This window comes from Aminobacter sp. BE322, from assembly GCF_050433525.1.
Taxonomy (GTDB): domain Bacteria; phylum Pseudomonadota; class Alphaproteobacteria; order Rhizobiales; family Rhizobiaceae; genus Aminobacter.
Genome location: NZ_JBNPXB010000022.1, coordinates 1 through 57671, shown reverse-complemented (window position 1 = coordinate 57671; position 57671 = coordinate 1). Strand labels below are relative to the sequence as shown.

Annotated in this window: 45 protein-coding genes (1 of these 45 running past the window's edge); 25 read left to right on the top strand and 20 right to left on the bottom strand. The window is 66.6% G+C overall.

From position 1 onward, the window contains the following. Positions 1-564 carry the 3' portion of a LysR family transcriptional regulator gene (locus J2X50_RS22225; protein ID WP_429098142.1) on the top strand. 330 nt of this gene lie to the left of the window's left edge, so only the last 564 of its 894 coding nucleotides appear in the window; its start codon lies off the left edge, out of view; it ends in the stop codon at positions 562-564. Between the two features lie 19 nt (positions 565-583). Here the strand turns inward: J2X50_RS22225 and J2X50_RS22220 are convergent, their stop codons facing one another. Further along, positions 584-1186, bottom strand: coding sequence for a YdeI/OmpD-associated family protein (locus J2X50_RS22220; RefSeq protein WP_429098140.1), 603 nt, complete (start codon positions 1184-1186; stop codon positions 584-586). Positions 1187-1461: 275 nt separating this feature from the next. Here J2X50_RS22220 and J2X50_RS22215 point away from each other — a divergent pair, with 275 nt between their 5' ends. Beyond that, a complete protein-coding gene (locus tag J2X50_RS22215; protein WP_429098138.1) occupies positions 1462-3930 on the top strand; it encodes an EAL domain-containing protein in 2469 nt (822 codons plus the stop codon). 13 nt (positions 3931-3943) lie between these two features. On the opposite strand, the gene J2X50_RS22210 is transcribed toward J2X50_RS22215, so the two are convergent. Genes J2X50_RS22210 through J2X50_RS22200 form a run of 3 tightly spaced genes read right to left on the bottom strand, consistent with a single transcriptional unit; the run spans position 3944 to position 7749 of the window. Continuing rightward, positions 3944-4783 carry an aldo/keto reductase gene (locus tag J2X50_RS22210; protein ID WP_429098136.1) on the bottom strand — a complete coding sequence of 280 codons (840 nt, stop codon included), beginning with the start codon at positions 4781-4783 and terminating at the stop codon, positions 3944-3946. 34 nt (positions 4784-4817) lie between these two features. After that, complete coding sequence (copM, locus tag J2X50_RS22205; RefSeq protein ID WP_429098135.1) at positions 4818-5213, bottom strand: CopM family metallochaperone; 396 nt, start codon at positions 5211-5213, stop codon at positions 4818-4820. A gap of 52 nt (positions 5214-5265) precedes the next feature. Continuing rightward, a complete protein-coding gene (locus J2X50_RS22200; RefSeq protein WP_429098133.1) occupies positions 5266-7749 on the bottom strand; it encodes a heavy metal translocating P-type ATPase in 2484 nt (827 codons plus the stop codon). Positions 7750-7914: 165 nt separating this feature from the next. Between J2X50_RS22200 and J2X50_RS22195 the strand changes: the two genes are divergently transcribed. The 7 genes from J2X50_RS22195 (at position 7915) to J2X50_RS22165 (ending at position 16699) form a co-directional block, all read left to right on the top strand. Then, a complete protein-coding gene (locus tag J2X50_RS22195) occupies positions 7915-10716 on the top strand; it encodes a [protein-PII] uridylyltransferase (protein ID WP_429098131.1) in 2802 nt (933 codons plus the stop codon). A 46-nt stretch (positions 10717-10762) separates the two neighbouring features. Next, positions 10763-12358 carry a murein biosynthesis integral membrane protein MurJ gene (gene murJ / locus J2X50_RS22190; RefSeq protein ID WP_429098129.1) on the top strand — a complete coding sequence of 532 codons (1596 nt, stop codon included), beginning with the start codon at positions 10763-10765 and terminating at the stop codon, positions 12356-12358. Between the two features lie 70 nt (positions 12359-12428). After that, positions 12429-12959, top strand: a complete 531-nt coding sequence (locus J2X50_RS22185; RefSeq protein WP_429098127.1) for a dTDP-4-dehydrorhamnose 3,5-epimerase family protein — start codon at positions 12429-12431, stop codon at positions 12957-12959. Then, positions 12925-14265: a glycosyltransferase family 2 protein gene (locus J2X50_RS22180; protein WP_429098125.1), complete on the top strand. Its 1341-nt coding sequence runs from the start codon at positions 12925-12927 to the stop codon at positions 14263-14265. The genes J2X50_RS22185 and J2X50_RS22180 overlap by 35 nt, the downstream gene beginning before the upstream one ends. Before the next feature lie 91 nt (positions 14266-14356). After that, entirely contained in the window at positions 14357-15424 is a 1068-nt protein-coding gene (trpS, locus tag J2X50_RS22175; protein ID WP_429098123.1) for a tryptophan--tRNA ligase, read from the top strand. Between the two features lie 85 nt (positions 15425-15509). Then, positions 15510-16001, top strand: a complete 492-nt coding sequence (locus tag J2X50_RS22170) for a universal stress protein (RefSeq protein ID WP_347968501.1) — start codon at positions 15510-15512, stop codon at positions 15999-16001. A 122-nt stretch (positions 16002-16123) separates the two neighbouring features. Next, entirely contained in the window at positions 16124-16699 is a 576-nt protein-coding gene (locus J2X50_RS22165) for a NifU family protein (protein ID WP_429098121.1), read from the top strand. Positions 16700-16846: 147 nt separating this feature from the next. Here J2X50_RS22165 and J2X50_RS22160 read toward each other — a convergent pair whose 3' ends face one another. Continuing rightward, a complete protein-coding gene (locus J2X50_RS22160) occupies positions 16847-17467 on the bottom strand; it encodes a L,D-transpeptidase (protein ID WP_429098119.1) in 621 nt (206 codons plus the stop codon). 313 nt (positions 17468-17780) lie between these two features. On the opposite strand from J2X50_RS22160, the gene J2X50_RS22155 reads away from it, so the two are divergent. Both J2X50_RS22155 and J2X50_RS22150 read left to right on the top strand, forming a co-directional pair. Then, entirely contained in the window at positions 17781-18227 is a 447-nt protein-coding gene (locus J2X50_RS22155) for a helix-turn-helix domain-containing protein (protein ID WP_429098117.1), read from the top strand. A 296-nt stretch (positions 18228-18523) separates the two neighbouring features. Next, positions 18524-19024 carry an MmcB family DNA repair protein gene (locus tag J2X50_RS22150; RefSeq protein ID WP_429098115.1) on the top strand — a complete coding sequence of 167 codons (501 nt, stop codon included), beginning with the start codon at positions 18524-18526 and terminating at the stop codon, positions 19022-19024. Between the two features lie 165 nt (positions 19025-19189). Here the strand turns inward: J2X50_RS22150 and J2X50_RS22145 are convergent, their stop codons facing one another. The 5 genes from J2X50_RS22145 to J2X50_RS22125 form a co-directional block, all read right to left on the bottom strand. Next, complete coding sequence (locus J2X50_RS22145; RefSeq protein WP_429098113.1) at positions 19190-19750, bottom strand: ActR/PrrA/RegA family redox response regulator transcription factor; 561 nt, start codon at positions 19748-19750, stop codon at positions 19190-19192. 114 nt (positions 19751-19864) lie between these two features. Next, the gene (locus J2X50_RS22140; RefSeq protein ID WP_429098111.1) at positions 19865-21190 is read right to left on the bottom strand and encodes an ActS/PrrB/RegB family redox-sensitive histidine kinase; all 1326 of its coding nucleotides are present in this window, start codon (positions 21188-21190) and stop codon (positions 19865-19867) included. A gap of 160 nt (positions 21191-21350) precedes the next feature. Continuing rightward, positions 21351-23945, bottom strand: a complete 2595-nt coding sequence (gene hrpB, locus J2X50_RS22135) for an ATP-dependent helicase HrpB (RefSeq protein WP_429098109.1) — start codon at positions 23943-23945, stop codon at positions 21351-21353. Positions 23946-24087: 142 nt separating this feature from the next. After that, positions 24088-25020 (bottom strand): hypothetical protein, encoded by a 933-nt coding sequence (locus J2X50_RS22130; RefSeq protein ID WP_429098107.1) that lies wholly within the window; start codon positions 25018-25020, stop codon positions 24088-24090. A gap of 571 nt (positions 25021-25591) precedes the next feature. Next, positions 25592-26701 (bottom strand): Gfo/Idh/MocA family protein, encoded by a 1110-nt coding sequence (locus tag J2X50_RS22125; protein WP_429098105.1) that lies wholly within the window; start codon positions 26699-26701, stop codon positions 25592-25594. A 222-nt stretch (positions 26702-26923) separates the two neighbouring features. Between J2X50_RS22125 and J2X50_RS22120 the strand changes: the two genes are divergently transcribed. The 4 genes from J2X50_RS22120 (at position 26924) to J2X50_RS22105 (ending at position 32608) form a co-directional block, all read left to right on the top strand. Then, positions 26924-27802 carry a MurR/RpiR family transcriptional regulator gene (locus J2X50_RS22120; protein WP_429098103.1) on the top strand — a complete coding sequence of 293 codons (879 nt, stop codon included), beginning with the start codon at positions 26924-26926 and terminating at the stop codon, positions 27800-27802. A 137-nt stretch (positions 27803-27939) separates the two neighbouring features. After that, the gene (gene ilvD / locus J2X50_RS22115) at positions 27940-29781 is read left to right on the top strand and encodes a dihydroxy-acid dehydratase (protein ID WP_429098101.1); all 1842 of its coding nucleotides are present in this window, start codon (positions 27940-27942) and stop codon (positions 29779-29781) included. Between the two features lie 275 nt (positions 29782-30056). Continuing rightward, the gene (locus tag J2X50_RS22110) at positions 30057-31445 is read left to right on the top strand and encodes a pyridoxal-phosphate dependent enzyme (protein WP_429098099.1); all 1389 of its coding nucleotides are present in this window, start codon (positions 30057-30059) and stop codon (positions 31443-31445) included. Then, the gene (locus tag J2X50_RS22105; RefSeq protein ID WP_429098097.1) at positions 31442-32608 is read left to right on the top strand and encodes a cystathionine gamma-synthase; all 1167 of its coding nucleotides are present in this window, start codon (positions 31442-31444) and stop codon (positions 32606-32608) included. Before J2X50_RS22110 ends, J2X50_RS22105 begins: the two co-directional genes overlap by 4 nt. Positions 32609-32856: 248 nt before the next feature. On the opposite strand, the gene J2X50_RS22100 is transcribed toward J2X50_RS22105, so the two are convergent. Continuing rightward, on the bottom strand, positions 32857-33345 hold the full coding sequence (locus tag J2X50_RS22100) for a MarR family winged helix-turn-helix transcriptional regulator (RefSeq protein ID WP_429098095.1): 489 nt from the start codon (positions 33343-33345) through the stop codon (positions 32857-32859). A gap of 88 nt (positions 33346-33433) precedes the next feature. Here J2X50_RS22100 and J2X50_RS22095 point away from each other — a divergent pair, with 88 nt between their 5' ends. Continuing rightward, the gene (locus tag J2X50_RS22095) at positions 33434-34333 is read left to right on the top strand and encodes an EamA family transporter (RefSeq protein ID WP_429098093.1); all 900 of its coding nucleotides are present in this window, start codon (positions 33434-33436) and stop codon (positions 34331-34333) included. Here the strand turns inward: J2X50_RS22095 and J2X50_RS22090 are convergent. Then, positions 34328-34576: a DUF982 domain-containing protein gene (locus J2X50_RS22090; protein ID WP_429098091.1), complete on the bottom strand. Its 249-nt coding sequence runs from the start codon at positions 34574-34576 to the stop codon at positions 34328-34330. The genes J2X50_RS22095 and J2X50_RS22090 overlap by 6 nt on opposite strands. Positions 34577-34777: 201 nt before the next feature. Here J2X50_RS22090 and J2X50_RS22085 point away from each other — a divergent pair, with 201 nt between their 5' ends. The 3 genes from J2X50_RS22085 to J2X50_RS22075 are packed head-to-tail and all read left to right on the top strand — an operon-like array spanning position 34778 to position 40039. After that, positions 34778-35884 (top strand): efflux RND transporter periplasmic adaptor subunit, encoded by a 1107-nt coding sequence (locus J2X50_RS22085; RefSeq protein WP_429098089.1) that lies wholly within the window; start codon positions 34778-34780, stop codon positions 35882-35884. Then, positions 35881-36951, top strand: a complete 1071-nt coding sequence (locus tag J2X50_RS22080) for an efflux RND transporter periplasmic adaptor subunit (RefSeq protein ID WP_429098087.1) — start codon at positions 35881-35883, stop codon at positions 36949-36951. The genes J2X50_RS22085 and J2X50_RS22080 overlap by 4 nt, the downstream gene beginning before the upstream one ends. A gap of 1 nt (position 36952) precedes the next feature. Continuing rightward, positions 36953-40039, top strand: coding sequence for an efflux RND transporter permease subunit (locus J2X50_RS22075; RefSeq protein ID WP_429098085.1), 3087 nt, complete (start codon positions 36953-36955; stop codon positions 40037-40039). A gap of 68 nt (positions 40040-40107) precedes the next feature. On the opposite strand, the gene pcaD is transcribed toward J2X50_RS22075, so the two are convergent. Then, entirely contained in the window at positions 40108-40905 is a 798-nt protein-coding gene (gene pcaD / locus J2X50_RS22070) for a 3-oxoadipate enol-lactonase (RefSeq protein ID WP_429098083.1), read from the bottom strand. Between the two features lie 170 nt (positions 40906-41075). Between pcaD and J2X50_RS22065 the strand changes: the two genes are divergently transcribed. Continuing rightward, the gene (locus tag J2X50_RS22065; protein ID WP_347968482.1) at positions 41076-41828 is read left to right on the top strand and encodes an SDR family NAD(P)-dependent oxidoreductase; all 753 of its coding nucleotides are present in this window, start codon (positions 41076-41078) and stop codon (positions 41826-41828) included. A 98-nt stretch (positions 41829-41926) separates the two neighbouring features. On the opposite strand, the gene J2X50_RS22060 is transcribed toward J2X50_RS22065, so the two are convergent. Then, positions 41927-43297: an aspartate aminotransferase family protein gene (locus J2X50_RS22060; RefSeq protein ID WP_429098080.1), complete on the bottom strand. Its 1371-nt coding sequence runs from the start codon at positions 43295-43297 to the stop codon at positions 41927-41929. Between the two features lie 184 nt (positions 43298-43481). Here J2X50_RS22060 and J2X50_RS22055 point away from each other — a divergent pair, with 184 nt between their 5' ends. From J2X50_RS22055 to J2X50_RS22045, 3 genes are all read left to right on the top strand, one after another. Next, a complete protein-coding gene (locus J2X50_RS22055) occupies positions 43482-44162 on the top strand; it encodes a GntR family transcriptional regulator (protein WP_429098078.1) in 681 nt (226 codons plus the stop codon). A gap of 1 nt (position 44163) precedes the next feature. After that, positions 44164-45285, top strand: a complete 1122-nt coding sequence (locus tag J2X50_RS22050) for an NAD(P)/FAD-dependent oxidoreductase (protein ID WP_429098076.1) — start codon at positions 44164-44166, stop codon at positions 45283-45285. A gap of 79 nt (positions 45286-45364) precedes the next feature. Continuing rightward, positions 45365-46798, top strand: a complete 1434-nt coding sequence (locus tag J2X50_RS22045) for an NAD-dependent succinate-semialdehyde dehydrogenase (RefSeq protein ID WP_429098074.1) — start codon at positions 45365-45367, stop codon at positions 46796-46798. 41 nt (positions 46799-46839) lie between these two features. On the opposite strand, the gene J2X50_RS22040 is transcribed toward J2X50_RS22045, so the two are convergent. After that, positions 46840-47304 carry an Lrp/AsnC family transcriptional regulator gene (locus tag J2X50_RS22040; protein WP_429098072.1) on the bottom strand — a complete coding sequence of 155 codons (465 nt, stop codon included), beginning with the start codon at positions 47302-47304 and terminating at the stop codon, positions 46840-46842. 133 nt (positions 47305-47437) lie between these two features. Between J2X50_RS22040 and alr the strand changes: the two genes are divergently transcribed. Together alr and J2X50_RS22030 are read left to right on the top strand one after the other, a co-directional pair. Then, the gene (gene alr, locus J2X50_RS22035) at positions 47438-48571 is read left to right on the top strand and encodes an alanine racemase (RefSeq protein WP_429098071.1); all 1134 of its coding nucleotides are present in this window, start codon (positions 47438-47440) and stop codon (positions 48569-48571) included. Between the two features lie 15 nt (positions 48572-48586). Further along, positions 48587-49840, top strand: a complete 1254-nt coding sequence (locus J2X50_RS22030; RefSeq protein WP_429098069.1) for a D-amino acid dehydrogenase — start codon at positions 48587-48589, stop codon at positions 49838-49840. Positions 49841-49913: 73 nt separating this feature from the next. Here the strand turns inward: J2X50_RS22030 and J2X50_RS22025 are convergent, their stop codons facing one another. From J2X50_RS22025 to J2X50_RS22005, 5 genes are all read right to left on the bottom strand, one after another. Next, the gene (locus J2X50_RS22025) at positions 49914-51131 is read right to left on the bottom strand and encodes an ABC transporter substrate-binding protein (RefSeq protein WP_429098067.1); all 1218 of its coding nucleotides are present in this window, start codon (positions 51129-51131) and stop codon (positions 49914-49916) included. Between the two features lie 65 nt (positions 51132-51196). Beyond that, on the bottom strand, positions 51197-51937 hold the full coding sequence (locus J2X50_RS22020; RefSeq protein ID WP_429098065.1) for a lytic transglycosylase domain-containing protein: 741 nt from the start codon (positions 51935-51937) through the stop codon (positions 51197-51199). Positions 51938-51998: 61 nt separating this feature from the next. Next, positions 51999-52373, bottom strand: coding sequence for a hypothetical protein (locus tag J2X50_RS22015; protein ID WP_429098063.1), 375 nt, complete (start codon positions 52371-52373; stop codon positions 51999-52001). Positions 52374-52461: 88 nt separating this feature from the next. Next, positions 52462-52824, bottom strand: a complete 363-nt coding sequence (locus J2X50_RS22010) for a hypothetical protein (protein WP_429098061.1) — start codon at positions 52822-52824, stop codon at positions 52462-52464. A gap of 32 nt (positions 52825-52856) precedes the next feature. Then, positions 52857-57647: a beta strand repeat-containing protein gene (locus J2X50_RS22005; RefSeq protein ID WP_429098059.1), complete on the bottom strand. Its 4791-nt coding sequence runs from the start codon at positions 57645-57647 to the stop codon at positions 52857-52859. Positions 57648-57671 lie beyond the last annotated feature (24 nt).

Below are 57671 nucleotides of genomic sequence, written 5' to 3'. Positions count from 1 at the left end.
GCCTTCATGCGGGCCTATCCGGAGGTGTCGGTGGACCTCGATTTCACCGACCGGCTGGTGGACGTGATCGAGGAAGGGTTCGATGCCGTGATCAGGACCGGCGAGGTCCGCGACACCAGGCTGATGAGCCGCAAGCTCGGCACGTTCCGGCACCGGATCGTGGCTGCGCCGCACTATCTGGCGGCGGCGGGAACACCGCTGGTGCCGGAAGACCTTGTGCAGCACAGGTGCCTGCATCATCGCTATCCGAGCACCGGCAAGCTGGAGCCGTGGCCGCTGCTGCGGGACGGCGGGCAGCTGCGCCTCGACCTGCCGACGACGCATGTGGCCAGCACGTTGGAGCCGCTCGTCCACCTCGCCGAGTGCGGCTTCGGCATTGCCTGCCTGCCACCCTTCGCAGTTGCGGCCGAGATCGCGGACGGCCGGCTGCAAATGCTGCTCGACGACCACCTCGCGCCGACCGGCACATTCAGGGTGCTGTGGCCGACGAGCCGCTACCTGTCGCCGAAGGTGCGCGTCTTCGTGGATTTCATGGCCGCCAACCTGTTTCCCGACCCGGCCTGAAGCCGGAAATGCGGGCCGGTCACGGCTTCATCTTCTGCGGATAGATGGTCTCGCCGCGCTTGAGCATGTCGACGAAGGTCGCGATCTTCTTCATGCGGCCCGCCTCGGTCTTCATGTTGTGGACGCGGAAGGCGAGCGCGAAACGGTTCTGCTCGCTGAGCTTGCCGAGCATCGCCTTGGCCTCGGGCACGGCGTCGATGGCGGCCTGGAGGTCGTCGGGGATCTTCATGTCCTTGCCCGAGGCATAGGCGCGGTCCCAGCGGCCGTCGGCCTTGGCGGCGGCGACATGAGCAAGACCGTGCCCGGTCATGCGGCCCTCCGCGATGAGGCGCGCGACATTGTCGACGTTGATCTGGCTCCACACGCTCTTGCGGCCGCGCGGCGAGTAGCGCTGCAGGAAGCTCGTCTCGTCCAGCCCCTTGCGGATGCCGTCGATCCAGCCCCAGCACAGCACCACGTCGATGGCCTCCCTGGGCGTGATCGACGGCAGGCCGGAGGCGACCTTGTGGACCTTGATCCAGACCTCGTCGGCCTTGTCGTGGTTGGCGGCGAGCCATTGGTAGAAGCTCGCGGCGTCGCGGAACTCGCGGATTTTTTCGGGATCGATCCTGACCGGCGCCATCAGCCGATGCCCCCACAAACCAGGTCCGAATGAATTCGCATGTTCGTTCCTCCGCCGGCACTTCCGGGCGCTTGCCGCCGAGGCCGGACCGTCGCACGGGATGGGAGTCGCGTCGACGGATCCAGCCCATGGGACCGGTAGGATTCGACACGGCAGCAGCAACTCGAAGCTTTCCGTGAAGGGAATCTTAAAGCCTGTTCACGTAGCAACTGCAAGTATTGCCGCAAGAAGTGCGGAAACGAGAAGCCGGGGGGCGAGTTCGTTTCGCAGTACATGTGAACACGAAGAACGACACCAGATCCAGGTTCAGGCTGTTCGGGCTGCTCTGGCCTTTCATCGTCGTCGTGCTCGTCCAGACGATCATCGCCGGCGCCAGCCTCTACATGCTGTCGGCGGTCCGCGCCTATGTCGCGGGGGAAAGCGCGTGGTCGAAGGGCCAGCGCGACGCCATCTACTACCTGACGCTCTATGCCGACACCGGCGACCAGGACTATTTCGACCACTTCCGGCAGGCGATCGCCGTGCCGCTCGCCGACCGCGAGGCGCGGCGCGCCATGGAGCGGGCGGACCGCGACTACGGCGCCGCCGTCGACGGCTTCCGGCGCGCCGGCAACCACCCGGACGACATTCCCGCGCTGATCTGGCTGTTCCTCAACTTCCGGAACGTGAGCTACCTGTCCAACGCCGTGCAGCGCTGGGTCGATGCCGATCCCAAGATCCAGGAGATAGCAGCGCTCGGCGAAGCCATCCACGCCGATTTCGCCGCCGGACAGGTCTCGCCCGCCCGGAGCGCCGACTGGAAGCTCAGAATCCACCGCCTCAACGACGAGACGACGCCGCTGGCCGACGCATTCTCGCAGTCGCTCGGGCGCGGCTCGCGCGCCATCGCCGGCCTGCTGCTCGGCGTCAACGCGCTGACGGCCAGCCTGTTGATCCTGCTCGCCACGCGGCGCACCGGCAGGCTGCTCGAGCAGCGCGAGGCCTTCGAAAGCGCGCTGAACGCGGAGCGCGAGCGGGCCCAGATCACGCTCGGCTCGATCGGCCAGGCGGTGATTTCGACCGACGCGGCGGGCCGTCTCGACTACATGAACCATGCGGCCGAGGCGCTGCTCGGCTGGCGCGGCGACGCGGCGCGGGGCGCGCCGCTCGATCGCCTGTTCCGGCTGGTCCGGGAAGAGACCGGCGAGGAGGAAGAGGGGCTGATCGAGCGCGTGCTGGCGGGCGAGCCCTATGACGGCAGCGGCGTGCCGCAGCAGCTGGTGCGGTCCGATCGGTCGACGGTGGCCGTGTCGCTCGCGGCGTCGCCGCTCTATGTCGGGCAGAAGGTCACAGGCGCGGTGCTGGTGTTCCACGACCGGACCAAGGAGCAGGAATTCCTGGCGCGGCTGTCGTGGCAGGCGACGCACGACATGCTGACCGGGCTCGCCAACCGGCGCGAGTTCGAAACGCGGCTCAAGGCGTCGCTCGCCGGCCTGGCCAAGCGGCCGGCGGTGCATGCGCTGATGTATCTCGACCTCGACCAGCTCAAGGTGGTCAACGACACCTGCGGCCATGCGGCGGGCGACGAGTTCCTGCGCAAGATCGCCACCGTGCTCGGACAACAGCTGCGGCACGGCGACCTTCTGGCCCGGCTGGGCGGCGACGAATTCGGAATATTGATGGAGAACTGCCCGAGAGAGCCGGCGACGGCGGCGGCCGAGCGGCTGCGCCGCGCCGTGGAGGAGCTGCATTTCGGGTGGGACGGCCGCACCTTCAATTCCAGCGCCAGCATCGGCGTCGTCGGGCTTTCGGACGCGACCTTGTCGCTGGAGGAGATCCTGCGCAGCGTCGACGTCGCCTGCTACCTGGCCAAGGACAACGGCCGCAACCAGGTGCAGTTCCGCGAGATCGGCGACCCCGAACTCGAGCACCGGCTGGGCGAGATGGCCTGGGTGCAGCGGCTGCGCGAGGCGCTGGAGCAGAACCGCTTCCGCCTCCACGCCCAGGAGATCGTGCCGCTGCAGGCCGGACGTGCGGAGGGCGGCGCGCATGTCGAGCTTCTGGTCCGCCTCGTCGACGCCGACGGCGCCATTGTGCCGCCGGGCGCGTTCATTCCGGCGGCCGAGCGCTACGGGCTGATGCCGCTGATCGACCGCTGGGTGGTGCGCTCGGCGCTCGACACGCTGGCCGCCCAGGCCAGGGCCGGCGATTCCGATCCCATCGCCACCTGCGCCATCAATCTGTCGGGGGCGAGCTTCGGCGACGAAAGCTTCGTCGGCTACGCGCTCGAGCAGTTCGCGCGCAGCGGGGTCGCGCCGTCGACGATCTGCTTCGAGATCACCGAAACCAGCGCCATTGCCGACCTCGACGCGGCGGCCCGCTTCATCAAGGCGCTGCAGGCGCATGGCTGCCGCTTCTCGCTCGACGATTTCGGCTCGGGCATGTCCTCCTTCAGCTACCTCAAGGCCCTGCCGGTGGACTATCTCAAGATCGACGGCGGCTTCGTCAAGGATATGCTGGTCGACCGCATCGACCGCGCCATGGTGGAGATGATCCACCACATCGGCGAGGTGACGGGCAAGCGCACGATCGCCGAGTTCGTCGAGAACGACGACATCGCCGCGGCCCTGCGCAGCATCGGCATCGACTACGGCCAGGGCTTCGGCATCGCCCCGCCCCGCCCCTTCGGCGCCCGCTATGTCGGGATCGCGCCGCGCCTGGCCATCCCCGAGGCCGGCGGACCGGACCTGGCGCTGGCGAGCTGAGAAGGGCTGGCGGTCAAATCATCTCCAGCGGCCGCTTGCGCGCCGGCGGCGCAAAGAGACCGTCGAGCTCGGCGATGTCCTCGGGCGTCAAGCGGATGTCGCGCGCGGCGGCGTTCTGGCGGACATGTTCGAGTCGGCCGGCCTTGGGGATGGCGATGACGCCGTCCTGGGCCAGCACCCAGGCGAGCGCGACCTGCGCCGGGGTGACGCCGTGGCGGGCGGCGATGCCGCGCAAGCCCCGGTCGCTCGCCAGTTCGCCCTGCTCCACCGGCGAATAGGCCATGACCGGCATGCCGCGGCCGCGGCACCACGGCAGGAGGTCGAACTCGATGCCGCGCCTTGTGAGGTTGTAGAGGACCTGGTTGGCCTGGGCGTTGCGCCCGCCCTGGAGCCTTTCGAGCTCCTTCATGTCCTCGGTGTCGAAGTTGCTCACGCCCCAGTGGCGGATCTTGCCCGCCCGACGCAACTCCTCGAAGGCGGCGACTGTCTCGGCGAGCGGCACGCCGCCGCGCCAATGCAGCAGGTAGAGGTCGATGCGGTCGGTACGCAGGCGCTTCAGGCTGGCCTCGCAGGCCCGCAGCACGCCGCCATGCGAGGCATTGCTCGGCAGCACCTTGCTGACCAGGAAGAGCTTTTCGCGGCGGCCGGCAATCGCCTCGGCCACGATCTCCTCGGAGCCGCCGTCGCCATACATCTCGGCGGTATCGATCAGGGTCATGCCGAGATCGATGCCGAGCTTGAGGGCGGCCACTTCATCGGCCGCCCTGCGCCGGTCCTCGCCCATCATCCAGGTGCCCTGGCCGAGCACCGGTACCAACTCGCCGGAAGGAAGCGTGGTGGTGGCAATGGGCATGACGGGTTCCTTTCCTGGGCCGATCCCGCCCAGCTTACATGGGCGGGTTGGCCTGAAGCCAGGCTTCCATGCGCTTGATCTCGGCCTCCTGGGCGGCAATGACCTCCTCGGCGAGCTTGCGCATCTCGGGATTCTTGCCGTTCTCCAGCTGGACCTTGGCCATGTCGATGGCGGCCTGGTGATGCGGGATCATGCTGCGGGCGAAGTCGACATCGGCATTGCCCGAGTACTCCATCGACGTCATGGTCTCGTGCATCTTGTCCATGGCCGCCTTGTAGGCCTCTGTCGCAGCGCCGTTCGCCGCCGGTGCGGCCATGCCGCTCATGTTCATGCCGCTGTGGTCCATCTGGGCATAGCCGGTGCCGACCGCGGCAAGGCCGACGATCGTCGCCGCCGACAGGGCAAGCGCGGTGTTTCGTACTAACGTCATTACAGTCTCCTCGTTGAACCAGTCCAAACGCCCGGGAGCCGGATAGGCTCCATCACAGCTTCAGACTGCGCAGCCGCAGCGAATTGCCGATGACCGAGACGGACGAAAGGGCCATCGCGGCGGCGGCGATCATCGGCGACAGAAGCGTGCCGGTGATGGGGTAGAGCACGCCGGCGGCGATCGGCACGCCGAGCACGTTGTAGATGAAGGCGAAGAACAGGTTCTCCTTGATGTTGCGGAGCGTGCCCTGGGCCAGGCGCCGCGCCCGGACGATGCCGGTCAGGTCGCCCTTGACCAGCGTGATGCCGGCGCTCTCCATGGCGACGTCGGCGCCGGTGCCCATGGCGATGCCGACATCGGCGGCGGCGAGCGCGGGCGCGTCGTTGACGCCATCGCCGGCCATGGCGACGCCCTCGCCCTTGGCGCGCAGCTCGTCGATGAGCGCCTTCTTGCCTTCGGGCAGCATGTCGGCGCGGATCTCGTCGATGCCGAGCTTCTGCGCGACCGCCTTGGCGGTGCGGGCGTTGTCGCCGGTCGCCATGATGATGCGCATGCCGAGGTCGTGCAGGTTGCGGATGGCCTCGGCCGCGGTCGCCTTGATCGGATCGGCGACGGCCACAAGCCCGGCGGGCTTGCCGTCGACGGCGACGAACATGGCGGTCTTGCCCTCGGCGCGCAGCGCATCGGCACGTGCCGACAGGCCGGCGATGTCAAGGCCGAGATCGGTCATCATCGCGGCGTTGCCGAGCGCGATCTTGCGGCCCGACACCGTGCCGGTGACGCCCTTGCCGGTGACCGACTCGAAGTCCTGGGCCTCGGGCACGGCGACGCCGCGCTGGCCCGCACCGTCGACGATCGCCTCGGCGAGCGGGTGCTCAGACCCCTTTTCGAGGCCGGCGGCCAACGCCAGCAGCTCATTTTCGGCCATGCCGTCGGCGACGACCACGTCGGTCAGCTGCGGGCGGCCCTCGGTCAGCGTCCCGGTCTTGTCGACGATGAGGGTGCTCACCTTGGAGAAACGCTCGAGCGCCTCGGCGTCCTTGATCAGCACGCCGGCCTGGGCGCCGCGGCCGGTGGCCGTCATGATCGACATCGGCGTGGCGAGGCCGAGCGCGCAGGGGCAGGCGATGATCAGCACCGCCACCGCCGAGACGATGGCGAAGACCATGCTCGGCTGCGGACCGACGAGCGCCCAGACGATGAAGGAGACGATGGCGATGAGCACCACGGTCGGGACGAAGTAGAACGACACGAGGTCGGCGAGCCCCTGGATGGGGGCGCGGCTGCGCTGCGCCTTGGCGACCATGTCGACGATCTGCGACAGCACCGTGTCGGCGCCGACCTTCTCGGCGCGCATGATCAGCGAGCCGTTCTTGTTGAGCGTGCCGCCGGTGAGCTTCTCGCCCTCGACCTTCTCGACCGGAACCGGTTCGCCGGTGATCATCGATTCGTCGACCGAGGAGCGGCCTTCGAGCACGACGCCGTCGACGGGGATGCTGTCGCCGGGGCGGACACGCAGGCGGTCGCCGCTGAGAACCTCCTCGAGCGGCACCTCGCTTTCGCTGCCGTCATCGGCGATGCGGCGCGCTGTCTTGGGCGCGAGGTCGAGCAGGGCGCGGATGGCCGAGCCGGTGCGCTCGCGCGCCCTGAGCTCCAGCACCTGGCCGAGGAAGACCAGCGTGACGATCACGCTTGCCGCCTCGAAATAGACAGGGACCGAGCCGCCATGGGTGCGGAACTGATCCGGGAACAGGCCGGGGAAGAGCGTGGCGACGACGCTGTAGGCGTAGGCCGCACCGACGCCGAGCGAGATCAGCGTCCACATGTTGGGACTGCGGTTGCGGAACGAATCGAGGCCGCGATCGAAGAACGGCAGCGCCGCCCACAGCACCACGGGCGTCGCGAGCACGAGCTCCAGCCAGGCGGTGACCCGCTCGCCGATCCATTCGCGGACGGGCAGGCCGACCATCGCCCCCATGACGACGATGACCAGCGGGATCGACAGCGCCGCGCTGATCCAGAAGCGGCGGGTGAAATCGACCAGCTCGGGGCTGGGCCCCTCCTCGCCGGTGGGCATCATCGGTTCGAGCCCCATGCCGCAGATGGGGCAGGAACCCGGCTTGTCGCGGATGATCTGGGGGTGCATCGGGCAGGTGTACTGCGTGCCCGTGGGCGCGGCCTGCGCCGCTGGCTTGCCGCCGAGATACCTGGCCGGCTCGGCCTTGAACTTGCCCTCGCAGGCCGGCGAGCAGAAATAGAAGCTGGAACCCTCGTGCTTGAGGAAATTCCTGGCGCTGGAGCGGTCGACGCCCATGCCGCAGACGGGATCGGTGGCGCTGATGTACTTTTCCGGCTCCTTGACGAACTTGTCGCGGCAGCCGGCGCTGCAGAAGTGGAACAGGTGGCCCTCGCGCTCGAGCGTCGGCTTGCCGGCGGCCGGGTCGACGACCATGCCGCAGACCGGATCACGAATCACATCTTGCGCCGCTTCGGTGCCTTTCGAAGAATGTCCGTGGTGCTGGTGATGTTCATTCATAAGTAAAATCCACGCTCCTGTTGCCGAATCGAGCATAATGTCTCCAGTAGGTGGAAGGTCAACGCGCCATCCTGCCGCCAGGCTCGCCGCAGGGCGAGGGGCCATACCCATGGCGAAAAAATCGCGCTATAGACGCGGCCTCAAGGGCGAGGCCAGCCGAGGCACATGACGAACATTCCGCTCAAGCTCGATCAGCTCATCGACGCGGACGAACTGCGCCGCGAACTCACCGCGTTGACCGCGGCGACGGGCGGAGACGGCACCGATCCGGCGATCCGCGCCAAGGCGCTGGTGCTGTTCAAGGAACGGATCGCCGCCGGCAAGAGCGTCGCCGAACGGATGCTGATGGAGGACGAGGGCGGCACCGCCTGCGCGACGCGCATCTCGCACCTCATGGACGAGATCATCCGCGTCCTCTACGACTTCGCCGTAACCCATGTGTACCGGGCCAAGAACCCGTCGCGCGCCGAGCGCATGGCGATCGTGGCGGTCGGCGGTTACGGCCGTGGCACGCTGGCCCCGGGCTCGGACATCGACCTGCTGTTCCTGCTGCCCTACAAGCAGACCCCCTGGGGCGAGCAGATCGTCGAATACATGCTCTACATGCTGTGGGACATGGGGCTGAAGGTCGGCCACGCCACCCGCAACATCGACGAGTGCATCCGGCTGTCGCGCACCGACATCACCATCCGCACGGCGATCCTGGAGGCGCGCTACGTCTGGGGCGAGAAGAAGCTCTGCGAGGAGCTCATCGAACGCTTCGACAAGGAGCTTGTCAAGGACACGGGCGCCGAATACGTGCAGGCCAAGCTCGCCGAACGCGACGGCCGCCACGCCAAGTCCGGCGAGAGCCGCTACCTGGTCGAGCCCAACATCAAGGACGGCAAGGGCGGCCTGCGCGACCTGCACACGCTGTTCTGGATCGCCAAATATTACTACCGGGTCCGCACCGGCGCAGAGCTGGTCGACAAGGGCGTGTTCAAAGAGGGCGAGTACGGCCAGTTCGTCGAGGCCGAGGACTTCCTGTGGGCGGTGCGCTGCCACATGCATTTCCTGACCGGCAAGCCGGAGGAAAGGCTGCATTTCGACATCCAGCGCGAGATCGCCGAACGCCTCGGCTACACGACGCAGCCCGGCCTGTCGGCGGTCGAGCGCTTCATGAAGGACTACTTCCTCGTCGCCAAGGAAGTGGGCGACCTGACCCGCATCTTCTGCGCGGCACTCGAGGAGGAGCAGGCCAAGGACGCGCCGGGCTTCCACGGGCTGCTGCAGGGATTTACGCGGCGGCGGCGCAAGCTCGCCGGCACCAGCGACTTCATCATCGACAACCAGCGCATCAACGTCGCCGACGACAAGGTGTTCGAGCGCGACCCGGTGAACATGCTGCGCTTCTTCTGGTTCGCCGACCGGCATGGGCTGGAGCTGCACCCCAACGCGCTGAAGCTTTTGACCCGCTCGCTGGGGCTGGTGGACAGGGGGCTGCGCCGCAACGAGGAGGCCAACCGCTACTTCCTCGACATATTGACCTCTGACCGCAATCCCGAGCTCAACATGCGGCGCATGAACGAGGCGGGACTGCTTGGACGGCTGATCCCCGACTTCGGCAAGATCGTCGCCATGATGCAGTTCTCTATGTACCACCACTACACGGTGGACGAGCATCTGTTGCGCTGCATCGGCGTGCTCTCCGAGATCGAGCACGGCGACGGCGAGAAGATCCACCCGCTCAGCCATTCGCTGATCGGCGGGCTGAAGAAGCAGCGCGAAGTGCTCTACGTAGCGGTGCTGCTGCACGACATCGCCAAGGGACGGCCCGAGGACCATTCGGAAGCCGGCGGCAAGATCGCGCGCCGCATCTGCCCGCATATGGGGCTTTCGCCGTCCGACACCGAGACGGTGGCGTGGCTGGTCGAGAACCATCTCGCCATGTCGATGACGGCGCAGACGCGCGACCTCAACGACCGCAAGACCATCGACGACTTCGCCGACGTGGTGCAGTCGGTGGAACGGCTCAAGCTGCTGCTGATCCTGACGGTGTGCGACATCCGCGGCGTCGGCCCCGGGGTGTGGAACGGCTGGAAGGGCCAGCTGCTGCGCACGCTCTACTACGAGACCGAGCTGCTGCTCACCGGCGGCTTCTCGGAGCTGTCGCGGGCCGAACGCACGGCCGCGGCGCGCGACACGCTCGCGGCGGCACTCGAGGCCTGGCCGGAGAAGGCGCGCGAGAAATACGTCAAGCTGCACTACGAGAACTACCTCCTGACCGTCGACCTCGACGACCAGAAGCGGCACGCCGAGTTCATCCGCGCCGCCGACGAGGCGGGCAAGCAGCTGTCGACCATGGCGCGGACGCGCCAGTTCGAGGCCGTCACCGAGATCACGGTGCTGGCGCAGGACCACCCGCGCCTGCTTTCGGTGATCGCCGGCGCCTGTGCCGCCGCCGGCGGCAACATCGTCGACGCGCAGATCTTCACCACCGCCGACGGCCGCGCGCTGGACATCATCCTGATCTCGCGCGAGTTCGACCGCGACGAGGACGAGCGCCGCCGCGCCGAGCGGGTGGGCGGGCTGATCGAGGACGTGCTTTCGGGCCGCGCCTGGCTGCCGGAAATGATCGCCAAGCGGACCAAGCCCAGGCGCGGCCACAAGACCTTCCGCATCCAGCCGCGGGCCGAGATCCGCAACGCGCTGTCGAACCGATTCTCGGTGGTCGAGGTGGAAGGCCTCGACCGGCCGGGCCTGCTCTCGGAGATCACCGGCACGCTTTCGGACCTGTCGCTCGACATCGCCTCGGCGCACATCACCACCTTCGGCGAGAAGGTCATCGACACCTTCTACGTGACCGACCTGACCGGCCAGAAGATCGACAACCCGACCCGGCTCGACAACATCCGCGCCCGCCTCATCGCCACGATGGAAGGCGCCGCCCACGAGCGCGCCAGAACCAAGGCAGCGGCCGCGGAATGAGCGCGGCCATCTTCACGTCCCAATTTCCAAGGCACCGTCGCACCCCATGTCACTGGTAAGAAAATTCGCGACGGTCGCGTCCGGCACGCTGATGAGCCGGGTGCTGGGCTTCGCCCGCGAGATGCTGATGGCGGCCGCCCTCGGCACCGGGCCGGTGGCGGACGCCTTCTATGCCGCCTTCCAGTTCCCCAACACCTTCCGCCGGCTGTTTGCCGAAGGCGCCTTCAACGCCGCCTTCGTGCCGCTCTTCGCCAAGGAGATCGAGGCCAATGGCGTCGAGGGTGCCAAGCGCTTCTCGGAAGAGGTGTTCGGCGCGCTGTTCTCCGCCCTCCTGGTGCTGACCATCGCCATGGAGCTGGCGATGCCGCTGATCGTGCGCTTCGTGGTGGCGCCGGGCTTCGCCGACGATGCCGGCAAGTACGACCTGACCGTCGCGCTCGCCACGATAATGTTCCCCTACCTGATCTGCATGTCTCTGGGCGCGATGATGGCGGGCATGCTGAACTCGCTGCGCCGCTATTTCGCCGCGGCGGTGGCGCCGGTGTTCCTCAACATCATCCTGGTCGGGGTGCTGGCCAACGCCTGGTACAACGGCCATGACGGGCTGAAGGTGGGCTATGCGCTCGCCTGGGGCGTGCTGGCGGCGGGCATCGTGCAGCTCGCCATCGTCTGGATCGCCGTGCGCCACGCCGGCGTCTCGATCGGCTTGCGCCGGCCGCGCCTGACGGCCAACGTCAAGCGCCTGCTGTGGCTGGCGCTGCCCGCCGCGATCACCGGCGGCATCACCCAGATCAACACGCTGATCGGAACTGCCATCGCCTCGGGCCAGGACAGCGCGGTGTCGTCGCTCAACCTCGCCGACCGGATCTACCAGCTGCCGCTCGGCGTGGTCGGCGTCGCGGTGGCGATCGTGCTGCTGCCGGAGCTGGCGCGGGCGCTGAAGGCCGGCAACATGGTCGAGGCCTCGAACCTGCAGAACCGCTCGGTCGAGTTCACGCTGTTCCTGACGCTGCCGGCGGCGGCGGCACTGCTGGTGATCTCCGAACCGATCATCCGGGTGCTCTACGAGCGCGGCGCCTTCGGCACGCAAAGCACCGAGGTCGTGTCGTCCATCCTCGCCATATTCGGCCTCGGCCTGCCGGCCTTCGTGCTGATCAAGGCCTTCACGCCCGGCTATTTCGCCCGCGAGGACACCCGGACGCCGATGGTCTTCGCGGCCATCTCGGTGGCGGTCAACATCGCCACCGCGCTGATCCTTTTCCCCTCGATGGGCGCGCCGGGCATCGCCACCGCCTCGGCGCTCGCCGGCTGGGTCAATGCGGGCCTGCTGCTCGTCGTGCTGGTGCGGCGCGGCCACTGGGGCCGCGATGCCGGCCTTATGCGGCGTATCCCCCGCCTGGTCCTGTCCGCCGCGGCGATGGCGGGGGCGCTGTGGTTCGCCGCAGACGCCGCCGGACCGTGGCTCGGCTCGAGCGTCCCGCTCTACACGCAGGCGACGGCGCTGTTCGCGCTCGTGCTCGGGGCGATGGTCGTCTACTTCGCCGTCGCCTTCGCCATCGGCGGCGCCGACATCGGCATGATCCGGCGGAACGTCAGGCGTGACAAAAGCAACTCCGGATCCCGCGTGCCCCCAGAAGAATAGAGGCTCGTCTTACCACCTGCGAGAATGTATGAGACGGAATGCCGTGCTGCTTCGTCCGGGGGGAAGATAGATGGAGACGCTGTCGCTCGAAGATTTCGTCGAAGACGAGCCGTGGACCGAGGATGCGCCCCTATTGGACGATGTCCCTGGCGCCGACCTGATTGACGGCGTGCGCCTGCAGCGGCTCAGGACTAGATCGGACGAGCGCGGCGACCTCACAGTGCTGCTCTCCTCGCTGCGCGAGGCGGTCGCGCCAGTCCCGCATGTCTATTGGGTGTCCGCCGAGGCCGGCTCGATTCGGGCCTGGGTCTACCACAGACGGCAATCAGACCGGCTCGCCTACACCAATGGCGACATCAGGGTCGTTCTCTACGACCTGCGCAAGGGCAGCCCGACATACAAGAAGCTCAATGTTCTGGATGTCGGCGCCGTGAACAAGGTGCTGCTGACCATCCCACCCCATGTCATCCACGGCGTGCACAACAGAGGCTCCACGGTTGCCTCCTTCATCAACATGCCGACCAATGCCTACGACCCGGCCACGCCCGACAAGTCGCGCCTGCGTCATGATCACCCGGGCATACCCTACCGATTTGTCTAGCGTGCCAACCTTCTCGGTCGTCATGGCTGCCTATAATCGCGGCCGCCACATCCTTCCGTCGATACGGTCCGTGCTGGCCCAAAGCCTACAGGACTTCGAATTGCTGGTCATCGGCGATGCATGCACCGACGACACTGCCGAAACGGTGGCATCTGTCGGCTCGCCGAAGATCAAGTGGTTCAACCTGCCGGAGCGAGGCGGCAGCCAGTCCTTTCCCAACAACGAAGGCATTGCCCGCGCTGTTGGGCGCCACATCGCCTATCTCGGGCACGACGACGTCTGGGCACCGAACCACCTCTCGGCGCTGGCCGAATGCTTCGAGAGCGACCCGACGGCGGATTTTGCGGTCAGCGGGACCATCTATCATGGACCACGTGCCAGCAGCTTTCGCCTGGTCACGGGCATCTTCGATGACAGCCGGGCCGCCTCGGAGCATTTCTTTCCGCCGTCGAGCCTTGCGCACAAGGTCGACGTCGTCGACCGGATAGGAAAATGGCGGGCTCCGGCGGACATAGTTCCCCCGGTCGACGCGGAATTCCAGCTGCGTGCCGCAGGCGCGGGCATGCGGTTTGCCTCCACGCAGCGCATGACGGTGCACAAGTTCGCCGCCGGCCACCGTTACCTCTACTATCTGAAACAGGCTTCGGACGAACAGGCGCGCATGCTCCGCCGCATGAGTTCGCCGGGTTATGCAGGCTATGTGGCGTCCGAGCTGGCAAAATCGAAGGCATCGGGCACCTTCATGACAGCACGGTTTCCAAGCTTCGACAATTACTCGAAGGGGCAGTTGGCGGAGCTCAACGGCAGAAACAGGGGCGTTGTCAGGCCGGAACTCAAGCCGCTGCTGGGGCCGGAGATAATCCGACAGGACAACCACACCAGGGCGCTGGACTGGCTGCCCAATGCGGGTGACGGCGAATGGATACGCTGGGTCGGCTGCAATCCGCGGCCCAAGCTGCTCGTGCCATTCAAGGCTTCGGAGCCGGTCGCCGTTCGGCTGAGCCTTTGGCATCGCGACCCGGAGGCACTGAAATCCCTGAGACTGTCAGTCGACGGCGTTCCGACAGAAACGCGGATCGGCCGGCTGCGGCGGCGCGGCAATCTCTGGAGGGCCAAGGCGTCGTTCGAGGCGCAGCTCAAGCCGAACGATTACACGGTCCTGGAGCTGCGCCTCAACAAGCTGCAGCGGCCAACAGCGCAACGCCCCGGACTGGGCGTAGCCAAGATCGAAATCGCGCCGTCGAGGTGGAGCGGACTCCTTGGGCGCCTCGCGGGGCTGGTCGCCTCGATCGGTACGGCGCGCTGACGCCACTTGCCCGTTCCCGCGCCTTCGTCCATAAGCGCCACTCGCATTTCGCCGCGCGCGAAACGGCCCTCCACAAGCCACGGGATCAATCATGACCGCCTTCAAACCCCTCGTCTTCTCCGGCGTCCAGCCGACCGGCAATCTCCATCTCGGCAACTATCTCGGCGCCATCCGCAAGTTCGTCGCCCTGCAGGAGACAAACGACTGCATCTATTGCGTCGTCGACCTGCATTCGCTGACCGCGCAGCTCGTCCATGACGACCTCGAAGGCCAGACGCGCTCGATCACCGCGGCGTTCCTGGCGTCCGGCATCGATCCCAAGAAGCACATCGTCTTCAACCAGGCGCGCGTGCTGCAGCACGCCGAACTCGCCTGGATCTTCAACTGCGTGGCGCGCATCGGCTGGATGAACCGCATGACGCAGTTCAAGGACAAGGCCGGCAAGGACCGCGAGAACGCCTCGCTCGGCCTGCTCGCCTATCCGAGCCTGATGGCGGCCGACATCCTGCTCTACCGGGCGACCCACGTGCCGGTCGGCGACGACCAGAAGCAGCATCTGGAGCTCACGCGCGACATCGCCCAGAAGTTCAACAACGACTTCTCGGCGCGTATCGCCCAGCTCGGCCTCGGCGTCGAGATGCAGATGGGCGAGGAGACGGTGAACGGCTACTTCCCGATCACCGAACCGATCATCGGCGGGCCCGCGGCGCGGATCATGAGCCTGCGCGACGGCTCGAAGAAGATGTCGAAGTCGGACCCCTCGGATCTGTCGCGCATCAACCTGACCGACGACGCCGACACGATCTCGAAGAAGATCAAGAAGGCCAAGACCGATCCGGAGGCGCTGCCGAGCGAGACCGACGGGCTGAAGGAACGTCCCGAGGCGGAAAACCTCGTCGGCATCTACGCCGGTCTCGCCGACATGTCGAAGGAGGCCGTGCTCAAGGAGTTCGGCGGCCAGCAGTTCTCGGTGTTCAAGCCCGCGCTGGCCGACCTCGCGGTGGACAAGCTGGCGCCGGTGGCCGGCGAGATGCGCCGCCTGATGGCCGATCCGGGCTACATCGACGGCGTGCTGCGCGACGGCGGCGACCGTGCCCGCGTCCTCGCCGAGGCGACGATGAAGGACGTGCGCCGGATCATCGGCCTGCTCGACGACTGACAGCGTCCCGGTGCCGCCTGCTTGCGGGCGGCCGGCACCGGTGGCAGATTGCTCGCTGGAACGCCCACGCACGATAAGGTAGCACATGGTCTCCAAACGCCTCAGCAAAGAAGCCGGCCACCGGCGCAAGTTCCTGGCGATCATCGACGAGACGCCGGAATGCGAGCGGGCCGTGGCCTATGCCTCGAAGCGGGCGAGATCGACCGGCGGCGTGCTGGTGCTGCTCTACGTGATCGAGCCGGACGACTTCCAGCACTGGCTGGGCGTGGAAAAGATCATGCGCGAGGAAGCCACCGCGACGGCCAACGGGGCGCTGGACACCCACGCATCGAAAGTGCGCGAGACCCTCGGCATCGAGCCGGAGCTGGTGGTGCGCGAAGGCCGGCCCGCCGAAGAGATCCACAAGCTGATCGAAGAGGACCAGGACATCGCGATCCTGGTGCTGGCGGCAGGCGCGGGCAAGGAAGGCCCGGGGCCGCTCGTCGCCTCGATCGCCGGCAAGGCAGCCGCCTTCCCGATCCCGGTGACGGTGGTGCCGCAGAACCTATCGGACGAGGACATCGACAGCCTAGCCTAAAAGCCGGGCGCAACATATTGGCGCCAAGGCGCGCCGGCGGCTTGAATGTCGGCCGCCATGAGCCTAATTAGAACTATTCCAAACTGAAGGTCCGCCGGCGCGGCGGCCATGGAGATATGGCCATGTTCATCCAGACCGAAGCGACCCCCAATCCGGCGACGCTGAAATTCCTGCCCGGCAAGGAAGTGCTGGTGGACGGCACCGCCGATTTCCGCGACGCCGACAGCGCGCGCGCCGCCTCGCCGCTGGCCGGCCGGCTGTTCGACATTCCGGGCGTCACCGGCGTGTTCTTCGGCTACGACTTCATCACCGTCAGCAAGGACGGCCCCGACTGGCAGCACCTCAAGCCGGCGATCCTCGGCTCGATCATGGAGCATTTCATGTCGGGTGCGCCGGTGATGGCGCGCGAAAGCGCTGCAGGCGCGGCGCATCAGGCGGACAGCGAGGAGTTCTACGACCAGGCCGACGCCGAGATCGTGGTGACGATCAAGGAACTGCTCGACACGCGGGTTCGCCCGGCGGTCGCCCAGGACGGCGGCGACATCACCTTCCGCGGCTACGAGAACGGCACCGTGTTCCTGCACATGAAGGGCGCCTGCGCCGGCTGCCCGTCGTCGACCGCGACGCTGAAGCACGGCATCCAGAACCTGCTTCGCCACTTCGTCCCGGAAGTGCAGCAGGTCGAACAGGTGGCCTGATACCGCCCGTCAGTTCCATGCCGCCGACCACATGTCTGGCGGGGCGACTTGCCGGAACAGCCTCACGACGGAACCCAGAAACAAAAAAACCGGGCCTTGGAGCCCGGTTTTTGTTTGCGACGTCCGTGTTGCCTGGACGGTTCGCGGTTAGATCACGATGACCTTGGCGCCGACCTCGGCGCGGTTGTAGAGGTCGATGATGTCCTGGTTCATGAGGCGGATGCAGCCCGACGACATGGCCTTGCCGATCGACCACCATTCCGGCGTGCCATGCAGGCGGTAACCGGAGTCGCCGCCTTTGTTGTAGAGGTAGAGGGCACGCGCGCCGAGCGCGTTCTTGGGGCCGCCAGGCATGCCGCCCGACCATTTGGCGAGTTCCGGCTGGCGCTTGATCATCGCCGGCGGCGGCGTCCACACCGGCCATTCGCGCTTGAGCGCGATGCGGGCGGTGCCCTGCCACTCGAAGCCCTCGCGGCCGACGCCGATGCCGTAGCGGATCGCCTTGCCTTCGGGCTGGACCAGATAGAGGAACTTCTGCCCGGTATCGACGACGATGGTGCCCGGCTTCTCGTCGGTCTCGTAGCGCACGATCTGGCGGTGGAACTGGCGCGGCACCTTGCTGATCGGGATGGTCGGCAGTTGGTAGCCGGCATCGACGCGGGCGCCGTAGTCGTTGGAGAACATGCGCGACACGCCGTCGGTCGAGCAGCCCGCGAGTGTGGCGGAAAGCGCCAGTGCGGCGGCGATTGCAGAGAATTTCAAGCGCATGCTGGATTCCCGAAAGGAGCGACGCCCAGGCCGATTCGGCCTCATTTCCGCCACCATTCTTAACGGTCCGGCATTTTGCTTGCCAAGCCTCGCGAGCGCCCATTGCCGCTGCGACCTTAACTAAGGTGGAAGCTATGGCATTTCGGCAACACGCAGGACGGGAAGACGGGCGCAGGCAGCGAGGCGGAGTTGAGGAAGTTGCCGAAGTCTGGCGCCATCTGGCATGCTACTCGTTTCGTTTAATGCGATTGTTGCGAATATTGCGATTAGTGGCTCACGGCGCTATATTTGGCCTACATAAGGAAACACGACCATGGCTACGTTGCTCGAACGACCGATATTGCCGTCGGCCAATGATGCCGAATTAGCTGCACAGGCCAGTCGTCATCTTTCGCGCGCCAAACAGGAAGGTGCCGAACTGCGTGTCCAGGTAGACGGCGGAGAGACGCTACGGCTGCCTAAGGCCGTAAGCGAATTGCTGTATCATCTGTTGACCGAGATGGCACAGGGGAATGCGGTAACTCTCTTCCCAATCCATGCCGAGCTCACCACTCAAGAGGCAGCCGACTATCTAAACGTATCGCGTCCGTATCTTGTGCGGCTGCTCGAAGGAGGCAAGCTCAAATTTCATATGGTCGGAACACATCGAAGGGTGAAATTCAAGGATCTGGAGGCATTCCGCAAAGCTGCCGACGATGAGCGTCAGAGGGCGATTGACGAACTGGCAGCCCAAGCGCAAGAATTGGGGATGGGTTATTAAGAGGTCCAGCTACACCGTCGTTCTAGACGCTTGTGTTCTATACCCGGCTCCGTTGCGAGATAAATGCCGCGGCGGTAGTCGTGGCTGCACAGCGCTGTCGCGCACGCCTGAAGAACCCTCAAAAGACCTCCGGCGAATACCTCGACACCCTTGAACGGCAAGGCTTGACCAAAACCGTGGCCGAGCTCCGGCACTACGCGGCAGTCATTTGACAGGTCGACCGCGCCCTCGGCCTGCCCGAGCGATTCAACACCCAATGGGTTCAAAACGTGAACAAATGATGCCATGATCGGAGCATGCCGATCATTTCGCCGCTTGCCCAAAATCCCCTCGTCGACGGACGCCAGTCGGACCGCGCCATGCTGGTGCGGCGCGGCGTGCAGCGCCTGCTGTCACAGATGGGGGCGCATGTGCTGCCCGAGCTTTCGCTGGCGACCGGACGGCGCGCCGACCTCGTGGCGCTGACGCGCCAGGGCGACATCTGGATCATCGAGATCAAGTCGTCGATCGAGGATTTCCGCACCGACCGCAAATGGCCGGACTACAGGCTGCATTCCGACCGCTTCTTCTTCGCAACGCATCCCGACGTGCCGGCGGAGATCTTTCCCGAGGAGTGCGGCTTCATCCTCTCGGACGGCTACGGCGCCGAGATCATGCGCGAGGCGCCGGAACACCGCCTGGCTGCAGCGACACGCAAGGCGCTGATGCTGAGGATCGCGCGCGCCGGCGCGGCGCGGCTGCTGGCGGCGGAACTGGCGGGGGTGGCGGTGCCGGTGTTGGAGGGGGAGAGCGAGTAGAGAGGGGAGTAGGGGAGTAGGGGAGTAGGGGAGTAGGGGAGTAGGGGAGTAGGGGAGTAGGGGAGTAGGGGAGTAGGGGAGTAGGGGAGTAGGGCAATATGGACGGGCGGCAGAGCTGTCACTGCCTTATTCCCTTATTCCCCTACTGCCCTACTCCCCTACCCGTCATCTCGGCGCCCGCTTGGCGAGGATGCGCTGCAGCGTGCGGCGGTGCATGTTGAGGCGGCGCGCGGTCTCGGAGACGTTGCGCTCGCACATCTCGTAGACGCGCTGGATGTGCTCCCAGCGGACGCGGTCGGCCGACATCGGGTTTTCCGGCGGGGCCGCGCGCTCGCCGCCCGAATTGGTGAGGGCCGCGAAGACGTCGTCGGCGTCGGCCGGCTTGGACAGGTAGTCGATGGCGCCGAGCTTCACCGCAGTGACGGCGGTGGCGATGTTGCCGTAGCCGGTGAGGATGACGGTGCGGGTGTCCTCGCGGCGCTCGCGGATGGCTGACACCACGTCGAGGCCGTTGCCGTCGCCCAGCCGCATGTCGACCACCGCATAGGCCGGCGGATTGGCGCGCACCTTGGCGACCGCCTCCTCGACGCTTTCGGCCGTGTCGACGGCGAAGCCGCGGCTTTCCATGGCGCGCGCCAGGCGCGTGAGGAACGGCTTGTCGTCGTCGACGAGAAGCAGGGAGTGGTCTTCGCCCGGCAGCCCGCCTGCAATGTCCTGGGTGGTCATCACATCTTATCCTTTTTGTCCTTGATCCCAGTCGTCCTTATGGTTTTCCACGCAGATATAGGTGCAAAGCCCGGATGTCCAATGCCAGGCCCGTGAAAGCGCCCGTCCGCCGGCTCAGGCGGTGTCGAACATGGTCGACCCGGCCGGCGCCGGATTGAGGAACACGGCGCGCGGCCAGGAGATCTCGACAACGGCGCCCTCGCCCGGCCCGCTCGAATTGGTGAAGCTGATCTCGGCGCCGGAGCGCTCGAGCAGGGTCTTGGCGATGAACAGGCCGAGGCCGAGGCCGCCGCCCGGCTCGGCGCCCTGGCGGGTGGACATGTAGGGCTCGCCGATGCGGTCGATGATGTCGTGCGGGAAGCCCGGACCGTCGTCCATGATGCTGAAGGTGACTTCCTCGTCGTCCCAGCTCCAGTGGATGGTGACGCGGCTGCGGGCGAAGTCCACCGCGTTCTCGACCAGGTTGCCGAGGCCGTAGATGACGCCCGGGTTGCGGTGGCCGACGGGCTCCGGGCCGATGCGCTCGCCGGGGTCCAGCTTGATGGCGATACCGAAGTCGCGGTGCGGCGCCGTGACCTCCTCGACCAGCGAGGTGAGCGGCAGGCGGGCGAGATGCTCCTCGCCTTCCGACGACAGGCTGGTGAGGCGCTTCAGGATCTCGCGGCAGCGCTCGCTCTGGCTGCGCAGCAAGGTGACGTCCTCGCCGAATTTCGGATCTTTGCCGAGGGCGCGCTCCATCTCCTTGGCGACGAGCGTGATGGTGGCGAGCGGCGTGCCGAGCTCATGGGCGGCGGCGGCGGCGAGGCCGTCGAGCGCCGACAGGTGCTGCTCGCGCTGCAGCACGAGCTCCGTCGCGGCGAGCGCATTGGCGAGCAGGCGCGCCTCCTCGGCGACGCGGAAGGCGTAGATGGCAGTAAATGCGATGGAGCAGGACACGGCGATCCAGATGCCGGCGGTGTAGATGAAGGGCATGGCCAGGACGATGCCCTTGTACCAGGGCAGCGGCAGATGGAAGAAGGCGAGCAGGCTGACCATGGCGATGACGAGGCCGGCGAGCACGGCGGTGAGGCGCAGCGGCAGCGAGGTGGCCGAGATGACCACCGGCACGGTCATCAGCAGCGAAAAGGGATTGGACAGGCCGCCGGTGATGTAGAGCAGCCCGGCGAGTTGCAGGCTGTCGAAGGTGAGGATGCCGAAGGCGGCGATCGGCCGGAGCCGGTGGGTGGCCGGATAGCGGAAGGCAAGCAGGAGGTTGAGCCAGGCGGAGCTGGCGATCAGCGCGAAGCAGAGGCTGACCGGCAGCGGGAATTCCAGCACGTAGGCGACCACCACCACGGTGATACTCTGGCCGACGATCGCCAGCCAGCGCAGGCGGATCAGGGTGTTGAGACGGAGCCTGTGGCTATGCTGCAGGTCTGGCTTGCGGGTGAGCGGGTTCATGTCGGCTTTATGCGCTGCAACAGGCGCTCGCGCCAAGCCCCAGAGCCTATTGCATCCCGAAATCGGGATGGGGCTCCGTGTTCTTCCTGGGTGAGCATGATCTTTTTTCGAAAACCGGTACCCACTTTTCGCTGCGCGGACCTTCGGTTCGGGATGATGCTCAGGTGCCGCGCGGCTTGGCGCGGCTGGTGGCCCTGGCCTCCAGCGGGTTGTCGGGCCAGACATGCTTGGGATAACGGCCGCGCATGTCGGAGCGCACGTCGGCCCAGGAGCCGCGCCAGAAGCCGGGCAGGTCGCGCGTGGTCTGGATCGGACGATGCGCCGGGGACAGAAGTTCGAGCGTGAGCGGCACCGTGCCGCCGGCGATGGCGGGGTGCCTGTCCATGCCGAACAGCTCCTGCACGCGCACGGCGAGCACCGGCCATTCGCCGTCGTAGCGGATCGGCACGTGGCTGCCCGAGAGCGCGTCGAAATGGGTGGGGGCGAGCGAACCGATCTTGCGCTGCAGGTCGTGCGGGACGAGCGACATGAGCGCGTCGTGGAGGATGCCCGCGCCGATGCGGGCGAAGGACGCCTCGCCGCGCAGGAAGGGCAGCAGCCAATCGTCGAGCCGCGCCAGCAAGGCCTCGTCGGACATGTCCGGCCAGGGCTCGCCCAGGCCGCGATGGAGCCAGGACAGGCGCTGGCGCAGGGTCTCGGCCTCCTTGCCCCAGTCGAGCAGGCCGAGCCCGTGGGCACGCAACGCGTCGAGGATGGCGCGGTCGGCCGCCTCGCCAGTGGGTGCCGGCAGCATGCGCTCCGACAAGATGACGGCGCCGAGCCGGACGGTCTCGCGGACGCGGACGGAGCGTTTTTCCCGGTCGAAACTCGCCTCGGTGCGGCGCTCCAGATGCGCGGCGAGGACCGCACGGATGTCGGCCTCCGACACCGCCGCGGCGGAGGCGATGCGGGCGTTCTGCGCCTTGCCCTGCAGGTCGGCGACGACGAGGTAGGGCTCGCCGGCGAGCGGATCGGCGGCGTCGACGGCAGCGCCGCTGCCATTGGCGAGCACGAAGCGGCCGCGCTCGCCGCGCGCCCTGGCGACGCGGTCGGGCCAGGCATAGAGGAGAAGGGCGCCGGGGGTTTGCGAACCATCTGCCATCACCTCGCGGGAAGGTTTGCGCCGCCCCTCATCCCCTGCCGGACCTTCTCCCCGTGATGACGGGGAGAAGGAGGATGGCCGCGACGCCGACGCCCCCCTCTCCCCGTCATTCACGGGGAGAGGGTAAGGGTGAGGGGCATTCTTTCCGGCCTGCCGCGCCAGCCGCTCGGCCAGCTGGCGCGCGGCGGTGGCGCGAGGCGAGCGCTCGGTGCGGAAGCGCGAGAGACGACGTTCGAGATCGGCGCTGTCGCCGCCGAGGCCGCGCTCGGTCATCAGCACGGCAAGCTGGGCGGCTTCCGGCCCGGCACCCTGACGGGCGGCTTCGGCGACCATGTGGGCGAGACGCACCGGCAGCGCCAGCCGGCGCATCGCCTGGCCTGCTTCAGTCAGGCGGCCGTCGGCGTCGATGGCATCGAGTTCGCGGAGAAGAGCGCGCGCCTCGGCCTGGGCCGGCGCCGGAGGCGTGTCAAGGAAGGCGAGCGTGGTCGGGTCGGCGACGCCGAAGGCGGCGCAGTCGAGCATGAAGCCGGACAGGTCGGCCTCGAGGATTTCCGGCGGCGAAAAGGCGGGCAGCGCCGCCGTCTGCTCGGCGCGCCAGAGGCGTACGGCGATGCCCGGGCTGGTGCGGCCGGCACGGCCGGCGCGCTGGTCGGCGGCGGCGCGGGACGCCCGCACCGTCTCCAGCCGGGTCAGGCCACTCGCCGGCTCGTATCTGGGCAGGCGCGACAGGCCGGAATCGACGACGACGCGGACGCCGTCGATGGTGATCGAGGTCTCGGCGATCGAGGTGGCGAGCACCACCTTGCGGCGGCCGGCGGGCGCGGGGCGGATCGCGGCGTCCTGCGCCTGGCCGTCGAGCTGGCCGTAGAGCGGCACCATGTCGACATCGGCAGCCAAGCGGCCCTCCAGGCGCTCGGCGGTGCGCTCGATCTCGCGCTGGCCGGGCAGGAAGGCGAGCACGCTGCCCTGCTCGTCGGCCAGGGCGTCGCGGATCGCCCTGGCCATGGCGTCCTCGACGGCCGTGCCGGCGGGACGCTCGTCGTAGCGGATCTCGACCGGGAAGCTGCGGCCCTCGCTTGCGATGACCGGCGCGCCGTCGAGCAGTTTCGACACCCGCGCGCCGTCGAGGGTCGCCGACATGACGACGAGCCTGAGGTCGGGACGCAGGGCGCCCTGCACGTCGAGCGCCAGCGCCAGGCCGAAATCGCCGTCGAGCGAGCGCTCGTGGAACTCGTCGAACAGGACCGCGGCGACGCCGGGCAGTTCCGGATCGTCGAGGATCATGCGGGCGAGCACGCCCTCGGTGACGACGAGGACCCTGGTCTTCGCGCTGACCTTGTTTTCCATGCGCATGGCGTAGCCGACGGTGCCGCCCGGCTCCTCGCCGAGGAGCGCGGCCATGCGGCGGGCGGCGGCGCGGGCGGCGAGCCGGCGCGGCTCCAGCAGCACGATCCTGCCATCGCCACGCCAAGGTGCGTCGAGCAGCGCCAAGGGCACCAGCGTGGTCTTGCCGGCGCCGGGCGGGGCGACAAGCACGGCGCCGTTGCCTGAGGACAAGGCCTCGGCAAGTTGCGGCAAGACCGCCGTCACCGGCAGGTCGGGGAGCTTGGTCATCGGCAATCGTTCCGGGCCGTTTCAGCCGCGCGGGCGGTACCGGCGGCATATCAGGCGCGGACGGGGAGAGGCAATGGTGGGAAAGGCGACCATGCGAGGGGCAAGGTTGCCGCCCCTCGCATGGCTCTGTCCGGCTGTGTGCTCAGGGCTGAAGCAGAAGGTCGTAGAAATTGCGGATGACCTTGCAGGAGCCGAGGCGCTGCACGATCTCCTCCATGTCGCGAAGGTCGGCGTCCGATTGGTGATGGCCGGTCATCACCTCTTCACGCACCTTCGCCGTCAGCGCCTCGGGCTGGCCGAGCGACCAGCCGGCCTCGAGCTTTCCGGTCCAGGTGCCGGTCCACTGGATGTCCGTGACCTGATTTGCCGCAGCCCATTTGTCGATGCAGGCGTCGGCCCAGCCATGCAGGTACCAGAAGAACGGATTGACGTGGCTGGAATAGGTGTCTCCGAGATAGTCATACTCGACCGAATCCCATTTGGGATCGATGGCGTTCACGTCCTCCAGGTTGGGTGACGGCATATAGCCGAAGGGCTGGCTCGCCCACCGCATGTGGAAGCTGTTGTGGATCGTCATCTCGAGCAGGTTGCCCAGCGCGCCGAGCGACAGCCTCCTGAGGTTGGTCGGGCTGGTGTAGAAGGTCTCCCATATCCCGATCGGGTTGTCGGCATAGGCGTCCGATTTCAACCGCTGCAGCGAGGTGGTCATCTGCGCATTGTCCGCCGCGGACTGGTTGGGATCGGCATATGTCCAGGCGGCCGGCACCGCGAAATCGGGATTCTCCCCCGGCCTGGGCATGGCCGACCAGGCGTCCAGCGGCGGCTCGCCTTCCTGCGCGAGCAGATCGTTGACCTCGCGGATCATCTGCCGGTGCATGTAGAGAAAATCCTCGCCGGCAAAATTGTCGAGGATGAGCTTGCCCTCGGCGTCGAACGGGGCGCGGTCGTTGGGCGGCGCCCAGCCCTTGTTGCGGATGAGCTGCCTGACCTCCGCCGTCAGGAGCGGATTGTTCCAGGCGCTTCGGACCGCATGCCAAAGAAAATGCCGAAGACGATGACGACGAGAAGCCAGCATATAAACTATTGGCTTCGGTAGCTTGCGAATTGCCATATGCTCCTCCCTTGCTTTGCGTCCCTGACACTCAGGTGACGTTCAGATCTCGGGGCAAGCAGTCATGGGATCGAGCACGACCGATGGCTATAGGTGTTTCGGTTTTTTTGCGCCTTATGTATTCGCTTGAATATTCTAACTTTTGCGTTGCGCGCTACTTTTCAAGTTCTGTATCGCGCAACGACGATGCCTGGCACGCACAAGGCGATAATCGTTCTCATGCCGCATTCCCCCGCGCAACTGATCTCGCCATATCTGAGCTGCAACTTCAAGGGGAATCTTTCGATGTGCGGCAACCAGAATTCTATTCTGCGGCTTTTTGGCCGGGCGCTGCCATTTTGTCGCCGGAACCTGGTGACTGCCCCCTCACCGGTTTGCTGCGCAAACCACCTCTCCCCTACTCCATGGGGGCGAGGAACCCAAGCTGGAAAGCAGCCTCTGCCGCCTCGATTCTTCGCCCTCAGGAAGGGGGAGAGGTCGCGAGCGCAGCGAGCCGGCGAGGGGGCATTTCCAGCGCGGAAAAAAACGGCCTCTACTACCTCACCTTCATCCATTTCCGCTCGGCAAACGACTGCGCCATCGCGTGCACGGTGCGCTCGATCTCCAAGCCCTCGTCGAAGTCGATGACGCGAGCAGGCGCACCGGCGATGCGGGCGAGCAGTTCGCGGCATTCGATGGTCTTGAGGTCGTTGAAGCCGAGGCCGTGGCCGGGCGCGGGGATGAACTGGCCGTAGGGTGCGTGGGCGGGTGCCGCGAGGATGGTGCGGTAGCCCTGCTCGGTCGGCCGGTCCGAGGTGACATAGAGCTGGATCTCGTTGAAGCGCTCCTGGTCGAAGACGATCGACCCCTTCGAGCCGAAGATCTGCACCTGGAGGCGGCCCTTGCGGCCCCAGGCGGAGCGGTTGACCAGAAGCGTGCCGGAGACGCCGTTTTCGAGATGGATGAGGCTGGACGCGATGTCGTAGGTCTCGACCTCGCGGCGGCCGCCGCCCGCGACCTGGCGGTCAGGATAGGGCTTTGCCATGTCGCACATGACGCTCTCGACCCGACCGAAGAGTGCGGCGATCAGCGACAGCGGATGGACGGCGAAATCGTCGAGCGCGCCGTAGCCGGACTTGGCCTCGTGCTTCCAGAAGAACGGCGCATCCGGATCGGCCATGAAATCCTCGTCCATCTCGACACGCAGATGGTTGACCTCGCCGATGAGCTTTTCGTCGAGCAATTGGCGAATGTGGCGGATGGCCGGGCTCTGGATGTAGTTGTAGCCGAGCACGGCGACCTTCCCCGACTTGCGGGCGGCGGCGGCCATGGCTTCCGCCTCGGCCAGCGTCGGCGCCATCGGCTTCTCGCACCACAGGTGCTTGCCGGCCTCGAGCACGGCGATCGCCATCTCCGGATGGAACTGGTTGGGCGTGGTCAGCGAGACGACGTCGACCTCGGGATCGGCGACGACGGCGCGCCAGTCGCCCGACGCCTTCTCGAAGCCGAGCTCGGATGCGCGGCTCGCGGCAAGACTGGCATTGGCCTCGGCCAGATGGACGAGCCTCACCTTGTCGACGTCGCCGAACACCGTGCGCACCGAATTCCACGCCAGCGCATGGCACTTGCCCATGAAGCCGGTTCCGATAAGTCCTACACCTGTCACTTCACGCTCTCCCGGTCTATAGAATCTGGCACATTCGACAAAGCGGAATGGGGCTCGATCTCTCTTTGCCGGAGCATGACCCGGTCCGAAAACCGGTTCCCGCTTTTTGGATCATGCTCTCGACGGACTGAATAGTCGAATTTTGGCAAAAATGGAACATACAGTTCATTTTATTTGGACAGCCGGTGGCCCCGGCGCTATTGTGGACCAGGCGGAGGCGGAATGGACAACATGGCGGACACGGTTTCGGAGGCATTGCCGCGCGATTTCGAGGCGCTGAGGGCGCTGATCCTGGACCGACGCCAGAGCCTGCCCAAGCGCATCGCCCAGGTGGCGGCCTACGCGCTCGACAATCCCGACGAGATCGCCTTCGGCACCGCCGCCAGCATCGCAAGCTCGGCGGGCGTGCAGCCCTCGACGCTGATTCGCTTCGCCCAGCACCTCGGCTATGACGGCTTCACCAGCCTGCAGCAGGTTTTCCGCGAGCGGCTGAGGGAGCGGACGACCTCCTACGAGGAGCGGCTGACGGTGGTGCGCGGCGAAGGCGACGACGACGCCAGCAACCGCCGCATCGTCGACGGCTTCCTGGCCGCCGCCAGCAAGTCGATCGACGTGATGTCGCGCAATCTCGACGACGAGACCTTGGACCGCGCCGTCGACCTGCTCAACGGCGCCGAGACCATCTACATCCTCGCCCGCCGCCGCTCCTACCCGGTCGCCAGCTACATCGCCTATGCGCTGGGCAAGCTCGGCGTGCGCAGCCAGCTGATCGAATCCGCCTCCGGCCTGAGCCCCGAGATCATCTCGTTTGCCACGCCGAAGGACGCCGTGATCGCCATCAGCTTCTCACCCTACGCCTCGGCGACGGTGGAGGAGGCGCGGGTGCTGTCGGCCAACGGCGTGCCGGTGGTGGCGATCACCGACAGCGCGTTCTCGCCGCTGGCGCAGTTCGCCAGGGTGTGGTTCGAGGTGGCCGAGGCCGATTTCGGCGGCTTCCGCTCGCTCGCCGCGACCATGGCGCTGGCGATGGGGCTGACGGTCGGGGTGGCCGAGCTCAGGCGCGGCCGCAAGGGCAAGAAATCGGCCAGTTCCAAGGGCTGAGGCACCCGCGCACTGCGCTCAGCGCATGGCAGCTGCCCGCAAACGGCATGCCATGCCGCGCGCGGGGCGAAAAAGTGTTGACGCAGGGGCCATAGTGGCTCAATCCCAATTTAGCCATCTATCGTATGAGAGAGCCCATGCCAGCTTATCGTTCGCGCACCACCACCCACGGCCGCAACATGGCGGGCGCGCGTGGCCTATGGCGCGCCACCGGCATGAAGGACACCGATTTCGGCAAGCCGATCATCGCCGTGGTCAACTCCTTCACCCAGTTCGTGCCGGGACACGTGCACCTCAAGGACCTCGGCCAGCTCGTCGCCCGCGAGATCGAGGCGGCTGGCGGCGTGGCCAAGGAGTTCAACACAATCGCGGTCGACGACGGCATCGCCATGGGCCATGACGGCATGCTGTATTCGCTGCCGAGCCGCGAGATCATCGCCGACTCGGTCGAATACATGGTCAACGCGCATTGCGCCGACGCCATGGTCTGCATCTCCAATTGCGACAAGATCACGCCCGGCATGTTGAACGCCGCGATGCGGCTCAACATCCCGGCGGTGTTCGTTTCCGGCGGCCCGATGGAGGCCGGCAAGGTCGTTCTGAAGGGCAAGGAGGTGGCGCTCGACCTGATCGACGCCATGGTGGCCGCCGCCGACGACAAGATCGCCGACGAGGACGTCAAGGTGATCGAGCGCTCGGCCTGCCCGACCTGCGGCTCGTGCTCGGGCATGTTCACCGCCAATTCGATGAACTGCCTGACCGAGGCGCTCGGCCTGTCCTTGCCCGGCAACGGCTCGACGCTGGCAACGCATGCCGACCGCAAGCGCCTGTTCGTCGAGGCCGGCCATCTCATCGTCGACCTTGCCCAGCGCTACTACGAGCAGAATGACGAGAGCGTTTTGCCGCGCTCGATCGCGTCGAAGGGCGCGTTCGAGAACGCCATGGCGCTCGACATCGCCATGGGCGGCTCGACCAACACGGTGCTGCACATTTTGGCGGCCGCGCATGAAGGCGAGATCGACTTCGACCAGGACGACATCGACGCCCTGTCGCGCAAGGTGCCGGTGCTGTGCAAGGTGGCTCCCGCCAAGCAGGACGTGCACATGGAAGACGTGCATCGCGCCGGCGGCATCTTCTCGATCCTGGGCCAGCTCGACAAGGCCGGCCTGCTCAACCGCGACCTGCCGACGGTGCACACCGCAAGCATCGGCGAGGCGGTCGATCACTGGGACATTTCCAGGACCAAGAGCCAGGCCGTGCGCGACTTCTTCCTCGCCGCCCCCGGCGGCGTGCCAACCCAGGTGGCCTTCAGCCAGGACCGCCGCTGGGACGAGCTCGACCTCGACCGCGAGAAGGGCGTCATCCGCTCGGCCGAGCATCCGTTTTCCAAGGACGGCGGCCTTGCCGTGCTCAAGGGCAACATCGCGCTGAACGGCTGCGTGGTGAAGACCGCCGGCGTCGACGAATCCATCCTGAAGTTCTCGGGCCCGGCCAAGGTGTTCGAGAGCCAGGACGCGGCGGTGAAGGGCATTCTCGGCAACGAAGTCGTGGCCGGCGACGTGGTGGTGATCCGCTACGAGGGCCCGAAGGGCGGCCCCGGCATGCAGGAGATGCTCTATCCGACCAGCTACCTCAAATCGAAGGGCCTGGGCAAAGCCTGCGCGCTGCTGACCGACGGCCGCTTCTCGGGCGGCACTTCGGGCCTGTCGATCGGCCACGTCTCGCCGGAAGCGGCGAATGGCGGCGCCATCGGCCTGGTGCGCGAGGGCGACATCATCGACATCGACATCCCGAACCGCACGATCAGCCTGCGCGTCGACGAGGCAACGCTTGCCGCCCGCCGCGCCGAGCAGGACGCAAAGGGCTGGAAGCCGGTCGAACAGCGCAAGCGCAAGGTGACCAAGGCGCTGAAGGCCTATGCAGCCTTCGCCACCTCCGCCGACCGCGGCGCGGTGCGCGACCTCGGCGACTTCGAGTAAGGCCGGCGCCACGCGCCGCGACGAGAAACACATCTGAGACTTTGCCGCCCTGCCCGATCGACCGATCCGGCGGGGCGGAACTTTTTTGGCTGCCCGAGAATTTCCTTCCCGCGCGCCCCTCCGAAATGAAATCCGCTGCCTTTGTTTGAGCCGGGTGCCGCCGATAAATGCGGCCAGGCTGGCCGGAAGCGGCCGCAAGATCAACCGGGCGGCAGTGCCTGTCCGCCCGAGATGGGGTAAGCTCGATGAAACTGCCGGATAAGGGAGGTGCTGCCATGAGCCGCTTGAACCCACCCTTCAGGTCTGCGCTCGATCTGATCGGCGACACGCCGATCGTGGAGCTCAGGCGCTTCGACACAGGACCGTGCCGGCTGTTCATCAAGCTCGAAAGCCAGAACCCCGGCGGCTCGATCAAGGACCGCATCGCGCTGTCGATGATCGCGGCGGCCGAGCACGCCGGCAAGCTCAAGCGCGGCGGCACCATCGTCGAGGCGACCGCCGGCAATACCGGGCTGGGCCTCGCCCAGGTCGGCATCCCCAAGGGCTACCGCATCATCCTGGTGGTGCCCGACAAGATGAGCCGCGAGAAGATCCAGCATCTCAGGGCGCTCGGCGCCGAAGTCCGGCTGACGCGCTCGGACGTCGGCAAGGGCCACCCGGAATACTACCAGGACATGGCCGAACGGATCGCCGCCGAGATCCCCGGCTCGTTCTACGTCAACCAGTTCGCCAATCCGGCGAACCCGCACGCGCATGAGACGACGACGGGCCCGGAGATCTGGAAGCAGCTCGAAGGCGACGTCGACGCCGTGGTGGTGGGCGTAGGCTCCGGCGGGACGCTGACCGGGCTCGGCCGCTTCTTCGCCAAGGTGTCGCCGAAGACGGAGATGGTGCTGGCCGATCCGGTCGGCTCGGTGCTGGCGCCGCTGGTCAAGACCGGCAAGATGGAGGAGGCCGGCAGCTGGACGGTGGAAGGCATCGGCGAGGACTTCGTGCCGCCGAACTGCGACCTGTCCTTCGTCAAGCGCGCCTATTCGGTCAACGACAAGGCGAGCATGCTCGCCGTGCGCGACCTGCTCGCCAAGGAAGGCATCCTCGCCGGCTCCTCGTCGGGCACGCTGTTGTCGGCGGCGCTGCGCTACTGCCGCGAGCAGAAGACGCCGAAGCGGGTGGTGACCTTCGTCTGCGACAGCGGCAACAAATACCTCTCCAAGGTGTTCGATGACTTCTGGCTGGCCGAGCAGGGGCTGGCCGAAAAGGAACAGCACGGCGACCTGAGCGACCTGGTGGCGCGCTCGCACCGCGAGGGCGGCACGGTGTTCGTCGGGCCTGGCGACAGCCTGCTCACCGCCTATGGCCGGATGCGGCGCGGGGACGTGTCGCAGCTGCCGGTACTGGATGAAGGCAAGCTCGTCGGCATCATCGACGAGAGCGACATCCTCGCCAAGGTGGAAGGCCCCTATGACGGGCGCTGGGACCGTTTCAACGCTCCGGTGGCCACCGCCATGACCAAGGAGCTGCACACGCTGCAGGCCAGCCAGACGCTCGACGCGCTGCTGCCGATCTTCGACCGCAACGAAGTGGCGATCATCTTCGACGGCGAGGAATTCATCGGGCTGATCACCCGGGTCGACCTCATCAACCATCTGAGAAGGGCAAGATGACGACGCAGAAGAACAGGCTGGCTTTCTCGACGCGCACCATCCATGGCGGCCAGAGCCACGACCCGACGACGGGTGCGGTGATGGTGCCGATCTACGCCACCTCGACCTACGGCCAGCAGAGCCCGGGCGTGCACAAGGGCTTCGAGTACGCCCGCAGCCAGAACCCGACGCGCTTTGCCTTCGAGCGCGCCATCGCCGATCTCGAAAGCGGCAGCGCGGGCTTCGCCTTCGCCTCGGGGCTGGCGGCGATCGGCACGGTGTTCGAGCTGCTCGACTCGGGCGCCCACATCGTCGCCACCGACGACATCTATGGCGGCACGTTCCGGCTGCTCGAACGCGTGCGCAAGCGCTCGGCCGGGCTTCAGGTGACGTTCGTCGACTTCACCGACCTCGCCGCCGTCGAAGCGGCCATCCGGCCCGAGACGAAGATGCTGTGGGTCGAGACGCCGACCAACCCGCTGCTGCGCGTCGTCGACCTCGAGGGCGTGGCAGCACTGGCGAAGCGCAAGGGCGTGCTTTCGGTCGCCGACAATACCTTCTGCAGTCCCTACCTGCAGCGGCCGCTGGAACTCGGCATCGACATCGTCGTGCACTCGACGACCAAATACCTCAACGGCCATTCCGACATGGTGGGCGGCTGCGTGGTGGTTGGCGACGACAAGGACCTGCGCGATCAGCTGAAATTCCTGCAGAACGCCATCGGCGCGATTTCCAGTCCGTTCGACAGCTTTCTCGCGCTGCGCGGCATCAAGACCCTGGCGTTGCGGATGGAGCGGCATTCGGCCAACGGGCTGAAGATCGCGCGCTGGCTCGAGGCGCGCCAAGACGTGCGGCGGGTGATCTACCCGGGATTGGAGAGCCATCCGCAGCATGCGATCGCCAAGGCGCAGATGTACGCCTTCGGCGGCATGATCACCGCTGTCTTGGACCGCGATCTTGCCGGGACAAAGCGCTTCCTCGAACGGACGCAGCTGTTCACCCTGGCCGAGAGCCTGGGCGGCGTCGAAAGCCTGATCGAACATCCGGCACTGATGACGCACGGCTCGATCCCTGCGGAGAAACGCTCGGAGATCGGTATCTCGGATTCGCTGGTCAGGCTGTCCGCCGGCATCGAGGACGGCGACGACCTGATCGCCGACCTGGAGCAGGCGCTGGCGGGGTGAGCGTTTGCGGAGCTTTTGAACGTCCCATACCCCCACCCCCAACCCCTCCCCACAAGGGGGAGGGGGACTCTTTGGCGACACTGCCCGTTAATGATCGCCCTCAGCGAAATGACGCGAGCCAGTCCCCTCCCCCTTGTGGGGAGGGGTTAGGGGTGGGGGTATTTTGCGACCCTCCATGCGGAGATGGCCCTGCCCTTCGATAACCTCAGTGATGGTTGAGCGGCCGCGTTACGCTTCGCCCGCCAGCGTCACACGCTCTCGAAACCAACCAGGAACTTGCTGAGCAGAGCGTTCAGCACGGCACGCTCGTCCGGCGACAGCATCTCGACGACGCGCGTCTGCGTGGCGACATGGTCGGTGACGGCCGCGTCGATGGTGGCGAAGCCCTTGTCGGTCAAGGAGACGATGAAGCTGCGGCGGTCGTCGGGGTTGAGCCGGCGTTCGACCAGACCGGCCTTCTCCAACTGGTCGACGCGGTTGGTCATGGTGCCCGAGGTGATCATCATCGTGGCGGAAAGGTCGCCCGGCGACAGCGCATAGGGCGCGCCGGAGCGGCGCAAGGTCGCCAACACGTCGAAGCTCGCATAGTTCAGGCCGTGGCGCGCAAAGGTCTTTTCCATCTCGCGCCCGAGATGCTGGGCGAGCCGCGAGATGCGGCCGATCAGCCCCATCGGCGCGACGTCGAGGTCGGGCCGTTCGCGGTTCCACTGGGCGAGAATGTCGTCAACCTGGTCCATGGCCAACCTTTCCCGGAAAATTCTCTTGACGTCAAGATAACTCATACTATCTTGAAGTCGAGATATTTGACATGAAGAGAGTTTCGCCATGTCCCGCAACACCGACCTTCTCCTGACCGCCCTCGCCCCCGCCATCTGGGGCAGCACCTATCTGGTGACGACCGAGTTCCTGCCTGCCGGCTATCCGCTGACGGTGGCGCTGCTGCGTGCCCTGCCCGCGGGCCTCCTGCTTCTCCTGCTCGTCCGCCAATTGCCCCAGGGTATCTGGTGGGCGCGCGTGCTGGTGCTCGGCGCGCTCAACTTCTCGATCTTCTGGTGGCTGCTGTTCATCTCGGCCTACAGGCTGCCGGGCGGCGTGGCGGCGACGGTCGGGGCGATCCAGCCGCTGATCGTCATCCTGCTCTCCCGCGCCCTGCTCGGCACGGCCATCAGGCCGCTTTCGATCGTCGCGGCGATTGCCGGCATGGGCGGCGTGGCGTTGCTGATCCTGACGCCGAATGCGGCGCTCGACCCCATCGGCATCGCAGCGGGTCTCGGCGGCGCGGTTTCGATGGCGGCCGGCACCGTGCTCAGCCGCCGCTGGCAGCCGCCGGTTTCGCCACTGACCTTCACGGCCTGGCAGCTCACCGCCGGTGGACTGCTTTTGCTGCCGGTCGCGCTGCTGCAGGAGCCGGCGCTGCCCTCGCTGACGATGGCCAACCTGCTCGGCCTCGCCTGGCTCGGCCTGGTCGGCGCAGCTCTGACCTACATACTGTGGTTCCGCGGCATCTCCAGGCTGGAGCCGTCGGTGGTGTCGCCGCTCGGCTTCCTCAGCCCGATGACGGCCGTCATCCTCGGCTGGTCGATGCTCGGCCAGTCGCTGAGCGCCGCACAGATCCTCGGCATGGCCGTGGTGCTCGGCAGCGTGTGGCTCAGCCAGCGCGCCCAGCGGCAGGCCGTACCGGCCGCAGGACCCGCCCTGCCCGCCGGCGCCTTCAACCGGTCATGAAACCAGGACGCCGATCTCCTCCGCAGCGGCGACGAAGGCCCGCCGCGCGGCTTCGCGCGTGCGGGTGCCGGCAAGGGCCGCCGACACCACCTCGACCGCCTCGCGATAGAGCGGGCCGGCGCGCTTCGTGTGCGGCCAGTCGACCAGCGCCTCATAGGCGCCCTTGACTGTGGTGACCTCGCGCCGGGTGCTTTCCGGCCCGATCCGGATCGTGACGGAATGGTCGAACAGCATGCGGTCCATGGCAGCCTCCAGGATGAACGCGACCCACAACGCGCGGAAATCGCTCAGGTTCCCAGCCCGAGCCGAACGAGCCGCGGCAGTCCCCGCGCGGCGCTCCGATGCTGGTCCCGCCTCGCCGGCCAGACAAGAATGGCGGTACTTTGTTGCCGAGCGCCCATTGCCAGCGTAGCGTGGAGCAAGGCGATTTTGGGGGACACGGCCATGGCTCAGGCACATCCGACCAAGCGTGGCGCAGACGCCACAGTCGCACGCCCCCTTCGCATATTGGCGCTCGGCCTGCTGTTGCCGGTCGCCGCCTGCCAGCCGGAGGCAGAAGCGCCGCGCCAGCCCGTCATGGTCAGCGCCGTCGAAGTGCAGGTCTCGGACTATGCGCCAACGGCGACGCTGACGGGCGTGATCGCGGCACGCACCCTGAACAAGCTGTCGTTCCAGGTTGGCGGCCGGGTCGGCGAACGCACGGCCGATGTCGGCCAGCGTGTCGAAACGGGACAGGTGCTGGCGCGGATCGACCCGCAGGAGCAGCAGTCGGACGTGCGCGCGGCGCAGGCCAGCCTGGACGCGGCCGACGCCCAGTTCCGGCAGGCGTCGGCGGCCTTCGAGCGGCAGAAGACGCTTCTGGCCCAGGGATTCACGACCAGGCGCGAATACGACCTCGCCGAGCAATCGATGCGGGTGGCCCAGGGTGGCGTCGACCAGGCAAGAAGCCAGCTCGACAACGCCAGGGACCGGCTGACCTATACCGAGCTCAAGGCGAGTGCTTACGGGGTGGTGACGGCGCGCATGGTCGAGGTCGGCCAGGTGGTGCAGGCGGCACAGACCGCGTTCACCATCGCCGAGGACGGCGACCGCGACGCCGTGTTCAACGTCGACGAGGCGATGATCGCCCGCACGCCGGTCGCACCGGTGGTGAAGATCGCCCTCGTCTCCGACCCCGGCATCGAGGCCACCGGCGAGGTGCGCGAAGTGTCGCCGGCGGTCGATCCGGCCTCCGGTTCGATCCGCGTCAAGGTCGCGGTGCCGGACACGCCAGCCGGCATGCCGCTCGGCGCCGCGGTCACCGGCACGATCACCGCCAAGGCGCGGAAGGCGATCGTCCTGCCGTGGCAGTCACTGATGTCGGACGGCGGCAGGCCGGCGGTGTGGACGCTCGACCCGGCCAGCCGGGCGGTGACGCTGGTCCCGGTGGAAGTGGCGGCCTTCGCCTCCGGCATAGCCGTGGTGACGAAGGGTCTGGAACCCGGCCAGCAGGTGGTCGCCCGGGGCGGGCAGCTGCTCAGCCCGGGCCAGGTGGTGGAGGTGGCGCCATGAGGGTCCTTGCGACCTGTATCGGGCTGGCAGGCGCACTGGCTCTGGCAGCCTGCAGCGAGAGCCCGCGGGAGCCGGCCGAGGAGATCGTCCGGCCGGTGCTGTCGCAGCTGGCCGAACCGCACGCCCACGGCGCGCAAGGCTTCGTCGGGACGATCCAGCCGGAATTCTCGGCGGAACTCGCCTTCCGCGTGCTCGGACAGCTGGTGGCGCGCGACGTGGGCGTGGGCGACACGGTGAAGAAAGGCACGACGCTTGCCGCCATCGATCCCTTGTCGCTCGAGCTGGCAGCGCAATCGGCGCGCGCCGACCTCTCCTCCGCCGAAGCGCAATTCGCCAACGCCTCGGCCAGCGAGGAGCGCCAACGGACCCTGCTCTCCGAAGCCAACACCTCGCAGGCGGTCTACGATTCGGCCAAGCAGGCGCTCGATTCCGCCGCAGCCAATGTCGAACGGGCGCGGGCGGCGTTGGCCAAGGCGCAGGAGCAGCTCGGCTATGCCCGGCTGTTCTCCGACTTCGACGGCGTGGTGACCGCCATCGGCGCGGAAGTCGGCCAGACGGTATCGCCGGGGCAGATGGTGGTGACCGTGGCGCGGTCGGACAAGCGCGAGGCCGTGGTGGACATTCCCGACCAGATGGCGGCGGCGCTGAAGCAGGGCGAAGCCTTCGAGGTGTCGCTGCAATCGGTGCCGTCGCTGCGTACGGCCGCACGGATCCGCGAGATCGCGCCGCAGGCGGATGCCTCGACCCGTACGCGGCGCGTCCGGCTGGCGCTCGACGCTCCCCCGACCGCCTTCCATCTCGGATCGACGGTGACGGCGACGATGCTGGCGAAGGCCGACGAGAGCATCGACCTGCCGCTGTCGGCGCTGCTCGAAAGGGACGGCAAGAGCTACGTCTGGGTCGTCGACCCGGCGGCATCGACTGTCAGCCTGCTGGCGGTCGAGGTGCTGGCGAGAGATGGCGGCAAATTCACCGCCGGCGGGATTTCGGAGGGGACGCGGGTGGTGACGGCGGGCGTCAGCAGCCTGACCGACGGCCAGAAGGTGCGGATACCGGAAGGGGCGTGACGTGAAGGATTTCAATCTCTCCGACTGGGCACTAGGTCACCGTTCGCTGGTCTGGTACTTCATGCTGATCTTCATGGTCGCCGGCGTGTTCGCCTATCTCAACCTCGGCCGCGAGGAAGACCCGAGCTTCACCATCAAGACCATGCTGATCCAGGCCAACTGGCCCGGCGCATCGGTCGACGAGACCACCAGGCAGGTGACCGACCGGATCGAGAAGAAGCTCGAGGAACTCGAAAGCCTGGACTTCTCGCGCAGCGTCACGACCGCCGGCCAGACCATCATCTTCGTCAACCTCAAGCCGACGACCAAGGCGCGCGACGTGGAGCCCACCTGGGTGCAGGTGCGCAACATGATCAACGACCTCAGGCCCTACTTCCCGGAAGGCGTGCAGGGGCCGTTCTTCAACGACCGGTTCGGCGACGTGTTCGGCAACATCTATGGCTTCACCGCCGACGGGCTGACGATGCGCCAGCTGCGCGACTACGTCGAGATGGTGCGCAGCCGCGTGCTGACCATTCCCAACGCCGGCAAGGTCGAGCTGATCGGCGCCCAGGACGAGGTCATCTATCTCGAATTCTCCACCCGGCAGATCGCGGCCCTCGGGCTCGACCAGCACGCCATCGTGGCCAGCCTGCAGGCGCAGAACGCGATTTCGCCGTCCGGCGTGATCCAGGCGGGCGAGGAGCGCATCGCGGTGCGCGTCGGCGGCCAATTCACCTCGGAGGAGAGCCTGAGGTCGATCAACCTCAAGGTCAACGACCGCTTCTTCCGCCTGAGCGACGTGGCAACCATCAGCCGCGGCTATGCCGATCCGCCGACGGCGCTGTTCCGGGTCAACGGCCAGCCCGCGATCGGGCTGGCCATCGGCATGAAGCCCAACGCCAACCTGCTGGAGTTCGGGGCGGCACTCGAACGGCTGATGGAACGGGTGACGGCGGAACTGCCGATCGGCGTCGGCGTGAACCTGGTCGCCGACCAGCCGCTGATCGTCGAGGAGGCGGTGTCCGGCTTCACCCGGGCGCTGTTCGAGGCGGTGGCGATCGTGCTCGCCGTCTCCTTCATCAGCCTCGGCCTGCGCGCCGGACTGGTCGTGGCGCTGTCGATCCCGCTGGTCCTGGCGATCACCTTCCTGGTCATGGCCTATCTCGGCATCTCGCTGCAGCGCGTGTCGCTGGGCGCCCTGATCATCGCGCTGGGGCTTCTGGTCGACGACGCGATGATCGCGGTCGAGATGATGGTGGCCAGGCTAGAGATCGGCGATTCGCTCAGGAAGGCGGCGACCTACGTCTATACGTCGACGGCATTTCCCATGCTGACGGGGACGCTGGTGACGGTCGCCGGCTTCATCCCGATCGGCCTCAACACCAGTCTGGCGGGCGAATACACCTACACGCTGTTCGTCGTCATTGCGGTGTCGCTGCTGTTGTCGTGGATCGTGGCGGTGCTGTTCGCGCCGCTTTTGGGCGTGACGCTGCTGCCGGCGACGATGAAGAAGCATGACGCAAGGCCGAGCCGGTTCTCGGCGGCCTTCTCGCGCACCCTGAACCTGGCGGTGCGGCGGTACTGGATCACCATCCTGGCGACGGTCGCGCTGTTCGCCCTGTCGGTGGCCGGCCTCGGGCTCGTCCAGCAGCAGTTCTTCCCGCCGTCGGACCGATCGGAACTGATCGTCGACTGGAACCTGCCGCAGAACAGCTCGATCGCCGAGACCCGCGCCCAGATCGAACGTTTCGAGGAGGTCGCGCTCAATGGCAATGCGGACGTCGACCACTGGAGCTCCTATGTCGGCCAGGGGGCGGTGCGTTTCGTGCTGGCGTTCGACGTGCAGCCGGCCAGCCCCTATTTCGGCCAGACCATCATCGTGACCAAGGACATCGAGGCCCGGCACCGGGTGCAGGCGGCGATCGAGAAGATCCTGCGCGAGCAGTTCGTCGGCACCGATGCCTTCGTCAAGACGCTGGAACTCGGACCGCCGGTGGGGCGGCCGGTGCAATATCGCATCAGCGGTCCCGACATCGAGACCGTGCGCGGCCTGTCGCAGCAGCTGGCGAGCGTCATTTCCGCCAATCCCAGGCTGCAGGCCGCGAGCTTCGACTGGAACGAGCCGTCGCGCGTGCTCAAGGTCGACGTGCTGCAGGACAAGGCGCGCCAGCTCGGCATCACCTCGCAGGACATAGCCAGCGCCATGAACAGCGTGGTGGGCGGCGTGACCATCACCCAGGTACGCGACGCGACCTATCTGATCAATGTCGTGGTGCGGGCGGGCGAAGGCGAACGCGGCTCGATCGAGACCCTGCGCAACCTGCAGATCCCGACCGGCAACGGCGAGGCGATCCCGCTCGCGACCGTCGCCGACTTCCGCTACGAGCTCGAGCAGCCGACGATCTGGCGGCGCAGCCGACTGCCCACCATCACGGTCAAGGCGGGCGTGGTGGGCAAGGCGCTGCCCGACACGGTGGTGGCCGAACTCAAGCCGGCGATCGACAAGTTCTCGGCCGAACTGCCGGCGGGCTACGCCGTCGCGGCCGGCGGCACGGTGGAGGAAAGCGCCAACAGCCAGGGGCCGATCATCGCCGTGGTGCCGCTGATGCTGTTCATCATGGCGACGATACTGATGATCCAGCTGCAGAGCTTCCAGCGGCTGTTCCTGGTCGTGGCGGTGGCGCCGCTGGGGCTGATCGGCGTGGTGGCGGCCCTGGTGCCGAGCGGCGCGCCGCTCGGCTTCGTGGCGCTGCTCGGCGTATTGGCGCTGATCGGCATCCTGATCCGCAATTCGGTGATCCTGATCGTGCAGATCGAGGACCTGATCAAGGAAGGCGTCCATCCCTGGAATGCGGTGATCGAGGCGACGGAACACCGCATGCGCCCGATCGCGCTGACCGCGGCGGCTGCCAGCCTGGCGCTGATCCCCATCGCGCGCGAGGTGTTCTGGGGGCCGATGGCCTATGCGATGATGGGCGGCATCATCGCCGGCACGGCGATCACGCTGCTGTTCTTGCCGGCGCTCTATGTCGCCTGGTTCAGGATCAAGGCACCGGGCAAAGGCGAGGGTCTTGCGGTGGCCGCGATGGAGCCGCCGGCCGCATAGATGCGGCTGCCCGGAGCTTCTCCCGTCGGTGCCTGGCCGGGCTTGCGGTGAGCCCATTCGCGATCAGGTCATTCCAGCGGGAGCCGAGCCTCGAAGCGCTTGATGAGGGCTGTGAGCTCGTCGGGCTTTTCGACGCAAGGGATGTGGCCGGCGCCGTCGATGATCTTGAAGCGCGAACCGGGAATGAGATCGGCCATCGAGCGCACCAATGCCGGCGGGGTCGAGCCGTCCTGGTCGCCGACGACGCAGAGCGTCGGCACGGCGATCGCCTTGGCGGCCTCGGTAAGGTCGGCGTCGCGCAGGGCGGCACATGTGCCGGTATAGCCGGCAAGCGGCTGGCGCGACAGCATGTTGCGGTAGCCGACGAGGTCGGCCTTGCGCTGCTCGTGGAACGCGGGCGTGAACCACAGCTTCAGCACGCCATCGGCGATCGAGGCGATGCCGTCCTTTTCGACGGCGGCGATGCGGGTGTTCCAGGATTCGTTGGTGCCGATCTTGTGGGCGGTGTCGCACAGCACCAGCGCTCGAACGAGATCGGGCCGTGTCGCATAGAGCCCCTGCGCGATCAGCCCACCGACCGAGAGGCCGACGATTATGGCGTTCCTGACATTGAGATGGTCGAGCAGGCCGGCAAGATCGCCGACATGGTCGTCCATCGAATAGGGTGACGAGCCGACGTCGGAGAGGCCGTGGCCGCGCTTGTCGTAGGTGACGATGGGATAATCGCCGGCAAGGCGGACGATGACGTCGCGCCAGATGCGGAAATCGGTGCCCAGCGAATTGGCGAAAACCAGCACCGGCTTGTTCGCCGGTCCGCCAATCAGCTGGTGGTGCAGCGTGATGCCGCCGATGTCGGTGAATTGCACTCGATTTCTCCTCGCGATGATGCCTTGGGGCCCTGGAAGTCTTCCACGAGCATAGTGCGGTCAACCGCGCCGCGGCAACCGAGCGCGGCTGAACGCCGCCATTCACCGCGCCCCCTCGCAATGGCGAGATGCATCCGCTACATACGCTGTAAGCTTGAAATGAGGATGCAATGGCCGAGAAGACCGACGGGCGAAAGACGATCGTTTTGACCGGAGCCAGCCGCGGCATCGGCCATGCGACAGTCAAACGCTTCTCCCGCGAAGGCTGGCGCGTCATCACCTGCTCGCGCCAGGCGTTTTCCGACGACTGCCCGTGGCCGGCCGGCCCGGAAGACCACATCCAGGTCGACCTCGCCGACCAGGGCGACGTCGGCAGTGCCGTTTCGGAAATCCGCCAGCGGCTGGAAAAAGAAGGCGGGATGCTGCACGCGCTGGTCAACAATGCCGGCATCTCGCCCAAGATGCAGGGCGGCGCACGCATGAACTCGATCGACACGCCGATGCATGTCTGGCGCGACGTGTTCCAGGTCAATTTCCTGGCGCCGATCATGCTGGCGCGCGGCCTGTTCAAGGAACTGGCGGCGGCCAAGGGCTCGGTGGTCAACGTGACGTCCATCGCCGGCACCCGCGTCCACCCCTTCGCCGGCTCGGCCTATGCCACGTCGAAGGCGGCGCTCGGCGCGCTGACGCGCGAAATGGCCGCCGACTTCGGCCCGCACGGCATCCGCGTCAACGCCATTGCGCCGGGCGAGATCGACACGGCGATCCTGTCGCCGGGCACCGACAAGATCGTCGAGCAGATTCCGATGCGGCGTCTGGGCGCCACCTCCGAGGTGGCCGACATCATCTATTTCCTGTGCTCCGGCCAGGCCTCCTACGTCACCGGCGCCGAAATCCACATCAACGGCGGCCAGCACGTGTGAGGCTTTTCCTTCTCCCCTTGCGGGAGAAGGATGGGTGAGCCCAAAACGAAAAAGCCCGCCATCCGGCGGGCTTTCTCTTATCGAGTGGTGACCGGCGATCAGCCCTTGACCTGCTTCGCCGCCTCGTCGAGCGACTTCTCGACGATGTCGAAAAGCTCGTCGACCTGCTTCTCGGTGATGATCAGTGGCGGGCAGAAGGCGAGCGCGTCGCCCATGTTGCGGGAGATGACGCCGTTCTGCTGGAGGATGCCGTTGACCAGGCCGCCGAGCGCGCCGACCGCATTCCACGGCGCCTTGGTGGCCTTGTCGGCGACGAGTTCCATGGCGCCGATGAGGGCGATGCCGCGCACCTCGCCGACGAGGTCGTGCGAGGCGAGCCTGGCCAGGCGCTTCTGCATGTGGGCGCCGACCTCGCGGGCGTTGGCGACGAGATTGCGCTCCTCGATGATGGCGATGTTCTCGAGCGCCACCGCCGCCGCCACCGGATGGCCGCCGGCGGTGAAGCCGTGGCCGAAGGTGCCGATGCGGTTGCTCTCGTCGGCCAGCGGCTCGAACACCTTGTCGTTGATCAGCATCGCCGAGATCGGCAGGTAGGACGACGAGATCTGCTTGGACATGACCATGATGTCGGGCTTCATGGCGTAGGTCTCGGTGCCGAACATCTTGCCGGTGCGGCCGAAGCCGCAGATGACCTCGTCGGCGACCAGCAGGATGTCGTATTTCCTGAGTACCGCCTGGATCTTTTCCCAGTAGCCGGCCGGCGGCACGACGACGCCGCCCGCTCCCATGACCGGCTCGCCGAAGAAGGCGGCGATGGTCTCGGGCCCCTCGGCCAGGATCAGCTTTTCGAGATCGTCGGCGAGGCGGGTCGAGAACTGCTCCTCGGTCTCGCCCGGCTGTGCCTCGCGCCAATGATGCGGCGACGACGTGTGCAGCACGTTGGCGATCGGCAGGTCGAAGGAGAGGTGGTTGTTGGGCAGGCCCGTCAGGCTGGCCGAAGCGATGGTGACGCCGTGATAGGCGCGCTTGCGCGAGATGATCTTCTTGCGCTGGGGCTGGCCGAGCGCGTTGGAGCGGAACCAGATCATCTTCATGGCCGTGTCGTTGGCCTCGGATCCGGAGTTGGTGAAGAACGCCTTGCTCATCGGCACCGGCGCCATGGTGACCAGCTTCTCGGCGAGGTCGACCAGCGGCGAGTGACCCTTGTGGGTGAAGTTGTGATAGAAGGGCAGCTTGGCCATCTGCCTGGTCGCGGCATCGACGAGGCGCTTCTCGGAGAAGCCGACGCCGACGCTCCACAGGCCCGACATCGCCTCGATGTAGCGCTTGCCGGCGATGTCCTCGACATAGATGCCATCGCCCTTGTCGATGATCAGCGGCCCGACCTCCTGGTGGCGGCGGGCGTTGGTGTAGGCGTGCATGTGGAATTTCTTGTCGCGCGCCTCGGGCGAGTTCGGCTGGCTGTCCATGGTCGTTCCTCGGTTGGGTGTCGCCCGGCGGGCGACGATGCGGTCGTTTGTGCGGTCGCCACACCGGCAATCGCTTGCAAAATCCGCAAATTGTTGTTTGATGCATCATGTTTTTCACGTGGACCAATGTCAAGGGCCAGCGGCGCTGCGGCGGCTGGCCAGTAGCAGCTTTCGAGCGCGGGCGATGAACGAGACCTTCGGCTTCCAGGCGGTCGAACACGACAATCTCGGTGGGGTGGTCTACGGCCAGCTGTCGGATGCGCTGACCAAGGGGCGCTTCGCCCCCGGCGCGCGGCTGACCATCCGCGACCTCGCGCAATCGCTGGGCACCAGCGTGACGCCGGTGCGCGACGCAATCCTGAGGCTGATCCAGGACCAGGCGCTGGTGCAGAAATCGGCGCGCGAGGTGCGCGTGCCGGTGATGACGCTGGAGCGCTATCTCGAGATCCGCCAGATCCGGGTGAAGCTCGAGGGGCTTGCCGCCCGCGAGGCGGCGCTGAAGGCGGAGGCCGGGGACATGGCCAGGCTGCGCGAGCTGATCGAGCGGAACGAGCAGGCCATCGCGATCCAGGACTGGAGCGGGGCGCTGGAACTCAACCAGACCTTCCATTTTGCGCTGGCCGAGATCGCCGACATGTCCGTGCTGCGCGGCATCCTCGGCCGGCTGTGGCTGCAGATGGGACCGCTGATCGCCGCCTCCTACGAGCATGGCGGCCGCGCGATGATCGACCACCACCACGAACTGCTGGCGGCGATCGAGGCGCGCGACGCCGACGGCGCCGAGCGCGCCATCATCGACGACATCATGGGCGCAAGCTCGGTCATCATCGACCGGTTGGCTGCCCTCAAGCCGGGCGCAGACTGAGATGGAGACCGTCGACTGCATCGTTGCCGGCGCCGGCGTCATCGGCCTTGCGGTCGCCCGCGAACTCGCCCGCCGCGGCATGGAGACGATCATCGTCGAGGCGGCCGACGCCATCGGCACGGAGACCAGCTCGCGCAATTCCGAGGTGATCCACGCCGGCATCTATTATCCTGAAGGCAGCCTGAAGGCGGAACTGTGCGTCGCCGGGCGCCAAAAGCTCTATGCCTATGCCGCCGAGCGCGGCATTCCGCACAAGCGCTGCGGCAAGCTGATCGTGGCGACCCTGCCGGAGCAGCGGGAGACCCTGGCCGACATCATCGCCAAGGCAAAAGCCAACGGCGTCGACGACCTGGTGATGCTGGGCGCGGCAGAGGCGATGGCGATGGAGCCGTCGCTCACCTGCACGGCCGCCGTCCATTCGCCCTCGACCGGCATCATCGACAGCCATGCGCTGATGCTTTCGCTGCTCGGCGAAGCGGAAGACGGCGGTGCCTTCCTCAGCCTCAACACCGAGATCGTGTCGGGGCGGATCGACGGCGGCAGCTTCGTGCTGCAGACGAAGGATACTTCGAGCGGCGCAGGCTTCGAGGTCGCCGCCCGGCATTTCGTCAATGCCGCCGGCCTCGGCGCCAACCGGCTCGCCGCATCGCTCGAAGGGCTCGACCCGACATTCGTGCCGCCGCTGCGCTATGCCCGCGGCAACTATTTCTCGGTCACCGGCAAGCCTGCCTTCTCGCGGCTGATCTATCCCGTGCCGGAGCCGGGCGGGCTCGGCGTGCACCTGACGCTCGACCTCAATGGCGGCATGCGCTTCGGCCCCGATGTCGAGTGGATCGAGGAGAAGGACTACACGGTCGATCCTCGCCGCGCCGACCATTTCTACGGCGAAATCCGCAAATATTGGCCCGGCCTCGCCGACGGCGGGCTGAGCCCGACCTACAGCGGCATCCGTCCAAAACTCTCGGGACCGGGCGAGCCGGCAGCCGACTTCGTCATCCAGGGCCCAGAGGCCCACGGTGTTTCCGGCCTGGTCAACCTGTTCGGCATAGAGAGCCCTGGGCTGACCTCGTCGCTGGCCATCGCCGAGCTTGTGGTCCAAAAGATTAGTCCAACCTATATCTAGCGCATCCGCGCCAAATCGCGTTCTAGGCCGGCATGATGCAGGCCACGCCCGCCATTCCATTACCCAGCAAGGACCGACCATGTATCCTGATGTAAACCTGTTCATCGACGGCAAGTGGACCGCCGCCGAAGGCGGCAAGACCATCGACGTCTACAACCCCGCCGCCAACGAGGTGATCGGCAAGGTCGCCTCGGCCGGCAAGGGCGACCTCGACCGCGCGCTGGCCGCCGCCGACCGCGGCTTCAAGATCTGGCGCAAGGTCTCGGCCTACGAGCGCAGCAAGGTCCTCCGCCGCGCCGCCGACCTGATGCGCGAACGCGCCGACATGATCGCCGAGGTGCTGTCGGTCGAGCAGGGCAAGCCCGTCGGCGAAGCGAAGATCGAAGTGCTGTCGTCGGCCGACCTTTTCGACTGGTTCGCCGAGGAAGGCCGCCGCACCTATGGCCGCATCGTGCCGGCGCGGGCATCGGGAATCACCCAACTCGTCATCAAGGAGCCGGTCGGCCCCGTCGCCGCGTTCACGCCGTGGAACTTCCCGGTGTCGCAGGCCGTGCGCAAGATCGGCGCGGCCCTTGCCACCGGCTGCTCCATCATCGTCAAGCCGCCGGAAGAGACCCCGGGCTCGCCGGCCTTCCTCGGCGACATCTTCAAGGATGCCGGCCTGCCCGACGGCGTGCTGAACCTCGTCTATGGCAACCCGCCCGAGATCTCCGGCTATCTCGTGCCGCATCCCGTCATCCGCAAGGTGTCGTTCACCGGCTCGGTGCCCGTCGGCAAGCATCTCGCGGCCCTTGCCGGCCAGCACATGAAGCGCGCCACCATGGAGCTCGGCGGCCATGCGCCGGCGATGGTGTTCGACGACGCCGACATCGACCACGCGGCCGCGACGCTCGCCGGTTCGAAGTTCCGCAATGCCGGCCAGGTCTGCGTGTCGCCGACGCGCTTCCTGATCCAGGAAGGCGCTTACGACCGCTTCCTCGGCAAGTTCGTCGAGAACGCCAAGGCGGTGAAGGTCGGCGACGGCATGGCCGAGGGCACCCGCATGGGCCCGCTGGTCAACGAGCGCCGCCTCGAAGCCGTGGAGAAGCTGATCAACGAGGCCGTCAGCGATGGTGCAAAGATCGAGACCGGCGGCAAGCGCATCGGCAACAAGGGCTCCTATTTCGAGCCGACCGTGCTGACCGGCCTGCGCCCCGACATGCGCATCATGAACGAGGAGCCGTTCGGCCCCGTCGCCCTGGTGCTGCCGTTCAAGAGCTTCGACGACGTGGTGGCGGAAGCCAACCGCCTGCCCTACGGGCTTGCGGCGTATGCCTTCGCCAAGTCGAGCAAGACGATCACCGATCTCAGCTCCGAGATCGAGACCGGCATGCTGACGATCAACCATCTCGGCCTCGCCTTGCCCGAAGTGCCGTTCGGCGGCATCAAGGACAGCGGCTACGGCTCGGAAGGCGGCACGGAAGCGCTCGAAGCCTATCTGATCACCAAGTTCGTGACCCAGGCCGGCGCCTGACATGAATCGGCCGGTGTCGTCCGCGACGCCGGCCATCAGCTCTACGATGCCTTCGGCCGCTTGGACTGCAGCACGTTGCGGATCGAAAAGCTCGAATGGATGCGGGCGAGCCCAGGCAGGGCCGACAGGATCTCCTTGTGCACGCGCTCGAAATCGGCGGCGCTCTCGACCTCGACGCGCAGGAAATAATCGGCGTCGCCGGTCATCAGGTAGCACTCCTTGATCTCGGGATGGCGTCGCACCGCGAGTTCGAAGCGGTTGAAATAGTCCTCGGTCTGCCGCTCCAGGGTGATCTGGATCATCACGGCGATGCCCTCCTCGGCGGCACCACTGCCGATGATGGCGGTGTAGCCGCGGATCACGCCATCCTGTTCCAGCAACTGCACCCGCCGCAGGCAGGCGGACGGCGACAGCCCCACCTCCTCGGCCAGCCTGGCGTTGCTGATGCGCGCATTGGCCCGCAGAGCGCGGATGATGCCGCGATCGATGGCATCAAGCGAGGGCATTGCAGTTCCTTTCAAAATCCCGATGAAAATTCGACGATATGCGTTCAGTTCGCATAAAGCGCACAAGATTGGCAAGATTTTCGACAATCGTTGCGGTATTCTCCGAGGCATAGGCGAGGACAGTTCCCGGAAAATGCACATGAGCGCGCAAAGCGAGATCGAAAGCCGTGCGGCCTGCGGGGTGCTGACGATCGACCTCGGGGCGCTGGTGGCGAATTACGAGCAGCTCTGCCGGCGAACGGCACCGGCCAAGGCGGCGGCGGTGGTCAAGGCGGATGCCTACGGGCTCGGCGTCGCCCATGTCGCGCCCGTGCTCTACGACGCCGGCTGCCGCGACTTCTTCGTCGCCCATTTCATCGAGGCGCTGCGACTCAAGCCCTACCTGCGCAGCGACGCGCGCATCCTGGTGCTCAACGGGCTGTTGCCTGGCAGCGAGGGCGATTGCGCCGACATCGGCATCGTGCCGGTGCTGAACTCGCTGGAACAGGTGGCCAACTGGTCGGCAACCGCCCGCGCACGCAACACGACTTTGCCGGCCGCGCTGCAGGTCGATACCGGCATGTCACGGCTCGGGCTGGAGCCCGACGAGGTCGATGCGCTGCTCGCCGAGCCGGCCAGGCTCGCCGGCATCCATATCGACATCGTCATGAGCCACCTCGCCTGCGGCGATGAGCCGGCGCATGCCGCCAACGCCCGCCAACTCGGCCGCATGAGGGCCGTGCGCGAGCGCTTTGCCGACGCCAAGCTGTCATTTGCAAATTCCGCCGGCATCTTCCTCGGCGATGACTTTCGCGGCGACCTCGCCCGCCCCGGCATCGCGCTCTATGGCGGCGCGCCGCTGGCAGGTCACGACAACCCGATGCGTCCGGTGGTGCGACTCGATGTGCGCGTGGTGCAGACCCGCACCGTGCCAGCCGGCGCCGAGATCGGCTATGGTGCCAGCTTCGTCGCCGGATCCGAAATGCGGCTCGCCACCATCGCCGCCGGCTATGCCGACGGCCTGCCGCGCCACCTCAGCAACTCCGGTGCCGCCTTTCTCGGCGGCGTGCGCCTGCCGATCGTCGGCCGCGTCTCGATGGACAGCATCATCCTCGACGTCACCGCGCTCGAACCCGGCACGCTGAAACTCGGCAGCCTGGTCGAGCTGATCGGCCCGCACCAGCCGCTGGAGGCGATCGCGGCGGATGCCGGCACCATTTCCTACGAAATCCTGACCAGCCTGGGCCGGCGCTACGACCGCCGCTACCTCGGCCCGGCAGGGCACTGATCCACAGGGGCAACCATGCGCATAGTCATCCTCGGCGCCGGCGTCATCGGCGTCACCTCCGCCTACTATCTGGCCAAGGCCGGCCACCAGGTCACCGTTCTCGACCGTCAGGCGGGACCGGCGCTCGAGACCAGCTTCGCCAACGCCGGCGAAATCTCGCCCGGCTATGCCTCGCCCTGGGCCGCCCCCGGCATTCCGCAGAAGGCGATCAAGTGGGTGTTCATGAAGCATGCGCCGCTGATCATCCAGCCGATGCTCGACGCCTCGACCTGGCGCTGGGTGACGGCCATGCTGCGCAACTGCACCTCGGCCCGATACGCGCTCAACAAGAGCCGCATGGTGCGCCTTGCCGAATACAGCCGCGACCGCCTGATTGCGCTCCGCGACGACACCGGCATCGAGTACGACCACCGCACGCAAGGCACGCTGCAGTTGTTCCGCTACCAGAAGCAGCTCGACGGCATGGCCAAGGACATCGAGGTGCTGCAGAGCGATGGCGTGCCCTATGAGGTGCTCGACGCGAGCGGCTGCATCACCGCCGAGCCGGGCCTGGCACCCGTGCGGGAGAAGATCGCCGGCGGCCTGCGCCTGCCCAACGACGAGACCGGCGACTGCTTCAAGTTCACCAACGAGCTGGCCAGGCTCGCAGAAGGCCTGGGCGTAGAGTTCCGCTACAACGTGAAGCTGGAAAGCCTGCGCCAGGAAGGTAAGCGCATCATTGCCGTGCGCACGTCTGAAGGCGAGGTCGAGGCCGACGTGTTCGTCGGCGCGCTCGGCAGCTTCACGCCGGCCTTCGTCAAGCCGCTCGGCCTCAAGGTGCCGGTCTATCCGGTCAAGGGCTACTCGATCACCGTGCCGATCGTCGACGAGAGCAAGGCGCCGGTTTCGACCATCATGGACGACACCTACAAGATCGCCATCACCCGCCTGGGCGACCGCATCCGCGTCGGCGGCATGGCCGAGATCGCCGGCTTCAACACCGATCTTTCGCCGTCGCGCAAGGCGACGCTGCAGTTCTCGGTGGAGGACCTGTTCGGAGGGGCAGCCGACCAGAGCCGCGCCAGCTTCTGGAGCGGGCTCAGGCCCATGACGCCGGACGGCACGCCGGTGATCGGCCGCACGAAGTTCGACAATTTCTACCTCAATACCGGCCACGGCACGCTGGGCTGGACCATGGCCTGCGGCTCGGGCAGCGTGCTGGCCGACATGATCAGCGGCACCCGCCCCGATATCGACGTGGCCGACCTTTCGCTGTCGCGCTACGCCTGAAACCACACTGCAGCACATGACGGCGCCGGTGCCCCGCTTCGGCACCTTCGACGCCGCATTCAAAGCCGGCTAACTAAAAACCTGAGGTCGACTTCTCGACCAGCTTGAGCTTGCCCTTGTCGACGCGGAAGAACGGCATGGCGCGCTCGCCCGCGCCATCCTCGCGGAAGCGGAAGACGCCGGTCGAGCCGCGGAAACCGGTCGGGTTCTCGATCACCTTCTTGGTGAAGCCCTTGGGGCCGAGCGCGCTGGCAATGCCGGCTGCGAGCGCCACCGTGTCGTAGCCATAGGCGACGTTGACGTCGGGCTCGTAATTGTAGGTCTTGCGGAAGCGCTCGGCGATCGGTCCGATCTCGGCGCTGTCGAGGGTGGCGATGTAGGCGCCCTGCAGCGTCGGGTCGTCGATGCCATGCTCGAGCCAGCGGTTCGAGCCGACGAGGCTGACGTCCTTGCCGAGCATGCCCCTTGCACGCAGGGCCGCCACCAGCGGCGCCGGGTTGGAACTGCCGCCGGCGACGACGATCGCCTGCGGATCGCTGACCAGTGCCTGCATGTCGGCCACGGCCTTTTCCGAACCGCCGGTCGCCGGCCCGAACGGCAGCGCCACGGCAAGCGAGGCGCCATAGATGGAAAGGCTGTTGGCGACACGTTTTTCGATCGCCTTGCCGGCCTCGCCCTCGGCCATGAACAGCACGAACTTGCGCGCACCCTTGGCGGCGATGGCCGCGGCACCGGCCGCGGCACTGTCGGCCTCGTTGAGGCGCACGGAATAGACGCCCGGCGCGCCGGCATAATTGTCGGCGAGCGCCAGCACCAGCGGCCGGTTGCTGCCCGAGACGGAGCCGAGCTGCCGCACCGCGCCCGGCTCAGACGGACCGATCACCAGCTTGGCGCCCGAGGCGAGCGCTCCCGTCGTCAGCGTCCTGGCGCGGGCATCGTCGCCGCCGGTATCCTCGACATTGAGGGTGATGAGATCGTTACCCAGGTCGGCCATCGCCAGTGCCGCCGCATCGCGGATCTTGCGGCCGCTGTCGCCGGCGGCACCACCGGCCGACAGCGGAAGGATCATCGCCACCTTGACCGGGCCCTTGCCGAGGCTCTCGGAAGCCTTGGCCGGCCCGGAAGCAGCCGGCGCCGACGGGGCAGCCGGCACGGCCGTGGCGTCGCCGGCAACCGCGCCGAGCGTGCCCGCGCCTTCGCTCCCCGACTGGCAGGCGGCGAGACCGATCGGCAAGGCCAGGATCGCGGCCAGCAGGGACCCCGGAAAGCGCCGGACAGGTTGCGTCATCATTCCCCCTCACTCATCGGTTCGGTGTCACTGTCGCGACGACTGCGGCACAAGAACGGCACGGCGCGCTAGCCGCCGAACAATTTCGCGCGCAGGCTGCGGATATGAAGCGCCTGGGCAGCGGGCCGGTATTCGGCGCAGCGCATGTAGCGCGGCCCCGGCATGAAGTTGCGGCGCACGCACACCCCCTTGGGCGCCGCCGAACCGGCGGTGCCCACCGGCCCCAGACCGGCCACCGCGGCAAAGCCGAAGGTGGCTTCGGGCACCGTGCCTGTTACGGCATAACCGTCGCGCTTGAGGATCTCGCGCGCCCGCTGGCAATAGCGGACGGACAGGGCCGAGAACCGCGTTTCCGCATGGCCGGCGCGGTATTTCATGACGGTGGTGCAGAGATCGCCTTCCGCCAGCCGGAAGGCGTCGGCGAGGTAACGCACGCCGAGCGCTATGTTGGTGCGCGGCTCGGCGAGTTGCTCGTCGGTGCCGCGAAAGCCCATGAGCCGTGCGGTGGCCGGCATCACCTGCATCAGCCCGACCTCGCCGTCGCCGCCGCGGGCCTCCGGATCGTAGAAGCTCTCGATCTCCATCACCGTCAGCGCCAGTTCGGCCGGGAGTTGCTTCATGCGCGCCTCGCAGGCGGCAAGGACGCGAAACGCGTCCTTGCCCGATTCCGCGCCGAGCGGACGGCACTCCACATGTGCCGGGGGCGAGCCGTCCGCTCCGGGCCGGACCAGTTCGGGAGCGGCGGCGGATGCGGCAGCCGCCGAGGCCGAGAGCCAGGCCAGAACCGCCGGAATGGAGCGAAGTGCCATCGCTCGAGGCCGCGCCGGAACCTGCCGCCTGGGGCGCGTCAAAGCCGCGCCCGCCGCGCGGCTAGTTCTGGTATTCCACCATGCGATCGTAGAAACACTCGCACTTGTTGAGGTAGTCCTCGTCGCGGTAGCTGGTCTTGAGATAGCCATAGGCCTTGCCGCAGGCGACCTTGGCTTCCGAGGCCCAGACGAAGACCGGACGCGAGGAATCGACCCACTCCGAGCTGTTGGCCGCCGCCACCGCCTCGTCCATCATGCGCACGACCTCGGTCTTGAGCTGGCCCATGTCTTCGGTGAGCGCCAGGTTGGACGGGCCGGCGACGCGGCAATAATTGGTCACCGGCGTGCCGATGGGGTCTGCGGCCATGGCCGGACCGACAAAGGCAAACACGACGAGGCCGGCGAGCGCCGACCGCTTCTTCCAGTTGAAAGCCATCTTTTCTTCCCTCTCCTGTCCGGCATCGGCTCGATGCCGCCCGTCACCCGTTGAATTTCCAGCCCGGCAAGCCGGGCGCGTGCACTTTTCAGACGGCCCCGTGCCCCGAGGAGCCGTCGTCTTCGAACAAAATGGCAAAAGGCAAGGAAGCCGCCACGCCCTCGCCGCCCGTCTCGACGACGGCAGGCGCGCTGTCGACCGGAGGCTCGTGCCCACCCGGCTCCGGCCCCAGGAGATGCGGGATGAGATCCGCCATCTCGATGACATCGCCGAACAGCGAATCGCCGAGGATCTCGCCCAGCGCAGCGGGATCGATCACCGGCACGGGAGATGGCGCGAGGATGGGGAGGGCCGGAATGTCCGGCTCTCCCTGCCATGCCTCGAATTCGACGACAGGAACATGCGGCAGAGTGCCTGCCTCGACATTGCCTGCTTCCTTGTCGTCGGTCATCGGGTCCTCAATCAATCCGTACTCGTACAGTCTTAAACATCGTTCGAGTGCTTCGTACCCGGAGTCTCCTCGAAAAGCACCTTCACCATGTCGCCGACATTGCTGTTGTAGCTGAAATTCTGCAGCACGGCGACCTGCTGGAACGAGTCGCCGTTGCCGGTGGTGTCGACGCTGACGATCGAATCGGCTCCGCTCTGCTCAATCTTGACATAGCCCTCGGCCTCCAGGTCAGTGCTGGCTGAGAGCCCAGTCAACAAGGCACTGAGATCGATCTGATCGCCCTGGTTGGGATTGAAATCAGTGATGATGTCGTCGATCGAGCCATTCATCGCATCAGCACTGATGACGAAGGTGTCTCCGCCCAGGCCGCCGGTCATCGTGTCGGAGCCCGATCCGCCGACAAGCGTATCGTTGCCGGCGCCGCCTATCAGAATGTCATTCCCGCCGAGACCGTAAAGCTGATCGTCTCCGCCCAGGCCGGTGAGAATGTTGCTGCCGCTGTCGCCGGTGAGGCTATCCGCGGAGTTGGACCCCGTCAGATTCTCGAAGCCGGTCAGCTTGTCGCCGCTTGCGTCACCCGCCGATGTCTGCGCGATACCGACAAGTTGCAGATCGACAGTCACGCCCGCCGCCGAATGCTGATAGCTGGCGGTGTCACCGATCGGATCGTCGCCCCACCCCGTGCCACCATTCAGCGTATCGGCCCCTCCGCCACCCTCGATGACGTTGGCAACCGAATTCTGGCCCGTCAGCGAGTCGGCGAAGTTCGAACCGATCAGGTTCTCGATGCCATTGAGCGCATCGCCTTGCGCGTGCCCGCCACTCTCGAATCCGGTAGACAGGTTCACAGTCACAATGGCATTCGACCCCGAATAATCCACCGTATCGATGCCACTGTCACCATTGAAGGTTTCAACAGCGGCAGTTCCGGTAAACCAATCGTTGCCGCTATCGCCATTGAAGGTCGTGGTGGTGTTACCAGCCAGGAGGACGTCGATCTTCTGGCTGTCGCTTGAGGTTGAACCAGCGATCACGTCGCCATCGGCGTCGGTGTAGGTGACGCCGAACGAGACGGTCGTATCGCCCGGAATCAGAGGCTTGGTGTAGGAGACGTTCTGAATGCGAACGCCGGGCTGACCCGTGCCGGAAATGACGTCGATGCGGACAACAACCCAGTTGAACGTTCCGGCCGGATCAATCTTTATCGTCTGATCCGACGTAAGGGTAACGCTTCCCGTCTCCTGCGGATTGTTTGAGGACGTGGGGGCCGAGGCAGTGGAGTAGGCTGCCCAGGAAATTTTGACTTCGCCGGCGTTCGACGTCAAATCTGCAAGGAAGGACAGGCTGTCTACGCCGGTGTTGCCGAACATGAACCCCTTGTTGTCGGGAACATCACTGGCATTGCCAAGTCCGAACCCGCCTCCTGAGATCTTCAACGCATCGCTATTGCTACCGGTCCCGCTATTTGGGTTGATGAAATGATCCTTGATTTCCCCAGTATTGCCCGAGAAAAAAAGGCCGTCAAAGAAGGAGCCATCCGGCAGCGTTACGGTTTGAACAGGCGAGCCTGGGTCAAAATTTCCGAGCACGTTATCCACTTGAACAACCGGCCGCGGCGTCACCAGATCGAAGACATAGTTCCCATCCGGATACCAGGTCATGGTGAAGAAAGTCGCGGTGCCTGTGGCCGTACTGGCAGTTGCCACAATCTGCATTCCCCCGTCGGCCGTCGCCGTCGGCTGACTGTAGGTCACGCCGGGCAGGGACGTCAGCGGGTTTAGCGCAATCGACCCCGGACCATCGGCGCCGAAGGAGCCGTTGATCGTGCCCTCGACCTGGCCAGCAATGTTGCCGATCGCACCGTCGGTGGCTCCGAAATATCTCGGAGCGTCGTCGTCGACGGTGATCGCCAGTGTGCCGTCGGCCACGTCGCCGCTGAGGTCTTTCACCGTGAAGCCGAAGTTGAAGTTGATGTCATCCTCGGCATTGAGGCCGGAATGATCCAGCGGCGCATACAGATTGAAGGCGTAGGCGCCGGTCATGGCGTTGGTCACCACAAGCGTGAACACGGTCGCCGTGCCCGCGGTCGCGGTCAGCACATTCGTCACCGGATTCCAGGCATAGGTCAGCGGGACACCTCCCGACTTGAGCCCCGCCGGTATGCCCGAAGAGGTCGAGAAGGTGATGGCGCCGCTCGAGGCCGGACCGTCCTGGCCGAAACTGTAGACAAGGTTGCCGGTTAGAGATTTCGCCGACCCGGCCGCGTCGCCCGAGGCATAGCTGTCACCGAGATTACCGCCGAACAGGCCTTCTTCATCCACAATGCCGCTCGTCATACCGGCCGTGGGCGTGCCGTTGATATCCTGAACGGTGATGTTCAGCGCCGCCGAACTGCCGTCGCCGTCGCCGTCGCCCAGCGTGTAGGTGAAACTCTCGTGTTTATCACCGCCAATAACCGGATTCGGAGCAGTGTAACCCCAGTCGCCGGCTTTGTTGGCGCCATTGTCAGCAAAGTTGAAGACGAGTACGCCGCCCGCCGAAGTCTCGACCGTGATCTGAGTCCCGGTGTTGGAGACCACGTGGGACGTATCGGGGGCCAAGATCGTGCCGTCAGCAGGATTGTACGTGTAGGTGACGCCGTCGATGACGATGGACCTGATGTAGCCGCCATCGGCGCCGAACGCGCTGCCCGCCGCGCCGTCATTGGTAAGAACATTACCCTCGACATTGCTTGGGAGCGTGCCCTGCAGCGTCTCACTGAGCTGCGTCGCGTCGGTGATAGTGATCGGCGGGAAGGTTGGATTGCCGTTCGCCCAAGCGACGGGCTCGAGCGCACCCGTACTTACGCCCGATCCGATGCCGACCGCATAGACAGCTTTGATCGCATCATTGGTCGCGGCGTTGTTGTCCGGATTGACCAGGAAGCTCTCCCACACCGCCTGCTCGCCCGAATCAAGCCCGGCTGAAGCCGGATCCGGATTGCCGTCGGATAGGAAGTAGACATTGGTGAGGTCGGCCGCCGTGGGGCCCGAGCCCCAGTTGGCGCGAACGGCGTCAGTGGCCACTTCGTAGTTGGTGCCGCCACCGGCAAACAAGCCGTTGATGAAGCCCTCGACATCGGCCTTGTCGGTGCTCCAGTTGGCCCATATGGGACTGTTGACCGCAACACCATCGTAGAACTCCACGACCATCACCTGATTGATGGTGACGTCGCCCGAGTTGAGCAGGTTCAGCGCCGCCGCCTTGGCGAGATCCAGGCGGGACTGGGTGCCAGGGGTGTCGGGATCTCCGTCCCACGCCATGCTGCCGGAAGTGTCGATGACCAGCACGACGTTCATGCTGGGCTTGGCGCCTTCGACGACGGTGGCCGCATCGTTGTTGGCGTCAGGCGTGTCGTCGTCGATCTTGACCGTCAGCGTCGAAGTCGTCGTGTCGCCGTCGCCGTCCTTCGCCGTATAGGTGAACTTGAGGCTGAGATCGTCCTCATAGGCGGTCAGCGTGCTGCCTCCGACATCGTCAGTGAGCGGATGCGACAGCGGCGCATTGGCCGTGAAGGTGTATTCTCCGTTCTTGTCGACGGTCAGGGTGAAGGCAGGCGAACCCGCAGGGAAGCTGGTGCTGGTGCCCGTGAGCGTGCCGCCACCCAGACCATCCGGCGCCCAGCTCGTGGTGATGGGCTCGAGCGTCGGCAGCTTGGTGACCGGATCGACGACGATCGCCTGCAGCGGCACGCTTGCGCCGTTCTCGCCGGTGGCGGTCACGTTCGCGTCGAAGCTGATGGAGGCCAATCCGTCCGCGCCCGCCACGATGTTCAAATTGCCGGTCGCCGTGGCCGCCGCCTCGGGCGCATCGATGTCGCCTGGCGCATCGTTGGGCGCAATGCCGAACGGATGAGCCTCGTCGTCGAGGATAGGCGAGGCAATGGTCGGCTGAGCCGTCGGTACGTCGTCGACCACCGTCACATTGACCGTGCCGGGGATGACCTCGCCGTCGGTGTCGGTGGCGTTCACCACAAGTCCCGTCACCGTCACGGAACCGGCATTCGGCGCGTTCTCATGCGGGAAGTTGTCCGAAAGCACCGCCGTCACCGTCGGGCTGATCGTCGCCCCGGCCGCACCCGTCACCTGCCCCGAAAGCGTCAGCGTGATCACCGTCGACCCGCCGATCTGGCCGAGCAGCGTCCGCCCCGAAGCGTCGCCCGCGTCGAGAACCCAGCTGATCGAAGCCGCATTGTCCAGGCCGCCGATCGTCGGCGCCTGACCCGCCGCAAAGCTCAGCGAGATCGCATCCGAACCCGCCGTGAACGAAAGCCCCGTGTCGCTGTCGCTCTCGTCGTTGCCCGAAGGCGTCGAGCCCGTCCCGTTCAGGTCCGATTCCTCGACCACGAGATTCGCAGAACCAGACGCCTCCGCATCCGCCCCGTCCGTCACCGTGATCGTGAAGCTGTCGCTGTCGGGATCGCCGTCGCCGTCCGTCACCGCAACCGTGAAGCTCACTGCCGGCACCGGCGTCGAGTCCAGATTGGTGTTGGCCACAAAACTCCACGTGCCGCCGGCATTCACCGTCAGCGTGCCTTCCGCAAGGGTGAACACCGCCGCGGCCCCGCCGGGCAACGTCACCGTCTGCGCAGCCTGGCCCGCAACCGTCACCGTGATCGAGCCGACGTCGTCGGCGCCCTCGGTCAAGGTCCAGTCGCCGTTCAGCGTCGCACCTTCCGCAACCGTGCTCGGGCCATCGACAATGTCGACATCAGGTACGTCGTCGACCACCGTCACATTGACCGTGCCGGGGATGACCTCGCCGTCGGTGTCGGTGGCGTTCACCACAAGTCCCGTCACCGTCACGGA

Excerpts from the sequence above, each read along its gene's own strand:
- J2X50_RS22220 (WP_429098140.1), bottom strand. The coding sequence starts at position 1,186 with ATGGCGCCGGTCAGGATCGATCCCGAAAAAATCCGCGAGTTCCGCGAC.
- J2X50_RS22210 (WP_429098136.1), bottom strand. The coding sequence starts at position 4,783 with ATGCCCATTGCCACCACCACGCTTCCTTCCGGCGAGTTGGTACCGGTG.
- copM (WP_429098135.1), bottom strand. The coding sequence starts at position 5,213 with ATGACGTTAGTACGAAACACCGCGCTTGCCCTGTCGGCGGCGACGATC.
- J2X50_RS22200 (WP_429098133.1), bottom strand. The coding sequence starts at position 7,749 with ATGAATGAACATCACCAGCACCACGGACATTCTTCGAAAGGCACCGAA.
- J2X50_RS22195 (WP_429098131.1), top strand. The coding sequence starts at position 7,915 with ATGACGAACATTCCGCTCAAGCTCGATCAGCTCATCGACGCGGACGAA.
- murJ (WP_429098129.1), top strand. The coding sequence starts at position 10,763 with ATGTCACTGGTAAGAAAATTCGCGACGGTCGCGTCCGGCACGCTGATG.
- J2X50_RS22185 (WP_429098127.1), top strand. The coding sequence starts at position 12,429 with ATGGAGACGCTGTCGCTCGAAGATTTCGTCGAAGACGAGCCGTGGACC.
- J2X50_RS22180 (WP_429098125.1), top strand. The coding sequence starts at position 12,925 with ATGATCACCCGGGCATACCCTACCGATTTGTCTAGCGTGCCAACCTTC.
- trpS (WP_429098123.1), top strand. The coding sequence starts at position 14,357 with ATGACCGCCTTCAAACCCCTCGTCTTCTCCGGCGTCCAGCCGACCGGC.
- J2X50_RS22170 (WP_347968501.1), top strand. The coding sequence starts at position 15,510 with ATGGTCTCCAAACGCCTCAGCAAAGAAGCCGGCCACCGGCGCAAGTTC.
- J2X50_RS22165 (WP_429098121.1), top strand. The coding sequence starts at position 16,124 with ATGTTCATCCAGACCGAAGCGACCCCCAATCCGGCGACGCTGAAATTC.
- J2X50_RS22160 (WP_429098119.1), bottom strand. The coding sequence starts at position 17,467 with ATGCGCTTGAAATTCTCTGCAATCGCCGCCGCACTGGCGCTTTCCGCC.
- J2X50_RS22155 (WP_429098117.1), top strand. The coding sequence starts at position 17,781 with ATGGCTACGTTGCTCGAACGACCGATATTGCCGTCGGCCAATGATGCC.
- J2X50_RS22150 (WP_429098115.1), top strand. The coding sequence starts at position 18,524 with ATGCCGATCATTTCGCCGCTTGCCCAAAATCCCCTCGTCGACGGACGC.
- J2X50_RS22145 (WP_429098113.1), bottom strand. The coding sequence starts at position 19,750 with ATGACCACCCAGGACATTGCAGGCGGGCTGCCGGGCGAAGACCACTCC.
- J2X50_RS22140 (WP_429098111.1), bottom strand. The coding sequence starts at position 21,190 with ATGAACCCGCTCACCCGCAAGCCAGACCTGCAGCATAGCCACAGGCTC.
- hrpB (WP_429098109.1), bottom strand. The coding sequence starts at position 23,945 with ATGACCAAGCTCCCCGACCTGCCGGTGACGGCGGTCTTGCCGCAACTT.
- J2X50_RS22130 (WP_429098107.1), bottom strand. The coding sequence starts at position 25,020 with ATGCTGGCTTCTCGTCGTCATCGTCTTCGGCATTTTCTTTGGCATGCG.
- J2X50_RS22120 (WP_429098103.1), top strand. The coding sequence starts at position 26,924 with ATGGACAACATGGCGGACACGGTTTCGGAGGCATTGCCGCGCGATTTC.
- ilvD (WP_429098101.1), top strand. The coding sequence starts at position 27,940 with ATGCCAGCTTATCGTTCGCGCACCACCACCCACGGCCGCAACATGGCG.
- J2X50_RS22110 (WP_429098099.1), top strand. The coding sequence starts at position 30,057 with ATGAGCCGCTTGAACCCACCCTTCAGGTCTGCGCTCGATCTGATCGGC.
- J2X50_RS22105 (WP_429098097.1), top strand. The coding sequence starts at position 31,442 with ATGACGACGCAGAAGAACAGGCTGGCTTTCTCGACGCGCACCATCCAT.
- J2X50_RS22100 (WP_429098095.1), bottom strand. The coding sequence starts at position 33,345 with ATGGACCAGGTTGACGACATTCTCGCCCAGTGGAACCGCGAACGGCCC.
- J2X50_RS22095 (WP_429098093.1), top strand. The coding sequence starts at position 33,434 with ATGTCCCGCAACACCGACCTTCTCCTGACCGCCCTCGCCCCCGCCATC.
- J2X50_RS22090 (WP_429098091.1), bottom strand. The coding sequence starts at position 34,576 with ATGGACCGCATGCTGTTCGACCATTCCGTCACGATCCGGATCGGGCCG.
- J2X50_RS22085 (WP_429098089.1), top strand. The coding sequence starts at position 34,778 with ATGGCTCAGGCACATCCGACCAAGCGTGGCGCAGACGCCACAGTCGCA.
- J2X50_RS22080 (WP_429098087.1), top strand. The coding sequence starts at position 35,881 with ATGAGGGTCCTTGCGACCTGTATCGGGCTGGCAGGCGCACTGGCTCTG.
- J2X50_RS22065 (WP_347968482.1), top strand. The coding sequence starts at position 41,076 with ATGGCCGAGAAGACCGACGGGCGAAAGACGATCGTTTTGACCGGAGCC.
- J2X50_RS22060 (WP_429098080.1), bottom strand. The coding sequence starts at position 43,297 with ATGGACAGCCAGCCGAACTCGCCCGAGGCGCGCGACAAGAAATTCCAC.
- J2X50_RS22055 (WP_429098078.1), top strand. The coding sequence starts at position 43,482 with ATGAACGAGACCTTCGGCTTCCAGGCGGTCGAACACGACAATCTCGGT.
- J2X50_RS22050 (WP_429098076.1), top strand. The coding sequence starts at position 44,164 with ATGGAGACCGTCGACTGCATCGTTGCCGGCGCCGGCGTCATCGGCCTT.
- J2X50_RS22045 (WP_429098074.1), top strand. The coding sequence starts at position 45,365 with ATGTATCCTGATGTAAACCTGTTCATCGACGGCAAGTGGACCGCCGCC.
- J2X50_RS22040 (WP_429098072.1), bottom strand. The coding sequence starts at position 47,304 with ATGCCCTCGCTTGATGCCATCGATCGCGGCATCATCCGCGCTCTGCGG.
- alr (WP_429098071.1), top strand. The coding sequence starts at position 47,438 with ATGCACATGAGCGCGCAAAGCGAGATCGAAAGCCGTGCGGCCTGCGGG.
- J2X50_RS22030 (WP_429098069.1), top strand. The coding sequence starts at position 48,587 with ATGCGCATAGTCATCCTCGGCGCCGGCGTCATCGGCGTCACCTCCGCC.
- J2X50_RS22025 (WP_429098067.1), bottom strand. The coding sequence starts at position 51,131 with ATGATGACGCAACCTGTCCGGCGCTTTCCGGGGTCCCTGCTGGCCGCG.
- J2X50_RS22020 (WP_429098065.1), bottom strand. The coding sequence starts at position 51,937 with ATGGCACTTCGCTCCATTCCGGCGGTTCTGGCCTGGCTCTCGGCCTCG.
- J2X50_RS22015 (WP_429098063.1), bottom strand. The coding sequence starts at position 52,373 with ATGGCTTTCAACTGGAAGAAGCGGTCGGCGCTCGCCGGCCTCGTCGTG.
- J2X50_RS22010 (WP_429098061.1), bottom strand. The coding sequence starts at position 52,824 with ATGACCGACGACAAGGAAGCAGGCAATGTCGAGGCAGGCACTCTGCCG.